Source organism: Nonomuraea sp. NPDC005650 (assembly GCF_040605375.1).
Lineage (GTDB): Bacteria > Actinomycetota > Actinomycetes > Streptosporangiales > Streptosporangiaceae > Nonomuraea.
Genome location: NZ_JBEXCR010000021.1, coordinates 1 through 56,115, shown reverse-complemented (window position 1 = coordinate 56,115; position 56,115 = coordinate 1). Strand labels below are relative to the sequence as shown.

54 protein-coding genes (1 of these 54 only partly in view) are annotated in these 56,115 nt (G+C 72.5%); 17 read left to right on the top strand and 37 right to left on the bottom strand.

The window, feature by feature from the left end:
• Positions 1–539, top strand: partial view of a copper resistance protein CopC gene (locus tag ABZS69_RS33380; RefSeq protein ID WP_355379333.1) — the 3' portion only. It extends 52 nt beyond the left edge of the window; 539 of the gene's 591 nt are visible here — the last part of the coding sequence; its start codon lies beyond the left edge, outside the window; the stop codon is at positions 537–539.
• The gene (locus tag ABZS69_RS33375) at positions 529–1,566 is read left to right on the top strand and encodes a hypothetical protein (protein ID WP_355379332.1); all 1,038 of its coding nucleotides are present in this window, start codon (positions 529–531) and stop codon (positions 1,564–1,566) included. The genes ABZS69_RS33380 and ABZS69_RS33375 overlap by 11 nt, the downstream gene beginning before the upstream one ends.
• Before the next feature lie 2 nt (positions 1,567–1,568).
• Here the strand turns inward: ABZS69_RS33375 and ABZS69_RS33370 are convergent, their stop codons facing one another.
• The 10 genes from ABZS69_RS33370 to ABZS69_RS33325 form a co-directional block, all read right to left on the bottom strand.
• On the bottom strand, positions 1,569–3,428 hold the full coding sequence (locus ABZS69_RS33370) for a hypothetical protein (protein ID WP_355379331.1): 1,860 nt from the start codon (positions 3,426–3,428) through the stop codon (positions 1,569–1,571).
• 52 nt (positions 3,429–3,480) lie between these two features.
• On the bottom strand, positions 3,481–4,074 hold the full coding sequence (locus ABZS69_RS33365; RefSeq protein WP_355379330.1) for a pentapeptide repeat-containing protein: 594 nt from the start codon (positions 4,072–4,074) through the stop codon (positions 3,481–3,483).
• Positions 4,075–4,091: 17 nt separating this feature from the next.
• Positions 4,092–5,252 (bottom strand): cation:proton antiporter, encoded by a 1,161-nt coding sequence (locus ABZS69_RS33360; protein WP_355379329.1) that lies wholly within the window; start codon positions 5,250–5,252, stop codon positions 4,092–4,094.
• Positions 5,253–5,260: 8 nt separating this feature from the next.
• Positions 5,261–5,743 carry a cation:proton antiporter regulatory subunit gene (locus ABZS69_RS33355; RefSeq protein WP_355379328.1) on the bottom strand — a complete coding sequence of 161 codons (483 nt, stop codon included), beginning with the start codon at positions 5,741–5,743 and terminating at the stop codon, positions 5,261–5,263.
• A 34-nt stretch (positions 5,744–5,777) separates the two neighbouring features.
• Positions 5,778–6,806: an acyl-CoA desaturase gene (locus tag ABZS69_RS33350; RefSeq protein ID WP_355379327.1), complete on the bottom strand. Its 1,029-nt coding sequence runs from the start codon at positions 6,804–6,806 to the stop codon at positions 5,778–5,780.
• A gap of 227 nt (positions 6,807–7,033) precedes the next feature.
• A complete protein-coding gene (locus ABZS69_RS33345; protein ID WP_355379326.1) occupies positions 7,034–8,161 on the bottom strand; it encodes an FAD-dependent monooxygenase in 1,128 nt (375 codons plus the stop codon).
• 26 nt (positions 8,162–8,187) lie between these two features.
• Positions 8,188–9,756, bottom strand: coding sequence for an MFS transporter (locus ABZS69_RS33340; protein WP_355379325.1), 1,569 nt, complete (start codon positions 9,754–9,756; stop codon positions 8,188–8,190).
• Between the two features lie 92 nt (positions 9,757–9,848).
• Positions 9,849–11,249, bottom strand: a complete 1,401-nt coding sequence (locus ABZS69_RS33335) for an FAD-binding oxidoreductase (protein WP_355379324.1) — start codon at positions 11,247–11,249, stop codon at positions 9,849–9,851.
• Positions 11,250–11,266: 17 nt separating this feature from the next.
• Positions 11,267–11,515 carry a hypothetical protein gene (locus tag ABZS69_RS33330; RefSeq protein ID WP_355379323.1) on the bottom strand — a complete coding sequence of 83 codons (249 nt, stop codon included), beginning with the start codon at positions 11,513–11,515 and terminating at the stop codon, positions 11,267–11,269.
• A 69-nt stretch (positions 11,516–11,584) separates the two neighbouring features.
• Positions 11,585–12,481, bottom strand: coding sequence for a hypothetical protein (locus ABZS69_RS33325; protein WP_355379321.1), 897 nt, complete (start codon positions 12,479–12,481; stop codon positions 11,585–11,587).
• Positions 12,482–12,745: 264 nt separating this feature from the next.
• Here ABZS69_RS33325 and ABZS69_RS33320 point away from each other — a divergent pair, with 264 nt between their 5' ends.
• Positions 12,746–14,428: an exo-alpha-sialidase gene (locus ABZS69_RS33320; RefSeq protein WP_355379320.1), complete on the top strand. Its 1,683-nt coding sequence runs from the start codon at positions 12,746–12,748 to the stop codon at positions 14,426–14,428.
• On the opposite strand, the gene ABZS69_RS33315 is transcribed toward ABZS69_RS33320, so the two are convergent.
• Both ABZS69_RS33315 and fxlM read right to left on the bottom strand, forming a co-directional pair.
• On the bottom strand, positions 14,416–15,048 hold the full coding sequence (locus ABZS69_RS33315; RefSeq protein ID WP_355379319.1) for a DUF4142 domain-containing protein: 633 nt from the start codon (positions 15,046–15,048) through the stop codon (positions 14,416–14,418). The two genes, ABZS69_RS33320 and ABZS69_RS33315, sit on opposite strands and share 13 nt — an antisense overlap.
• A gap of 91 nt (positions 15,049–15,139) precedes the next feature.
• Complete coding sequence (fxlM, locus tag ABZS69_RS33310; RefSeq protein WP_355379318.1) at positions 15,140–16,306, bottom strand: methyltransferase, FxLD system; 1,167 nt, start codon at positions 16,304–16,306, stop codon at positions 15,140–15,142.
• Between the two features lie 123 nt (positions 16,307–16,429).
• On the opposite strand from fxlM, the gene ABZS69_RS33305 reads away from it, so the two are divergent.
• Positions 16,430–16,717, top strand: a complete 288-nt coding sequence (locus ABZS69_RS33305; protein WP_355379317.1) for a Fe-S cluster assembly protein HesB — start codon at positions 16,430–16,432, stop codon at positions 16,715–16,717.
• 43 nt (positions 16,718–16,760) lie between these two features.
• Here ABZS69_RS33305 and ABZS69_RS33300 read toward each other — a convergent pair whose 3' ends face one another.
• On the bottom strand, positions 16,761–17,741 hold the full coding sequence (locus tag ABZS69_RS33300) for an acetylxylan esterase (protein ID WP_355379316.1): 981 nt from the start codon (positions 17,739–17,741) through the stop codon (positions 16,761–16,763).
• 125 nt (positions 17,742–17,866) lie between these two features.
• On the opposite strand from ABZS69_RS33300, the gene ABZS69_RS33295 reads away from it, so the two are divergent.
• Positions 17,867–19,174, top strand: coding sequence for an alpha/beta hydrolase (locus tag ABZS69_RS33295; RefSeq protein WP_355379315.1), 1,308 nt, complete (start codon positions 17,867–17,869; stop codon positions 19,172–19,174).
• Positions 19,175–19,231: 57 nt separating this feature from the next.
• On the opposite strand, the gene ABZS69_RS33290 is transcribed toward ABZS69_RS33295, so the two are convergent.
• Both ABZS69_RS33290 and ABZS69_RS33285 read right to left on the bottom strand, forming a co-directional pair.
• Positions 19,232–23,104 (bottom strand): hypothetical protein, encoded by a 3,873-nt coding sequence (locus ABZS69_RS33290; RefSeq protein ID WP_355379314.1) that lies wholly within the window; start codon positions 23,102–23,104, stop codon positions 19,232–19,234.
• A 258-nt stretch (positions 23,105–23,362) separates the two neighbouring features.
• Positions 23,363–23,869: an isoprenylcysteine carboxylmethyltransferase family protein gene (locus ABZS69_RS33285; protein ID WP_355379313.1), complete on the bottom strand. Its 507-nt coding sequence runs from the start codon at positions 23,867–23,869 to the stop codon at positions 23,363–23,365.
• 99 nt (positions 23,870–23,968) lie between these two features.
• Between ABZS69_RS33285 and ABZS69_RS33280 the strand changes: the two genes are divergently transcribed.
• A complete protein-coding gene (locus tag ABZS69_RS33280; RefSeq protein ID WP_355379312.1) occupies positions 23,969–24,895 on the top strand; it encodes a MerR family transcriptional regulator in 927 nt (308 codons plus the stop codon).
• A gap of 30 nt (positions 24,896–24,925) precedes the next feature.
• Entirely contained in the window at positions 24,926–25,591 is a 666-nt protein-coding gene (locus ABZS69_RS33275; protein ID WP_355379310.1) for a TetR/AcrR family transcriptional regulator C-terminal domain-containing protein, read from the top strand.
• A 9-nt stretch (positions 25,592–25,600) separates the two neighbouring features.
• Here the strand turns inward: ABZS69_RS33275 and ABZS69_RS33270 are convergent, their stop codons facing one another.
• Positions 25,601–25,792 carry a DUF1918 domain-containing protein gene (locus ABZS69_RS33270; protein WP_355379309.1) on the bottom strand — a complete coding sequence of 64 codons (192 nt, stop codon included), beginning with the start codon at positions 25,790–25,792 and terminating at the stop codon, positions 25,601–25,603.
• A 141-nt stretch (positions 25,793–25,933) separates the two neighbouring features.
• On the opposite strand from ABZS69_RS33270, the gene ABZS69_RS33265 reads away from it, so the two are divergent.
• Positions 25,934–27,310 (top strand): MFS transporter, encoded by a 1,377-nt coding sequence (locus tag ABZS69_RS33265; protein WP_355379308.1) that lies wholly within the window; start codon positions 25,934–25,936, stop codon positions 27,308–27,310.
• On the top strand, positions 27,307–27,906 hold the full coding sequence (locus tag ABZS69_RS33260; protein WP_355379307.1) for an HAD-IA family hydrolase: 600 nt from the start codon (positions 27,307–27,309) through the stop codon (positions 27,904–27,906). The genes ABZS69_RS33265 and ABZS69_RS33260 overlap by 4 nt, the downstream gene beginning before the upstream one ends.
• Here the strand turns inward: ABZS69_RS33260 and ABZS69_RS33255 are convergent.
• Positions 27,903–28,739: an aldo/keto reductase gene (locus ABZS69_RS33255; RefSeq protein ID WP_355379473.1), complete on the bottom strand. Its 837-nt coding sequence runs from the start codon at positions 28,737–28,739 to the stop codon at positions 27,903–27,905. The genes ABZS69_RS33260 and ABZS69_RS33255 overlap by 4 nt on opposite strands.
• A 14-nt stretch (positions 28,740–28,753) precedes the next feature.
• Entirely contained in the window at positions 28,754–29,575 is an 822-nt protein-coding gene (locus ABZS69_RS33250) for a MurR/RpiR family transcriptional regulator (protein WP_355379306.1), read from the bottom strand.
• A 91-nt stretch (positions 29,576–29,666) separates the two neighbouring features.
• Between ABZS69_RS33250 and ABZS69_RS33245 the strand changes: the two genes are divergently transcribed.
• Together ABZS69_RS33245 and ABZS69_RS33240 are read left to right on the top strand one after the other, a co-directional pair.
• Positions 29,667–30,203, top strand: a complete 537-nt coding sequence (locus ABZS69_RS33245) for a GNAT family N-acetyltransferase (RefSeq protein ID WP_355379304.1) — start codon at positions 29,667–29,669, stop codon at positions 30,201–30,203.
• 53 nt (positions 30,204–30,256) lie between these two features.
• Positions 30,257–31,018: an SDR family NAD(P)-dependent oxidoreductase gene (locus ABZS69_RS33240; RefSeq protein WP_355379303.1), complete on the top strand. Its 762-nt coding sequence runs from the start codon at positions 30,257–30,259 to the stop codon at positions 31,016–31,018.
• A gap of 46 nt (positions 31,019–31,064) precedes the next feature.
• Here the strand turns inward: ABZS69_RS33240 and ABZS69_RS33235 are convergent, their stop codons facing one another.
• The 8 genes from ABZS69_RS33235 to ABZS69_RS33200 are packed head-to-tail and all read right to left on the bottom strand — an operon-like array spanning position 31,065 to position 39,707.
• Positions 31,065–32,495 (bottom strand): aldehyde dehydrogenase family protein, encoded by a 1,431-nt coding sequence (locus tag ABZS69_RS33235; protein ID WP_355379302.1) that lies wholly within the window; start codon positions 32,493–32,495, stop codon positions 31,065–31,067.
• Positions 32,492–33,604 (bottom strand): P1 family peptidase, encoded by a 1,113-nt coding sequence (locus tag ABZS69_RS33230; protein ID WP_355379301.1) that lies wholly within the window; start codon positions 33,602–33,604, stop codon positions 32,492–32,494. The genes ABZS69_RS33235 and ABZS69_RS33230 overlap by 4 nt, the downstream gene beginning before the upstream one ends.
• Complete coding sequence (locus tag ABZS69_RS33225; RefSeq protein WP_355379300.1) at positions 33,604–34,776, bottom strand: M20 family metallopeptidase; 1,173 nt, start codon at positions 34,774–34,776, stop codon at positions 33,604–33,606. The genes ABZS69_RS33230 and ABZS69_RS33225 overlap by 1 nt, the downstream gene beginning before the upstream one ends.
• The gene (locus tag ABZS69_RS33220) at positions 34,773–35,573 is read right to left on the bottom strand and encodes an ATP-binding cassette domain-containing protein (protein ID WP_355379299.1); all 801 of its coding nucleotides are present in this window, start codon (positions 35,571–35,573) and stop codon (positions 34,773–34,775) included. Before ABZS69_RS33220 ends, ABZS69_RS33225 begins: the two co-directional genes overlap by 4 nt.
• Positions 35,542–36,456, bottom strand: a complete 915-nt coding sequence (locus ABZS69_RS33215) for an ABC transporter ATP-binding protein (protein WP_355379298.1) — start codon at positions 36,454–36,456, stop codon at positions 35,542–35,544. The genes ABZS69_RS33220 and ABZS69_RS33215 overlap by 32 nt, the downstream gene beginning before the upstream one ends.
• The gene (locus ABZS69_RS33210; RefSeq protein WP_355379296.1) at positions 36,443–37,264 is read right to left on the bottom strand and encodes an ABC transporter permease; all 822 of its coding nucleotides are present in this window, start codon (positions 37,262–37,264) and stop codon (positions 36,443–36,445) included. The genes ABZS69_RS33215 and ABZS69_RS33210 overlap by 14 nt, the downstream gene beginning before the upstream one ends.
• Before the next feature lie 8 nt (positions 37,265–37,272).
• Positions 37,273–38,211, bottom strand: a complete 939-nt coding sequence (locus ABZS69_RS33205; protein WP_355379295.1) for an ABC transporter permease — start codon at positions 38,209–38,211, stop codon at positions 37,273–37,275.
• Positions 38,208–39,707 (bottom strand): ABC transporter substrate-binding protein, encoded by a 1,500-nt coding sequence (locus ABZS69_RS33200; protein WP_355379294.1) that lies wholly within the window; start codon positions 39,705–39,707, stop codon positions 38,208–38,210. Before ABZS69_RS33200 ends, ABZS69_RS33205 begins: the two co-directional genes overlap by 4 nt.
• A gap of 88 nt (positions 39,708–39,795) precedes the next feature.
• Here ABZS69_RS33200 and ABZS69_RS33195 point away from each other — a divergent pair, with 88 nt between their 5' ends.
• Both ABZS69_RS33195 and ABZS69_RS33190 read left to right on the top strand, forming a co-directional pair.
• The gene (locus ABZS69_RS33195) at positions 39,796–40,548 is read left to right on the top strand and encodes a FadR/GntR family transcriptional regulator (protein WP_355379293.1); all 753 of its coding nucleotides are present in this window, start codon (positions 39,796–39,798) and stop codon (positions 40,546–40,548) included.
• A gap of 216 nt (positions 40,549–40,764) precedes the next feature.
• Complete coding sequence (locus ABZS69_RS33190; RefSeq protein ID WP_355379292.1) at positions 40,765–42,366, top strand: benzoate-CoA ligase family protein; 1,602 nt, start codon at positions 40,765–40,767, stop codon at positions 42,364–42,366.
• On the opposite strand, the gene ABZS69_RS33185 is transcribed toward ABZS69_RS33190, so the two are convergent.
• The 6 genes from ABZS69_RS33185 to ABZS69_RS33160 form a co-directional block, all read right to left on the bottom strand.
• Positions 42,333–42,986: a class I SAM-dependent methyltransferase gene (locus ABZS69_RS33185; RefSeq protein ID WP_355379291.1), complete on the bottom strand. Its 654-nt coding sequence runs from the start codon at positions 42,984–42,986 to the stop codon at positions 42,333–42,335. The genes ABZS69_RS33190 and ABZS69_RS33185 overlap by 34 nt on opposite strands.
• Positions 42,987–43,103: 117 nt before the next feature.
• Complete coding sequence (locus ABZS69_RS33180) at positions 43,104–44,621, bottom strand: acyl-CoA synthetase (RefSeq protein WP_355379290.1); 1,518 nt, start codon at positions 44,619–44,621, stop codon at positions 43,104–43,106.
• Between the two features lie 56 nt (positions 44,622–44,677).
• Positions 44,678–45,436 (bottom strand): aminotransferase class IV, encoded by a 759-nt coding sequence (locus tag ABZS69_RS33175; protein WP_355379289.1) that lies wholly within the window; start codon positions 45,434–45,436, stop codon positions 44,678–44,680.
• Positions 45,437–45,441: 5 nt separating this feature from the next.
• Entirely contained in the window at positions 45,442–45,627 is a 186-nt protein-coding gene (locus tag ABZS69_RS33170) for a hypothetical protein (protein ID WP_355379288.1), read from the bottom strand.
• A 4-nt stretch (positions 45,628–45,631) separates the two neighbouring features.
• Positions 45,632–46,522, bottom strand: coding sequence for a hypothetical protein (locus ABZS69_RS33165; protein ID WP_355379287.1), 891 nt, complete (start codon positions 46,520–46,522; stop codon positions 45,632–45,634).
• Positions 46,519–46,653, bottom strand: coding sequence for a hypothetical protein (locus ABZS69_RS33160; RefSeq protein ID WP_355379285.1), 135 nt, complete (start codon positions 46,651–46,653; stop codon positions 46,519–46,521). The genes ABZS69_RS33165 and ABZS69_RS33160 overlap by 4 nt, the downstream gene beginning before the upstream one ends.
• A gap of 117 nt (positions 46,654–46,770) precedes the next feature.
• Between ABZS69_RS33160 and ABZS69_RS33155 the strand changes: the two genes are divergently transcribed.
• From ABZS69_RS33155 to ABZS69_RS33145, 3 genes are all read left to right on the top strand, one after another.
• Complete coding sequence (locus tag ABZS69_RS33155) at positions 46,771–47,292, top strand: MarR family winged helix-turn-helix transcriptional regulator (RefSeq protein ID WP_355379284.1); 522 nt, start codon at positions 46,771–46,773, stop codon at positions 47,290–47,292.
• Between the two features lie 97 nt (positions 47,293–47,389).
• Positions 47,390–48,058, top strand: a complete 669-nt coding sequence (locus tag ABZS69_RS33150) for an SDR family NAD(P)-dependent oxidoreductase (protein WP_355379283.1) — start codon at positions 47,390–47,392, stop codon at positions 48,056–48,058.
• 14 nt (positions 48,059–48,072) lie between these two features.
• The gene (locus ABZS69_RS33145; protein WP_355379282.1) at positions 48,073–49,005 is read left to right on the top strand and encodes an SDR family NAD(P)-dependent oxidoreductase; all 933 of its coding nucleotides are present in this window, start codon (positions 48,073–48,075) and stop codon (positions 49,003–49,005) included.
• 111 nt (positions 49,006–49,116) lie between these two features.
• Here the strand turns inward: ABZS69_RS33145 and ABZS69_RS33140 are convergent, their stop codons facing one another.
• From ABZS69_RS33140 to ABZS69_RS33125, 4 genes are all read right to left on the bottom strand, one after another.
• Positions 49,117–50,058: an adenylate/guanylate cyclase domain-containing protein gene (locus tag ABZS69_RS33140; RefSeq protein ID WP_355379281.1), complete on the bottom strand. Its 942-nt coding sequence runs from the start codon at positions 50,056–50,058 to the stop codon at positions 49,117–49,119.
• A 105-nt stretch (positions 50,059–50,163) separates the two neighbouring features.
• Positions 50,164–51,573: a benzoyl-CoA 2,3-epoxidase subunit BoxB gene (boxB, locus tag ABZS69_RS33135; protein ID WP_355379280.1), complete on the bottom strand. Its 1,410-nt coding sequence runs from the start codon at positions 51,571–51,573 to the stop codon at positions 50,164–50,166.
• A 155-nt stretch (positions 51,574–51,728) separates the two neighbouring features.
• Positions 51,729–52,514 (bottom strand): NUDIX domain-containing protein, encoded by a 786-nt coding sequence (locus ABZS69_RS33130; protein WP_355379279.1) that lies wholly within the window; start codon positions 52,512–52,514, stop codon positions 51,729–51,731.
• A gap of 19 nt (positions 52,515–52,533) precedes the next feature.
• Complete coding sequence (locus ABZS69_RS33125; protein WP_355379278.1) at positions 52,534–53,511, bottom strand: LysR family transcriptional regulator; 978 nt, start codon at positions 53,509–53,511, stop codon at positions 52,534–52,536.
• Between the two features lie 63 nt (positions 53,512–53,574).
• Here ABZS69_RS33125 and ABZS69_RS33120 point away from each other — a divergent pair, with 63 nt between their 5' ends.
• Positions 53,575–54,771, top strand: coding sequence for an MFS transporter (locus tag ABZS69_RS33120; RefSeq protein ID WP_355379277.1), 1,197 nt, complete (start codon positions 53,575–53,577; stop codon positions 54,769–54,771).
• A gap of 508 nt (positions 54,772–55,279) precedes the next feature.
• Here the strand turns inward: ABZS69_RS33120 and ABZS69_RS33115 are convergent.
• Positions 55,280–55,774, bottom strand: a complete 495-nt coding sequence (locus tag ABZS69_RS33115; protein WP_355379276.1) for a DinB family protein — start codon at positions 55,772–55,774, stop codon at positions 55,280–55,282.
• Positions 55,775–56,115 lie beyond the last annotated feature (341 nt).

The following is a 56,115-nucleotide window of genomic DNA, read 5'->3' as shown; positions in this document are numbered from 1 at the left end:
TCCTGATGTTCCCGGCCTCGCCGGCGTTCGCGCACGACGCGCTCAAGAGCAGTTCGCCGGCCAAGGACGCGCAGGTCGGCTCGGTCGACGAGATCGAGCTCGAATACAGCGCGAGCGTGAAGTTCCCGTTCGTCGTGCTGCACGACGCGGCGGGCAAGGAGGTCCCGCTCGGCAAGCCGGTGCTCGACGGGCCGAAGGTGCTCACCGACGTCCCGCAGCCGCTCCCGCCGGGCCCGTACGTCATCGCCTGGCGTGTCGTTTCGTCCGACGGGCATCCCATAGAAGGCGAAATCCCCTTCAGCGTGAAAGGATCACCTTCTCCAACGGCTTCGCCCTCGTCCATCGGCGGGGGGCCGACGGCGAGCACACCGCCCCGGGCGGCCGTGCCCGCCGCGGCGGCCGGCGAGCGGCCCGCGGCATCCGCGGGCGTTCCCGGCTGGATCTGGGGCGGGCTGGTGGTGCTTGTCGTGCTGGGCGCGTTCGTTCTGATCCGGACCGCGCGCCGCGGCCCAGATCGGGAGGAAGTGGATGCGGGTTGAGGAAGCCAGACAGATCGCTCGGCAGTGGGTGCAGACGGAGGGCGCCGCGCTGCCGGGCTTCGACGGGGCCTTCCTGACCGGGTCGGCCCTGTGGGCCGACCCGGCCGACGAGCTGGCCGCGACCTCGGACGTGGACGTCATCGTGGTCGCGGACCAGCCCGCCCGCCTGGGCAAGTTCGCCTACCGCGGCATCCTGCTCGAAGTCTCCTTCCTCTCCGAGCTGGGCTCCACGCACGAGGTGCTGAGCGACTACCACCTGGCCGGCAGCTTCCACCTCCCGTGCGTGCTGGCCGACCCGTCGGGGCGGCTGACCGAGATCCAGCGGGTGGTCTCGCGCGACTTCGCCGAGCGGCCGTGGATCCTGGCCCGGTGCACCAACGCCATGGACCGGGTGCGCGGGTTCATCAACGGCATCGACGAGCGCGCGCCCCTGCCCGACCAGGTCAACTCGTGGCTGTTCGGCACCGGGGTGACCACCCACGTGCTGCTGGTGGCGGCGCTGCGCAACCCCACGATCCGCCGCCGCTACGAGGCCGTGCGCGACCTGCTCGCCGAGCACGGGCGGCTGGACTTCCACGAGAGCCTGCTCGAACTGCTGGGCTCGGCGAACCTGAGCGCGGCCCGCGTCGAGCGGCACCTGGCCGCGCTGGAGAAGGTGTACGACGCCGCGGCGGCCGTCCGCGTCCCCTCCTACCCGTACGACTCGGACATCACCCCGGCGGCGCGGCCCATCGCCATCGACGGCACCCGCGAGCTCATCCAGCGTGGCCTGCACCGGGAGGCGGTCTTCTGGCTGGTGGCCACCTACGCGCGCTGCCTGGCCAAGCGGGCCGCGGCGAGCGAGCAGGCAGGCGGGCAGACAGGCGGGCAGGCAGGAGAGCGGGCGGGCGAGTCGGGCTACGAGGACGGCTTCCGCGAGCTGCTGGCCGACCTCGGGGCGGAGACGCGCCGGGACCGGCGCCGCAAGGGGGATCTGGTCCTGGCGGCGCTGCCCGGCGTGTGGCAGACCGCGATGGCCCTCTGCTGACCCTAGCCGCGCCGCAGCGACCTGGTCAGGCCCGCGGCGATGGTCGTGGCCAGCACCCAGCCGGCGGCGATCAGCCCGTACGCGAGCCACTGCGTCCCGCCGCCGGGGTTGAACGCCTTCTCCTGCCCGAAGTCGATGATCGGCAGCAGCAGGTCCAGCGTGTAGACGAGCGGGTGGAACGGCGGCGCCTCCCCCGGCTTCAGCGGCGGCGGCGCGGCCAGGCCGAACACGATCGTGCCCACGGCCAGGAGCGCCAGCAGCCAGGCGCCCGCGCGTAAGGGGCGGAAGCCGTACCCGACGGTGAGGTCCTGGAGGTGGCCCCAGAACGCGGCGTACCACGGGAGGGTGGCGCGCCGCCGCCGCTGGCCGGCCAGGAGCGTGTCGCGGGCGTCGGCCTCGCTGCCCAGCCGCCGGTACATCGCGGCGAGCTGCTCGTAGGCGTGCGGCAGGTAGCCGTCGGGATCCCTGCGCAGCCAGCCGAGCCGCCTGGCGGCGGGCAGCATGGGGTCGAGCACCTCGTACGCGAGCCCGTCCATGTGCATCGCGTCCGGCCAGACGCCGGGGTCGTCGCGCAGGACGCCGATGCGCGCGTGGCGCAGCTCCACCGTGCCCCGGACGGGTCCGGCGGTCCGCAGGGCCAGCTCCCGCGCCTCGACCCGCCAGCATTTGAGCGCCACCTGGCCGGGGGCCTCCAGGGTGGCCTCGTCGAAGCACAGGCGGCTGCCGACCTGGGCGTTGGTCAGCCGGATCCGGCCCTGGGCGGAGAAGCCGGTGCAGAGGTTGAGCACCTTGCCGACCGTGATGCCGTTGGCGGTCAGGGCCGAGCCGCCGGGGTTGGCCAGCCTGGCGCCCTCGAAGTGGGCGGGGCCGGTGACGGAGGCGTCGAGCAGGATGATCTCGCCCTCCGCGGTCATCCCGTCGCGGGCGTGCAGGGCGCCGTCCACCGTCAGGCCGTCGCCGGCCAGGGCCACGCCGCCCGGGTTGCGCAGGGTGGCGCCGTCGAGGTTGAGCGAGCGGGTGATCGCGGCCCCGCCCAGGCGTATCTGGCCCTCGGTCTCGACCAGCGACAGGAACAGGCCGCCCTCGGCGTTGAGCCCGCCGCAGCGCACGGCGATGCCGCCGGGGTTGCGCACGCGCGAGCCGCGCAGCGTGAGCGGCCCGGCGACGCGGGCGGAGCGCACGCAGATCTCCCCGTCGACCGTCATCCTCCGGGCGAACAGGCCCACCTGGGCGGTCAGGTTGGACGCTTCGAGGGCCATGCCGCCGGGGGCGTGCAGGCGGGCGTCGTCGAGGTTGACGGCGGCGCCGATCCGCGCGGCCGTGAGGATGATCTCGCCGTGGCTGCTGAAGCCGTCCTGGGCCCGCAGGTTGCCCCCGACGTCGAGGTGCTCGGCGGTGACGACGGCGCCGCCCGGGTTCTCCAGATGGGCGCGGTTGAGGTTGAGACTGCCGCTGACGCGGGCGCCCGACAGGCGCAGCTCGCCGGTGAAGTGGCAGCCGGCCAGCCGCAGGTTGCCGTCCACCTGGAGGTTCGAGGCGATCAGGCCGGGCAGCGTGGAGCCGCTCAGGCTGAGGAAGCGGGTGCGCGCCTGGTACAGGTCGGGCGCCTGGTCGAACGTGCACTGCTCAAGGGTGAGCGGGAAGCCGATCTCGGCGAAGGCCAGGTGGAGCAGGCCAGTGATCCGGGCGCCGATGAGTCGCAGGGCGGGCCTGGGCCCGTCGTGCTCGCCGAGGAGCACCTCGGCCAGGGCCTGCGCGCGCACGACCGGGTCGAGGTCCCCCGAGCGCAGGTCGACTTCCCCGCCGTGGGGCACGGCTTCGGCCACGGCGCGCTCGGATGGGTGGAGATCGGTGATTTTCACACGGCCATCTTGCGCTGCCCGACGAAGATCCGCAGCCGATCCCGATGACCGCCTATTCGCGGACGTCCAGCCCCAGGGCGGTGGCCACGACCGTCGCCTGGAACGGGTCGATGACGGCGTTCTTGAGCGTGACGGTGAGCGGGTCGAGCGTGCTCAGGTCGCTGCCGCGCAGGTCGCACCGCGTCAGGTCGGCGCCGCGCAGCGACGCCCCCGACAGGTCGGCCCGCCGCAGCTCGGCGCCCTCCAGCCGGGCGCCCGACAGGTCGGCCTCCCGCAGCCGGGTGCCGCGGAAGACGCTGCCGCGCAGGTCGGCGCCGGCCAGGCCGACGTAGGACCAGTCGCCGCCCTCGACCTTGAGCAGCCCGTACGTGCACCCGTCGAACACGCTGCCGGTCAGCTTGCACCCGTCGAACGTGGCGTCGAAGAACGAGCACCGCGTGAACGTGCAGTTGAGGAAGGGGGCGTCGTCGTGCGCCGACACGTTGAAGCGCACGTTGCTGAAGTGGCACTCCTCGAAGGAGGACCCGTGGTCGACCAGCTCGGTCATGTCCACGTCCTGGAACAGCACCCGGCGATAGCTCTCGCCGGAGATCTCCTCGCTGTCCCAGTCGGTGGACCAGATCGTCTTCTCGGTGGGCTGGGCCATGCGAACAAACTAGCGGATCAGGACCGCTTCGCGATGGACGTGATGAGAGGTTGCACGAGCTTGGCCGCCAGGGGGCCGAAGGCCGCCAGGATGAGGACGTACGCCGCCGCCAGCGCGCCCAGGTCGGGATGGGCGCCCGCGCCCACCGCCAGGCCCGCGATGACGATGTTGAACTCGCCGCGCGGGATGAGCGCGATGCCCGCCCGCGCCTGGCCCGCCTTGCCGATGCCCGCCCGCCTGGCCGCGTACGCGCCGGTCAGCAGCTTGGTGACCATGCTGACCAGGGCGAGCAGCGCGGCCAGCCCGGCCACGGGCAGGATCTTCGCCGGGTCGGTCTGCAGACCGAAGAAGACGAAGAACACCGCCGCGAACAGGTCGCGCAGCGGCGCCAGCAGCGCCTGCGCGTCCTCGGCGAGTTCTCCGGACAGCGCGATCCCGACCAGGAACGCGCCGACCGCCGCCGACACGTTCAGCTGCTGGGCGAGCCCGGCCACGAGCAGGGCGAGCCCGACCACCTTGAGCAGCAGCACCTCGTTGTTGGGGCTGGCCACGAACGACTCGATCAAGCGCCCGAACTTGAGCGCCACGACCAGCACCACGCTCACGGTCAGCAGCGCGACGCCCACCGCGACCGCCCCGCTGGCCAGGCTCAGCCCGGCCAGCATGGTCGTCAGGACCGGCAGGTAGACGGCCATCGTCAGGTCTTCGAAGACCAGCAGCGACAGCACCGTCGGCGTCTCTCGGTTACCGATCCACCCCAGGTCGGACAGCACCTTGGCGGTGATGCCGGAGGAGGTGGCGTACGTCACGCCCGCCATGGCCACGGCCGCGACCGGGCCCCAGCCCAGCAGCAGCGCGCAGATCGCGCCGGGGGCGGCGTTCAGCACCAGGTCGACGATGCCCGCGCGGACGTTGCTGGTCAGGCTCGTGACGAGTTCGTCGGCGTTGTACTCCAGGCCGAGCGTCAGCAGCAGCAGGACGACGCCCAGCTCCGCGCCGACGGAGACGAAGTCGTCGCTGGTGGCCAGCGGCAGCACCCCGCCGGTCCCGAACGCCAGGCCGGCGATCAGGTAGAGCGGGATGGGCGAGATGCCCACGCGCAGCGCGAGGGCGCCCAGGATTCCCAGGGCAAGAACGATGGCGCCGAACTCAAGAAAAAGAATCGCGGTGTGATGCACCCGCGGCCCTACCCGTCCGACAGGATGCCGGCCACCTCGGCGGTGGTGTCCTCGCTGCCCACGACGACCACGACGTCGCCCGCGGCGAACACGAAGTCGGGGCCGGGGCTGGCGAAGACCCGCCCGCTGCGCACGACGGCCACGATGGAGGCGCTGGTACGGGTCCGCACCCGGGCGTCGCCCATGGGACGCCCGGCGTAAGGGGAGCCGTCGGGGACGGGGAGCTGCACGCTGACCAGGCCCTCGACCTGCTCGTGCAGCTGGTTGAGCCGCTGCACGATGCGAGGCGCGCCGAGGAGCTCGGCCAGGGCGTCGGCCTCCTCGTCGTTGAGCTTGACCACGTGGCAGACGGCATCGGGGTCGTCCGCGTCGTAGATCACCAGGTCCCGGCGGCCGGTGCGGTGGGACACGACGCCGACCCGCTGACCTTTCCGGGTGGTGAAGTCGTGTCGTAGCCCGATTCCCGGCAGCGCTGTCTGTTCGACCTCCACCTATCCCCACCCGTTCAGATCCGCCTATTTCCGACTAAACCCTACCAACACGTAGCGGTCGTCCGGCCTCGTGCAAGTGCCGCAGTGCCTGACCCCACGACGCGAACAGGCCGCATTCGACGTAGTCGATGCCGAGTTGCCGGCAGTGGTCGCGCACGATGGGCTGCGCCTTGCGCAGGTTCGCGGTCGGCATGCTGGGGAACAGATGGTGCTCGATCTGGTAGTTCAGGCCGCCGAGCGCGGTGTTGACCAGGTGGCCGCCGCGCACGTTCCTGGAGGTCAGGACCTGGCGGCGGAGGAAGTCCAGCTCGTCCTCGGCGGTCAGGACCGGCATGCCCTTGTGGTTGGGCGCGAACGTGCAGCCGAGGTAGATGCCGTAGCAGGCCTGGTGCACGACCACGAACACCAGCGCCGTGCCGAAGGGCAGGACGAGGAAGACCGCCCCCAGGTAGAGGAGCACGTGCGCGGTCAGCAGCAGCCCTTCGAGCCCTCGGCTCTTGAGCGAGGGGCGGCGCAGCGCGCGGAAGCTCGACACCTTCAGGTTCACGCCTTCGAGGGTGAGCAGCGGGAAGAACAGGAACGCCTGCCAGCGCCCGATGAACCGGGGTATGCCGCGCGCTTGCTCGGCCTGCTTCTGCGACCAGACCAGGATGTCGGGCGCGACGTCGGGATCGTGCTCCTCGTGGTTGGGGTTGGCGTGGTGGCGCGTGTGCTTGTCCATCCACCAGCCGTAGCTGAGCCCGACGGCCAGGTTGCCCACGAGCAGCCCGGCCATCCTGCTGGTGCGCCGCGACCGGGAGATCTGCCCGTGCGCCAGGTCGTGGGCCAGGAGCGTCACCTGGGCGAAGGCCACGGCGAGCAGCACCGCGACCGGGATCTGCCACCAGGAGTCCCCGACCAGGGCGAACAGCGCCCAGCTCCCCGCGAACAGGCCGCCCACCAGAGAGATCCTGGCGGCGTAGTAGCCCGGTCGCTTGTCCAGCAGTCCCGCCTCGGCGATCCGGCGTGACAGCCTTGCGAAGTCGCTGCCGCGCTGAACGGCGGCGGTCCCCACAGTCCCCACTTTTCTCTCCGATGCTGACGAGTGATATGTGATCAGTCATCAGCATCGCGAGAGACGGGGGTCCGGCGGACCCCCGCTGTCACCCGTTCTCGTGGTAGTGCCCGCCCTACCATCGGGGGCGCCCGACGGGCGCCCCCGCCGCCTGGGGACAGGGCCGGTCCATCGCACTCAGCGTGGCACTGGACGACCTCACCTGGTGGGGAATGGCGGGCGGCGGGGACGCCGGCTCAGATCGGTTGCAGGGCCGCGGCCGACGCGTCGCCGTAGATGTGCAGCTCCGGACGGAAGGCCGCGAGGTAGGCGTTCCGGTCGGGGAAGGTGGCAACCAGGGCGTCCCCGTAGTCGATCAGTTGCCTGTGGGCTTCCCTGCGGGGCTCGTAGCGGGCGGACAGCAGCCGTTCGAGCAGGTCGGCGTCGCCGCCGGCCGCGCAGATGACGTCGGCCAGGAGCTCCGCGTCGTGCAGCGTGTAGCTCATGCCCATCCCGGTCATGGGGTGGCAGGCGAAGGCGGCCGAGCCCAGGAGCGCCGCGTTGCCCTTGTGGTACGCCTCCACCCGCATCGACGAGACCTTGATCCGCTGCCAGGTCGCGGGCTGGAGGACGTTGAAGGCGTCCGAGCTGTCGGTGACGAACTTCTTCAGCTCGTCGAGCAGCGCGGGGATGCCGTCCTCGAAGATCTCCTTGTCGTCCTCAGGGGGCAGGCCGACGAACACCCTGGCCTGGTCCCTGTTGATCGGATAGAGGTAGGCGAACCAGCCTTCGGAGCTGAAGTAGAGCCGGTTGAGCTGGGCGATGCTGGCGGTCAGCGGGACGGTGGCCACCCGCATCAGCAGCCGCTCGTACGGCAGCGAGCGCTGCTCGATGTCGAGCGCCCGCCGCACGGCCGACTTGGTGCCGTCGGCGCCGATCACGACGCCGGCCCGCAGCCGGTGCCCGTTCGACAGCGTCAGCTCCTCGACGCGGCCGTCGCCGATCGCGATGTCGTCGATGCTGGCGTCGAACCAGAAGTCGACGCCCTCCATGACGCAGCTGGTGTAGATGAGCTCGACCAGCTCCCGGTAGGGGCGGACGAGGAAGCCTCCCTCCGGGAAGCGGCACTCCTGGATGGGGTCGCCGTCGTGGTAGTAGCGGACGGTGTCGCGCCTGAGGCCATGGCGTCCGACCAAGTCGGCCAGCCCGTGCCGGGCCAGCACCCGGAGTCCTGGGGGCTTGAGGAAGTCCGCGCCCACGCTGGGGACCGAGGGTCCCTGCTCGATGACGACGACGCGCTGTCCGCGGCGACCCAGCAGTAAGGCGAGGAAGCAGCCGCCGAGCCCGGCGCCGACGATTGCTACGTCGCACGATGTGGTTGCCATGACGAGAGCCCTTTCGAATGGTTGAACTAGTTCGGGTTCCCGCGGGAACCCGCGAGCGGGCCCGGCTCGGCCGCCCGGGGCCGCGGGATGTGGTCCGTGGGGGGTGTGCGGGTCTCGGCAGGCAGCAACGCGTCGGCCTCCGCCGCCACGGTGGCGAGCGTCATGCGCAGCTCCAGCAGCATCCGGCGCGGCACTTTGATCATGACGTCACCCGGGTCGGTCCGCAGCCGGGTGATCTTGGTGAGGGCCAGCGCGCCGATCAGCACGGAGATGGCCACGCACAGCGCCAGCGCGCCCGCCAGCCCCGCGGAGGGGCCGGTCATGAACGGGTGGTCGATGACGACCGACACGACGGCGACGCCGACGGCCCCGCCGACCATGCGGGCCATGGTGGCCGCGCCGACGGCGGAGGCGTACTGGTGGGGGCGGGCGGCCAGGGTGGTGGCGACGGAGGTGCCCGGCGCGAGCGCGCCGACGCCGACGCCGACCACGACACTGGCGATCAGGCCCCACACGGTGGGCCCGGCCTGCGTCAGCACGAGCACGCAGGCGCCGCCGCACAGCAGCGAGCCGGCGTAGATCAGCCCGTACGCGCCGACCCGCTTGACGATCTTTCCGGCCAGGAAGCTCGTCACGACGACCGCCACCGACGTGGGCGTCAGCCACATGGCCACCTCGAGCATGGGGTAGCCCAGGTGGAGCAGGTACAGCGGCTGCACGGTCAGCAGCCCGTACGACAGAGCGCCGAAGCCCCAGGTCGCGAGCCAGCCCCAGACGAACCTGGGGCGCCGCCACAGGGCCAGGTCGATCGCGGGCAGGCGGTGGTGCCTGGCCTGCGCGAGCGCGCCGCCCAGCAGGGCCAGCGCGGCCAGCGCCAGCCACACCACGTCCATGCCCCAGGCCATCGCCTTGGAGATGGCCAGCACGATGACCGCGATGCCCGCGGCGAGCAGCCACGCGCCGAGGACGTCCGGCAGGCCCCTGGCCCCGGCGCGCTTACCCGGCGGAAGCGCGGCGCAGGCGATCAGGAGCGCGACGCCGATGACGACGTCGGGAACGAACAGGGCCCGCCAGCCGACGGAGACGACCAGCCAGCCGCCGCCCGCCTGCATGAGCAGGCAGCCCAGCCCGGAGGCGGAGCTCCACAGTGCGATCGCGCCGCGCCGCTGCGACTCCGGCAGCTCTCCGAGCAGCAGCCCGAGGCTGGCCGGGATCATCGCCGCGGCACCGGCGCCCTGGACGGCCCGTGCCGCCAGGACGTACGACCAGGAGTCCACCAGGACGGTGGCGATGCCGCCCAGGACGAACACCACGAGCCCGACGGCCAGGACCCGTCGGCGGCCGAACAGGTCCGCCCAGCGGCCCGCGGAGGCCAGCAGCGCCGCGATCGGGATGAACGCCGCGCTGGTCAGCCAGACCAGGTCGCCCAGCGGCATGCCGGCCCCGGCGGGTGTGTACCGCAGGACCCCGACTGCCAGGGTGGTGGCCGTGGTGTCGGCCATCACCGTCAACATGACACCCGCGCCGACCAGCCGCAGCATCACGGCGTGACGACGGTCGATGGTGCTCGTCCCCCGCGCTGGTGACGAACGCACGTGGTCACCTCCAAGCTATGAGTGGTCTCCGCCGACCGGCACACTCCGGCAGTGCGACCGGCGGAGGTGGATCGTTCCTTGAGGCCGGACCGTCAGGCGCCGTAGCGACCGGGCGAGAGCAGGCCGTCCGGGTCGAGGGCGGTCTTGAGCCGGTGCAGCATGCCGAGGCTGGCGGTGCTCGTCTCCGACCACACGTCGGCCGCGGCGTGGTCGATGTCGGAGCGGTAGATGGCGCACCCGTGGCCGCGCAGCAGGCAGTTGCCGTCGTTGCGGAGCTGGTGGGCGCGGTAGGGGGCGTCCGGCGCGCCCCGTTCGAAGAAGATCTGGATGACGCCGTTGGCCATGTGCCGGCTGACGAGGTTCCACTCGACCATGAGCGCGGTGGTGTGCGCGTCCACGGCCGTCTGGAGGGCGGCCAGGATGTGCTCGGTCCTGCGGGCGTGCGTCGGCATCAGCGGCATCAGCGCCAGGAAGCCGGTCTGGCCCTCGTCGATCTGGTCGCAGGAGGTGACGCGGAGGGCGTTGCGCACGCCCAGGCAGGTGGGGATGCCCTGGGACATGAGCGCCCTGGCGTAGAGCGGGTCGTCGGGGCCCACCGCGGCCGCGTCGACCACGCGCAGCGCCTCGGCGCCCTCGACCTCGATGAGCGCCTTGCGCAGCAGGTCCTCGGCCAGTTCGACGGCGGCGTCGCTGCCGAGCAGCGGCCCCATGACGGTGAACAGGTCCGGGTCGACCCCCCTGGGCAGGAACCAGTCGCCGTGGCTCGGAACGAGCGCCAGCTCGCGCACGCGCAACATCCCGTCGGCGGGGTTGCCGCGGCGCAGGAAGCCGGCCATCGCGTCGAGCGTGACGCCGACCTGGCCGCGCGGGATCCGGCCGTAGACGAGGCCGACGGTCTGCGGACGCGGCACGAGGGCGACGGCCATGGCGGTGACGATGCCCAGGTTGTGCTGGACGAAGGCGGGCGTCAGGTCGGGCCCGGCGACCCGGCCGTGGTAGCGCCCCACCGGGTCCAGCCCACCGGTGGTGACCACGCTGCCGTCGGCCAGCACGGCCTCCAGCCCGGCCACGTCGTGCACCCGGGAGCGGAAGGTGCCGTCGCCGCGGTCCAGGGCGTTGCCGACGACGGAGGTGTCGGCGCAGGAGTTGGTGACGTTCAGCATCCACGGGGTGTCGAGCAGCGCCTCGGCGAGCTGTGCCTGGGTCACCCCGGGCTCGATCACCGCGAAGCCGGCCTCCAGGTCGAGGCTGCGGATGCGGTTCATGCCGCTCAGGTCGACGACCAGGTTGTCGTCGGTGACCGGCACGGCCGAGCCCATGCCCCAGTTCTTGCCGGTGCTGATCGGGTAGAGGCGGCGGCCGGTCCTCATGGCCTGCCGTACGAGTGCGCGAACCTCGTCGAGGCTGCGCGGCGAGTCGACGCCCGCCACGGAACGCGGTTGGTGACCCCCGACGTCGTGCGACTTCAGCTCCAGTCGCTCAAGTTCCTGCATGACTCTCCTCTTTCGGCTCACGCGGTGTGCTGGAGCAGGTCGTCGATGGAGCCGATGGCCTGGTTGGACATCTCCCTGATGCCGAGCAGCCGCTGCTCGACGTACTCGTCGGGCTCGGCGTCGGTGTCGGGGATGTCGAGGCTGCCGAGCGGCGCCGCCTGCATGGGAACCTCGTGCAGGCCGTAGGGGTGCCGGCGGGGCCGGACGGTGTCGGTGTCTCGGGTGTCACGGATGGTTCTGGCGGGCAAGTGCGGGGGGGTTCGCATGACGGGAGCTCTCCTACCGGACTCGGATGGGGTTTTCCGGGCGACCGCTCGCCGTTGAGCGGATCGGGGTCAGCGCGCGCCTTCCGGGTGGTCGAGGTGGTCGACCACCGGAGTGACGGCCGCGGGGATCGCCCGCGACACGCCGTGGTTGATGACGCTCGCGGCGATACGGCGCTCCGCCAGCCCCATGTGGGGACGGCCGGCGGTGCCGCCGGTGCTCGGCCGGGCGCCGGCCGAGCCTCGGATCATGGAGCTGGCGTGCACCCATCGGCGCGACTCCGCCAGCACGTCGCGCTGGGCACGCGACAGATCGGAATGGCGGGCGTACTGCTCGCAGACGGCCCGCGCCAGCACCCGCGCCATGACGAGATGCTCCGCGCAGGCGGCCGCGACCTTCGCCTCCAGTCCGATGACCTGGGCGAGAAGCAGCTGCAGGTGGGGCAGACCCGAGCTGCGTTCGAACCCGTCGAGCTCGGCCAGCCGCTCGGGCCAGCGCAGCCGCCGCTCGATCGAGGCGTGCACGGCGGCGACGACCTCGGTGGCGGGCTGGTCCGGGCGCCGCCCCTCGAGTTGCACGGCCCGCTGCGCGGTCCATTCGAAGTCGGTCAGCCGGCGCAGCCCGCTCTGGAGCAGGCGAATGCGGTTGTGCAGGCAGGCCGCGCTCCACCCCAGGACCAGCAGGCGGTCGGCGTCGGCCTCGCAGTGCCAGCCGACGAGCGCGACCTCGCGCGCCATCCGGTGATAGAGCACCCAGGACTCCTGCGCGGGCACCGGCACCGGAGTGTCGATCCACACCTGCAGTCCGCCCGGGGGTACCTCGTCGACGCCGACGTCCATGCCGGCGGGCGCCACTCTGGCGCAGATCCGTTGAACCACCCGTTGCTGGGCGGCTGTCTCCGGCGCCAGGGGCACCGGGCCTGGCAGCACTCGCTCTGGGGCCACTCTCGCCCTCGGCTCGATGCTCATCTGGGGCCACCTCCCGACCCACGACGTAAATTGACACTTAATAGTGCCGTCCCGATCGTCGTCAGAGAGGGGTTTTCTGTCAACTGGTACTTAACGAAACCAGTATGGATCTCTCGGCGCCCGATCGGCGGCAGCCGTGAACCCGCGACTTCCCGCAGGTGAATACGGTGTTACGGAGCGTGGATCATCTAGAGTCCGTACGGTTCGGCAAATGCGGAAAACAGGACGGGGAGCGAGCCGGTGTGGGTGCCAAGATCCGTGGTCGTGGCCTTGTCGGTGGCCGCGGGACTGCCCGCTCCGCCGGACCCGCCGCAGGCAGCGGCCGATTACTGCCAGCTACCGGATCACTCCCAGCCGTCCATCCCGGGCGAGGCTTACCTGATAGATACTGCTTCCTCACTAGGTTGGATTCATCCCAATCCGCCCCCCATAGACCGGGAGCCGGCGGAGTCCGAGCGGCTCGAGTTCGCGGGCTTCCCGAACGTCTCGGTCCTCGACACCGTGGGCCCCGGCGGGGCGCCCCGGCAGAAGGTGATCACCACCTTCACCGCGAACGTGGACCGGATCGTCACCCTCACCAACTCGGCCGCGGTCTCCGACGACGGCGGGCAGACGTTCGGCCCGGCGAACCTGACGCCGCTCCGCGAGGCCCCCATCCAGCTGCTCGACGGCCGGTACTTCGCCACCGAGTACTACCTGCAGAACACCGGCCCGCATTCCGCCACGCTGGGCGTGCTCACCACGTCGTCGCTGGATGACGGGGAGAGCTGGGTCCGCTCGGAGGCGACGCTGAGCACGCCCGGCGACCTGATGCCCGGCGGGGCCACGCACGGGCTGCCGGTGCAGCTCGCCGACGGCACGATCCTGTTCTCGGCGTACGCCGAGTACCGGGAGACGGGGACGTACCAGGCCGACCTGTACGCCAGCCGGGACGGCGGCCGCACGTTCGAGCGGCGCGGCGTGATCGGGAGTCCCTCTGACGGGCTCGTCTACAACGAGGCGAGCATCGCGCAGACGATGGACGGCAGCCTGCTGGCGGTGCTGCGCCGCGACGGCGCCCGCTTCTCCACGCTGCACCAGAGCCGCTCCACCGACGGCGGGTACACCTGGTCGCCGGTGCGCCCGCTGCGCTTCGCGGGCCAGGACTGCGTGGTCCGCGGCGTGGCGCCACGGCTGCTGCTGACCCCGGGCGGCGTCCTCGTGCTCAGCGCCGGGCGCCCGGACAACTGGATGGCCGTCTCCCCCGACGGGCTCGGCGAGGAGTGGCTGGAGCCGCGGGTGACGTACCACAACCGCGACGGCATCTGGCCCGTGCACGGCTCCTCCGGCTACACCGGGATCGCGGCCCTCGGCCCGCACCGGCTGATCCAGGTGGTCGACAACTGCAAGCTGCCCGGCGTGCGCCCCGACGGCCTGCTGGACGAGACCGCCTGCCCGGCGCACGGCCGCTTCGAGAACCACGGCTGGTACGCGATCAAGCGGCAGCTGTTCACGATCGACCCGCCCGGGCCGGGCCTGCTCGACCTGGCCGAGATGCGCCGGAGCGGCCGGCTGAGCGTCGAGACCACCATGCGCTGGGCCGGCCGGCCCAGGAGCCGCCCGGGCGCGGCCTTCGACGGCAGCACCGGCTACTGGTCGAGCGCCGTCGCCAAGGGCCGCGGCCGGTACGTGCTGCACCTGGACCGGCAGTACGCGCTGACCAGGATCGGCCTCAGCCTGCGCCCGGGCCACCCGGCCGGAGCGCGCGTGTACGTCTCCAAGGACGGCCGCTCCTGGGGCGAGCCCGTCGTCACGATCAAGGACCGGACGGACTACGCGATGCGGTACGAGGAGATCGACCGCACGGGCCGGCACATCAAGATCGTCACGGAGCCGACCTCCGGCTGCGGGCCGGAGCTCGGGCGGACGTGCAGCATGCTCAACGAGGTCGAGCTCTACTCGCCGTGAGGCGTGGGCGGCCCGGGAGTCGTCGTCCCCGGCGTCGCCTCCGGCGTCGTTTCCGTGGGCGTCCCGATGGACGATTCGGTGGGTGTGGCCGGGCCGCCCCCGGGCTGCCGCAGCGCGGTCAGGTGCGCCACCAGCGACGGCTCCGCCACCTTGGCCAGCGCCACCACCGTCGGCGAGGTCCCGTGGGAGATCTCGTACTTCGTGGCCGCCAGGGCGTCCTGGTGCGCGTTGATCATGGCGGCCGTGAAGTCCTGGTCGAAGTGGTCGGGCTGCGAGTCCCGCAGCTCGGCCAGCATGGCGCGCTGGTCGGCGCTCGGGGACATGGGCAGCTGGATGTGCAGCCGCGTGGCCGCGCCGGTCACCTTCGTGTCGAGCTTGGTGTGGTCCACGACGAACATCTTGCCGATCGCCCTGATCCGCGCCGAGCCGCCCTTGCCCGCCGCGAGCTGCCCCGCCTGGACCTCGGCCAGGTTGCTCTCGTGGATGCCCCGTATCCAGGCCTTGTCCTGCTCGGACGGCTGCGTGTCGGTACGCGATGCCAGGCCCGCGGTGTCCGTCGACACGTCGGCACAACCCCCGAGGGCGACCAGGGTCACGGCGGCCAGCAGCAGAGTGCGCATGAGCATTTCCTATGACATAGTGATACGAATCAACTACAGAACGTCATCACCCCTTCCCTCAATCTCCCGCATTCCACCTGCACGGGCGCGGTCAGCCGAAGTCGACCACCAGCGTCGTGTGGCGCTTCGGGACGACCGTCCCCCGCCCGTCGCCGGGGGCGGACCCCGGGTAGGCGCGGATGCGCAGGTCGCCCGCCTCCGGGTGGCCCGCCGCGGCCCATGCCCGCACGTGCCCGGCCAGGTCGGCCGCCAGCGCGGCCCCGCCGGGCCCGTGGCCCTGGGCCGCGAGGCCGGGACCGGTGGGCGCCCGGCCGCGGGCCACGTGCGCGCCCTCCCCGGCCAGCAGCGCGATGGCGTCGCCGTCGACGAGGCCGGCGCTCATGCCGAACCCCTGCCCCAGCCTGCCGGTCAGCAGGCAGCAGCGGGTGTCGTGCAGGGCCAGCCACATCGTGACGCCCGGCCCGTACGGCGCCTCGCCCCCGCCGACGGGGACCTCGGCGGGCTCGGTGTCGAGCGCGCCCAGCACGTCGCCGAGCTCGCGCCACTCGGGCAGGCCCAGCATGAGCTCGGGATCCCGGCGCAGCACCACGACCGCCTCGGGCCCGGCGAACGCCCCGCGCATCCGCATGAACCCGCACGGCACCACGGACCGGGCGGCCCAGTGGTCACCGGCGCGTTCGAGGGCCACGGACACCTGCACGCCCCGCAGGTCGAGCGGCGCCACCAGCCGCCCGCCCGCGCCCAGCTGCTCCAGCCACGCCGGGGCCAGGTCCCACACGCCGACGGTGGCGATCACGCGGTCGTACGGGGCCCGCTCCGCGTACCCCTGGGCGCCGTCCGCGCACACCGCCTCCACCCGCGTCGCACCGGCGGCGGCCAGGTGCCGCCCGGCCCCCGCGACGACGTCCTCGTCGATGTCCATGCTCACCACGTGCCCGGCGGGCCCGGCGAGGTGGGCCAGCAGCGCCGCGTTGTAGCCGGTGCCCGCGCCGATCTCCAGCACCCGGTGCCCCGGCTCGACGCCGAGCTGGTCGAGCATGGTGGCCATGATCGCGGGTTGCGAGGACGAGCTGATCGGCCGGCCCGCGTCGTCACGCTTGGTGACGATGGGCTCGTCGCGGTAGGCGTCCTCGGGGTCGACGCCGGGCAGGAAAAGGTGGCGCGGCACGGCGAGCAGCGCGGCGGCCACGGAGTCGCTGATGTCCTGGCGTTCCCGCAGGTGCGCCACCATGGCCTGCCTCTGCTCCGCGAAGTCCATGGCCCCCATTCTCCACAGGGAGCTCCAGGAATTCTGAGTAAAGAAACAGTCAAGAAGGGTTGAGCCGCCGAGTTGGGGGAAGGGCAGGCAACTCCTGAACGTCGACCGTGAGGAGGAGCCGTAGTGCTCACCCTGACAGCCAACGCAGCCCAGGCGATCCGCGATCTGACCGCGTCTGCGCCCGAGCCTACCCAGAGCGGGATCCGTATCTCGTCTCAGGGAGAGGGCGCGAGTTCGCTCACCCTTACGCTGGCCACCGCACCGGAGCCGGCCGATGCGGTCGTCGAGGCCGAGGGGGCGCGCGTCTACCTCGACCCTGTGGCCGCCACCGTATTGGAGGACAAGTCCCTGGACGCCGGAGCCGACGACCAGGGCAGCGTGTCGTTCCTGGTCAAGGACCAGACGGCGTGACGCGGGCGCCCGCCGTGCCGCACCGGCACGGCGGGCGCGCCTGTCACCCGTCGCTGAGAAGCTTGTGGAGGTAGCGCAGCTGCTCCTCCGACTGGAACCCGCCGCCGCCCTCGTGGCCGTTCCAGGGCCACACGGAGATCTCCTTCGGGCCCTGCCAGTGGTTGTAGGCGGCGAACACCGTGGACGGCGGGCAGACGTCGTCCATCAGCGCCACGGAGTAGAGCGCGGGCACCTGGCCGCGCGCGGCGAAGTTGACCCCGTCGAAGTACGACAGCGTGCGGAAGACCTGGTCGGCGCTGTCCCTGCGGGTCGAGAGGAACCGCACCAGCTCCTGGTACGGGTCCTTCCCCGTGATCTCGACGGCCCGCCGGAAATGGGTCAGGAACGGCACGTCGATCAGCGCCGCCTTGGCCGACGGGTGCAGCGCGGCCGTGGCCTGCGCGATGCCGCCGCCCTGGCTGCCGCCCGAGACGACGATGCGGTCCGCGTCCACGGCCGGGTGTTCGGCGGCCGCGTCCACGGCCCTGACGGCGTCGGTGAAGACGCGCCGGTAGTAGTAGTCGTCCGGGTCCAGGATGCCGCGCGTCATCATGCCCGGAGCCTGCGGCGACGCGCTGCCGTGCGGGTCGCCGGTGGCGCCGGGGCTGCCGGCGTTCGCGCCGCCGTGGCCGCGGGTCTCCATCACGAACACCGCGTACCCGGCGCTGGGCCAGAACAGGTGGTCCTTGGGGAACCCGCGCCCGCCGCTGTAGCCGATGTAGTGCATCACGCACGGCACCGGGCCCTCCACACCGCGCGGCACCAGGAACCAGCCGTTGATCCGGTGCCCGCCCCAGCCCGCGAAGGAGACGTCGAACACGTCGACGGTGGCGAGGGGCAGGTCGTACGGGACGTACTCGGCACTCAGGTCGAACTCCCTGGCCTCGGCCAGGGTGCGTGACCAGAACGCGTCGAAGTCGGCGGGCTCGTCGCGTTCGGGGAGGTAGCTGCGGAGTCGGTCAAGCGGCAGGTCGAACAGTGGCACGGAAGCTCCAGCCTGTAGAAGGATGCTGATATTTCACAACATTCGGACGGAAAGCGCTATCCCGCCCCCTAGCCGGAACCCCCATCTCCCTGACCGAAACCCATGGGGTGCACTAACGTCCCCTTGTGGCTTCTTTCGCCAGGCTTGCCGGGCGGGCGGTGGCGGGCGCCGGGGTGCTGGCCCTGTCGCCGGTCCTCGGGCTGGCCGCGCTGGCCGGCACGGCGATGGTGGGCGCGGAGCCCACCGCGTTCGCGGTGACGGGGCTGGCGGTCTTCGCGTCGGTGTTCTTCCTGGGGCTGCTGCTGTGCGTGCCCCGGCCCAGGGCGGCGTGGGGGCGCTGGTTGCGGGCCGTGGTGATCCTCGGGGTGGCGGCGGCCGTCGTGTGGCCGGTCAGCGCCGCCACGCTGCGCCCGCCCCGGCCGCCCGCACCCCCGGCGCCGGTGGCCGGGCAGCGGGAGTGGCGGCTGCCGACGGGCTCGGCGCTGGCGTACGTACGGTTCGCGCCCAAACGGGTCACGCGCCCTGACCCCGTGGTGTTCCTGCACGGCGGGCCCGGCGTGGCCGACCTGGCGGCGTCCGCGGCCTTCTTCAGGAAGCTGACGGCCGACGGCTACCAGGTCTACGTCTACGACCAGCTCGGGGCCGGGCGCTCGGCGCGGTTGCGGGATCCGGGCGAGTACGGGCTGACGCGCGACGTGGAGGATCTGGAGGCCATCAGGCAGGTCGTGGGCGCCGCCCGCCTGACCCTGATCGCCCACGACTACGGCGCCCAGCTCGCGACCGCCTACCTGGCCGCGCACCCGGACCGGGTGGCCAAGGCCGTCCTGGCCGCCCCCACCGGGCTGCCCCCTGGGCGGAGGACGGACAGGGAGGTCGAGCTGGCGGCGGTGTTCGGGCGGGACGGTTCGCCCGATCCGCGCCTGCTCGCCGTCTCCACGCTGTTGCGGGTGGACCCGCGGGCGGCGCACGACTTCGCGGGCGACCAGGAGCTGGACGCCTACCTCGGCCTCGTCCGGCAGGGGGCGCCGCACCCGTGCCCGGCCGCCACCCCAACCGGCACCGCGACCGGCACCCCGACCGGCACCCCGACCGGCACCGGCGGGTACGTCGGCCTGACCGGGCGGACGGCGCCCGGCTCCCTCCCGCTGAGCCTGACCGAGGTGACGGTCCCGGTGCTGATCGTCAAGAGCCGGTGCGACGAGCAGGGCTGGACGTCGGCCATGGACTACCGGCGGGCCCTGCCGTCGGCCACGCTCGCCTACCTCGGCGACGAGAACGACACTCCCAAGAACGGCTCCGGCAACGACGGGGCCGACGGGGACGCCTACGCGGGCGAGGCGTACCTCGGGCTCCTGCGGGCGTTCCTGTCCGGCCGCCCGGTGCGGGCGTACGAGGGCGAGCGCCCGCCGCCCGGCTACCGCGGCCCCGGCTGATGGCCGCCCACCAAACGGCCATCAGCCAGGGGACCCGGCCCAGGGATCAGGCAGGGGTCAGCGGGAGGCCGGGCGCCGCGCGGGGCCACAGCCGCCGACCTTGGTGCCCGCCACCTTCCACTCCGCCCCAGGGAACGGGCTCATGAAGTGGGTCAGCAGGTCCACCGCGTAGTCCGGCACCTGGTCCCCCGGATCCAGCAGCGAGACCATCTGGGGCCCGTCGGCGCCACGCAGCGTGATCGAGCTGGACCCGTCCCCGGCCGCGAAGCCGGGCTTGGCGTCCACCGTCACGCACGCCAGGCTGATCCCCGCCGCCTTGATCTCCTGCTTGGCCCCGATCCGCCGCATCCGCTGGTCGTAGCGGCGCAGCGCGAGCGAGTCGGTCGGGGCCAGCCGTACCGAGTCGTGGAAGATGTCGTTGCCGACGTTCCTGCTCAGCCGCACGTCCAGGGAGACCTCGGGCCGCAGGTCCACGCCCTTGGCGGCCAGTGTGAGCTGACCGTAGTCGCCCTCGAAGCCGGGCGCGACGTACCCGAGGGCCGGGGGCGCCTTCAGGCCGAACGGGACCTTGCCCGGCCGGATGCGCAGCCACGACACGCGCTGCGCCTGCAGCGACAGGTCCTTGACGACGCTGGCCCCCAGCCCGAACGTCCCGCCGACGTTGTAGGTGAGGAAGCCCGTCGTGTACGGGACCTCCTTGCTCACCGAGATCTGCTGCGGCGCGACCGGGTCCATCCGCAGCCCGGCGCGCAGCGACAGGCCACCCGTGGGGACGGGGCGGGAGACGAGGTCGAGCGACTGGTCGGGGTTCATGCGGATGGTGGTGTCGGCGGCCAGGTCCTTGACGTCGAACGACACGTCCCCGAGCTTGCCCTGCGGGTCCACCAGGCCGCCCTCCACGCCGAGGTGGCCGTCGAGGGTGCTGACGTTCGACTTGTACGTGAGCGCCGGCACGCTCAGCCCGGCGGCCGAGGCGTCGGCGTCCACCCCGAACACGGCCGGCACGTCCGCGAAGCGCAGCTCGCCGGTGCCCTTCCCGGCCAGGGTGACCTTGGCGTCCAGGCGTTTGACGGGCGCGGAGTTGTTCACGCGGATGCGGGTCTTGGCGCCGTACGTGCCCTGGACGGACACCGAGGCCGGCACGGGGTCGATCGACACGTGCCCGCGCAGGTCCCCGGCCTCGGCCCGCACGTCGAGCGCGCCGAGCGTGGCGGCCGGCTCGATGCGGTACGCGGCCTGCACGGCGTTGCCCGCCGAGACGCCGAACGGCCCCAGCGACATGCTGGTGATCTTGGCGGGCAGCCCGGTCAGGGTGGCCCTGGCCTTGACGGGCACCGGTGACAGGACGCTGCTGGCCAGATAGACGCCGAGGCTCTTGCGCCGCGGGCTGAACCCCGAGAATGCGAACGTCCTGCCCGTCATGTCCACGCTCACCTGGTCCGGCAGCCCGGTCACGTCCAGGTATCCCTGCAGGCCGTAGCAGCCGCGGTCCGGCGTGCAGAACGGCCCCTGGGAGCAGCCCGCGGAACCGGCCGCGCAGCCGCCGTCCACCAGGGACACGCCGCCGGGCACGGCCGGCGCGGCGCGCATGCGGTCGAGCGCCCCGGTCTTGCCGAGCCAGGCGCGGGCGCGCACGTCCAGGCGCGAGCCGGCGTAGGTGAGCTTGCCGCCGTCGGAGGTGACGGACAGGCGGCCGGGCACGGGCCCGAGGGTGCCGATCAGGCCGAACCGGGCGTCACCCTGCGTGACGTCGGCGTCCACGGCCAGCGTCTGCCTGGCCGAGCGGAAGTCCGCGCCGAACCCCTGCACCGCCGGGCTGAACCCGACCTGCTCCAGCCCCTTGACCAGCACGCTGCCGTCCAGGTCGCCGGTGGCCTGGCTGTAGTGCGCCGACAGGTGCGGCCCGGTGGGAGCCGTGGCGCCGTCGTGGTTGGTGAACGCCAGCTCCGCCGACCCGACCGGCCCGGACAGGCCGCGGAAGCGGTACGCCGCCGGGTCCCACGAGGCGTCGAAGCGGGCCGGGACGCCGCTCACCTCGGCGGCGGCCCTGACGTACCGGTCGCCGAGCTTGGCCCTGGCCAGCGCCGACACCTTGGTCACCGGGGCGTCCGCGGTCCAGGTGAGATTCCTGGCGGCCGTGTCGGCGACCAGTTCGACGCTCTTGCGCACGCCCTCAACGGTCGCCGACAGGTCCTCCCCGGACGGCGAGGTCACGTGCGCTTTATTGGCATAAATCCTGATCTGGTCAATCTTCGAGGATGTGGCGACCTTGACGGTCGAGCGCTCGCCCAGCTCCCACGACGCCTTGACGTCGTCGCGCACGCCCAGGACGGTGCCGTCGATGGTGGGGCCGGTTCTGAGGTTCGCGTAGGCGGCGCGGAAGGTGCGGATCTCGCCGCTGGCCTGGTATTCGGCCTTCCTGCCCGCGGGGTCGAGGGTGACGTCGACGGTGGAGGGCGTGTTCGAGATCTCCAGGCGGGCCACGTGGGTGTCGTCGATGCTGGCCGCGCCCACGAACGGCCGCCCGCTGGAGTCCAGCTCCAGGTGGGCGTGCGGCACGGCCCCGTACGCGACGTCGAACCCGGACAGCCCCGTCAGCAGCCCCGACACCCCCAGCGCGGCACCCTTCTTGATCATGGTGACGTGGCCGCCGCGCGGGCTGGAGACGGCGCCCTCGTTGCGCTGGAGCACCACGGCGAACCGGCCGATCGGCGAGCTGGTCGTGTGCGTGACGCGGTGCTCGGCCAGGTCGTTGACCAGGCGCACCTTGGCCGGCAAGGCGCTCAGCTCGGTCTTGAGCACGGTCTTGTCGGCGGCCCGGTCGAAGAAGAGCAGGGTGGCCGCCCCGGCCCGGCCCTTGCCGGACTCGACGGTCAGGGTCTGCTTGCCGTCCGTGGTCGCGTACTTGGCGGTCAGGGTCGGCGGCACCTTCCTGAGCTGGGCGCTCAGCACCCTGGCCAGCTTGCCGTCACGGTAGGTGAAGCTGTGCAGCCGGGCGCGGGCGATCGAGGACGGGCTGGTGAAGCGGACCTCGCCGTTCGACAGCCGCACTGCGGCGCGGGCGGGCATGCGGTCGAGCACGGCCTGGGTGAACTGGCGGCCGGACACCGCCAGCGCCTCCAGCTTGGCGGGCGCGGAGGCGTCGACGTCCAGGGAGGGCGAGTCGAGCGCGGCGGTCACGCTGAGCTTGCGGGTGGCGGGCGTCTGGCGCAGGCTCACCACGCTGCGGCCGGTCAGCCCCGCGACCAGGGCCGCGGACCTCCCCGGATCGGTACGCTTCACGCTCGCCTTGATCTGCTTGCCCGTCAGGTCGACGTCGAAGGTCCCCCAGTCGAAGGCCGACAGCGACGCGCCGTGCCGCAGGCCGTCGAACCCGACCGACACCTTGCCGTCGTACTCGGCCCAGACCAGCGCCTTGACGCTCTCCTGCGACAGCCGCTTGACCGCGAACCCCAGCCCGGCCGCCCCCTCCAGGGGGTTGGCCGTGGGCACGAGGTCGCCGGCCAGGTCGGGCTTGCCGTCGCCGGTGACGTCGGCGACGGCCGGCGTGGCGACCGGCTGCGAGATCGAGCAGGAGACCGGCACGGCCTCGCTCTGGACGCAGAGCCGGTACGTCAGCCCCGGCACGGCCTTGCCCAGCCCGTCGAACGCCTTGAGGATCGGCGCCAGCGGCTTGATCAGTGTCAGCGGCTCGGCGTCCGCCGTGTCGGGCAGCACACTCCGGACGTCGGGCGCCTGTCTGCCGAAGCCCTGCTCCTCCTGGATGGAGGCGGCCTCGGAAGTGACCTCGTCGATGAGGCCCGGCCCGGCGGGTGTGGTCACCTCGGGCTCGTCGGGCCCCACCCGCCCGGTGCCCGCGGGCCTGACGGCCAGCGAGGGCCGCGTGGGAACGCTGACCGCGGCGGCCGGCGGCTCCTCCACGGCGGGCACGGGCTGCACCCTCACCTGGGCGTGAGCCTGTGTCTGGGCCTGTGTGTGGGCCTGCGACTGGGCTTGGGCACTCGGTGGCAGTGCCACCAGGACTGTGGCGCTTGCGATGGACGTCGAAGCGAGCACGCGCAGAAGGGCGTGCGGCATGAAACGTTCTCCCCCGGACCGGTCTAATTCATCCCATCAGAAACATAGGTCACGATGCGACCACATCTCCTCACAGGTAGTCAAACCCGCCCGGACATGGGACTCCAATTTTCAGGAGCGATACGGGTGCACGGTCGGCCACCACCCTGGGACGCGGGCCCGGTACCGCTCGTAGTCGGCCCCGAACCTCCTGCGCAGGTTCGGCTCCTCGTACAGGCGGACGAACGTGTAGGTGGCGGCGGCCACGACGGCGGCGTAGCCGAGCAGCCGGGGATCGCCGAAGATCATGGCCTGCCCGATGACGGCGGCCAGGAGCGCGACGTACATGGGGTTGCGCACGTACCGGTAGAGCCCGCCGACGACCAGCCGGTCGGGCGGCGCAACGGGGATGGGCGTCCCGAGCCCCTCCACCACGAACCTGACGAACGCGTTGACCACGACGGCCAGCCCCGCGAGCGCGAGGATCGCGCCGAGCGCCCTGAGCGGGACCATGACCGGGTCCGGGAACGGGTCGCGCACGCGCCAGCCGCTGATCCAGTACGGGACCAGCACGGCGAAGGTGCCGGGGGCGGCGACGAAGAAGGCGGAGCTGACGATGGCCGCGGGTGTCCTGCGCATAGGACGGCTCCTTAATTCACTATTAGATGAGTTTAAGAAGCGGACGAATCACCGTCAACCGGTTGAGTCTCCATTTAGGGGAGGCGGGAAGGTGGAGACATGGCGCTCTACTCCATCGGCGACCTGGCCCGGCGCACCGGGCTGACGGTCAAGACCATCCGGTTCTACTCCGATCGGGGGATAGTGCCGCCTGCCGACCGGAGCCCGGCCGGCTACCGCCTTTACGACCTCGACGCCGTCGCACGCCTGGAGCTCATCCGGACGCTGCGCGACCTGGGAGTGGACCTGCCCACGATCCGGCGGGTCGTGGACCGCGAGGTCTCGCTCCCCGAGGTCGCCGCCGCGCACGCCGAAGCCGTGGCCGTGCAGATCCGCACGCTCCGGCTGCGGCGCGCGGTGCTCACGGCGGTGGCCAGGCGCGGCTCCAGCCCCAAGGAAATGGATCTCATGCACAAACTGGCAAGACTCTCCGAGGACGAACGCCGCCGCCTCGTCGACGGTTTCCTGGAGGCCGCCTTCGACGGCCTGGACACGGTTCCCGGGTTCGCGGGGATCATGAGCTCGATGACGCCCGAGCTGCCCGACGATCCCTCGACCGAGCAGGTGGAGGCGTGGGTGGAGCTGGCCGGGCTCGCGCAGGACCCGGACTTCCGGGCCGCCGTCCGGCGCACGGTCGCCGGGCTCGCCGCCGAGCGAAATGACACCGAGGACGCGCCCCCGCGCCCCGACGCCGTCGTGCTGGCCCGCGACCACGCCCGCCCGGCCCTCGCGGCGGGCCTCGCCCCCGCCTCCCCCGAGGCCGACTCCGTGGTGGCGGCGGTCGCGACCGCCTACGCCCGCGACCGCGGCCTCCCGGACGGCCCCGATCTGCGGCGGCGGCTGCTGGCCCGGCTGGAGGAGGCGAACGACCCGCGCAGGGAGCGCTACCTCGAACTGCTGGCGGTGATCAACGGCTGGCCCGCCCCGGAGCCGTCGGCCCCCGCCCTCGACTGGTTCGCCGAGGCCCTGCGCGCCCGCCTGGGCTGAGACTCCCGAGAGATCCAGTACGGTTTCACCGTGGCTCCATCCGCCGACCAGCAGCCGCCGCGCCGCCGCGCCTGGGGCAGCCTCAGCCGGGAGCGGATCGTCGCCGTGGCCCTGGAGATCGCCCGCACGGAGGGCATGGAGGCGCTGACCGTCCGCCGCCTGGCGGCCGACCTCGGCGCCTCCCGGATGGCCCTCTACCGCCACGTCGCCGACAAGGACGCCCTCGTCGACCTGGTCATGAACGCCATCGCCGAGCACGACCTGGTCCCGCCCGGCATCGACGAGGGCCCGTGGCCGCACCGGCTGCGCCTGCTGGCCGCCGCCATGCGCCGGCAGCTGGCCGCGTACCCGGGCATGGTGGACGTGCTGATGACCCGCGCCAACCACGGCCCGGGCGCGCTCCACCTGGTCGAGACCATCCTGACGATCCTCGCCGACGCCGGGCTCGACGAGCGGCAGGCGGCCCGGCACTATATGATCTTCATCGACCTCGTCCTGGGCAGGCTCCACCGCGAGCTGCACGGCGACCCCGTGGCCGCGCACCGCACCGCGAGCCTGCTCGCCCTGGCCGAGCGGGCCGGCGAGCACCCCAGGCTGCGCGCCGCCGAGCCCCACCTGCGCGCCGTCTCGCCCGAGGAGCTCTTCGAGGCCGAGCTGGACATGCTCGTCGAGGCGATCAGGACGGCCGCTTCGTAAGGGCGCCGGTCACTCCGGCTCGGCGGGCTGGACCAGGCAGTCGGGCCCCGGAAAGACGAGTTGCTCGTGCCCGTCGGAGTAGCGCACGACGAACGGCGGCGCGCCGTTCTCGCCCCTGATCTCGATGATCTCGCCTCTCCTGTCTCCATGGCCGACGACGTTGCCGTGGACGATCAGGTAGTCACCGACGTTCGCGCGCATGACGAGTTCCTCTCAGCTGGTCTTGGGCAACTTTGAGGTTCCTTCCCACATTGCGCCCGCGGAGCCGCCCCGCGAAGGGCATGCCTTTCTCATGCCGCCATCTTGTGGACAGCAGTCCACAAGACTTAGGGTTCCCTAACTATGACGGAACAGAGGATGGTGGTGGGCGCGTTGCTGCTCGCGGCACTGACCGCGAGCCTCGCGCAGACGATCGTGATCGCGGTGCTGCCCGTGCTCGGGCCCGCGCTCGGCGCCCCGGCCACGGCGGTGACGTGGGTGCTCACGGCGTTCATGCTGGCCGGCGCGGTGGCCACGCCCATCGCGGGACGGTTGGGCGACATGTTCGGCCACCGCCGCGTCCTGCTCGCCTGCCTGGGGTGCTTCGCCCTCGGCACGCTGGTGTGCGCGCTGGCGGAGACCCTCGGCTGGATGGTGCTGGGGCGGGCGCTCCAGGGGGTGGCGGGCGGCGTGTTCCCGCTGGCCTTCGGGATCGTGCGGGCCTCGGTGCCGCCCGGCCGGGTGCCCGGCGTCGTCGCGCTGCTCAGCGCCATGTTCGGGATCGGCGGGTCGGCGGGCATGGTGGTCGCGGGGCCGGTGGCCGGCGCGGCGGGCACGCGGTGGCTGTTCTGGGGCCTCCTGGTGCTCGCGGCGGCGGCGCTGGCCGCGTGCGCCACGCTCCCGCCCGCCCGCCGCGCGGCCCCGGCCGGGCGCGTGGATCTCGCGGGGGCCGTGCTGCTGTCCGGCGCGCTGGTGGCGCTCCTGCTGGCCATCAGCCAGGGCAGGGCCTGGGGCTGGGGCTCGGCGGCGGTCGCCGGGCTGTTCGCGGCGGCCGCGCTGCTGCTGGCCGCCTTCGCCCGCGTCCAGCTCCGCTCCCCCGACCCGCTGGTGGACCTGCGGCTCATGGGCCGGCGCGCGCTCCTCACCACGAACCTGGCCACGCTCGTCGTCGGGGCCGCCATGTTCGGCGTCATCACGCTCATCCCCCGCTTCGTGCAGACGCCGCCGGCCGCCGGGTACGGGTTCGGCGCGTCGGTCACGCAGGCCGGGCTGGTCATGCTGCCGATGGCGTTGGTCATGCTGGTCGCCACGCCGCTGGCGCCGCTGCTGGGGCGGCGGTTCGGGGCGCGGCTGCCGCTCCAGGCCGGGGCCGCCTGCGCCGCCGGGTCGTTCCTGCTCCTGGCGGCCGTCCACGATCGCCTGTGGCACTTCCACGCCGCCGGGCTCGTCGTCGGCATCGGGTACGGGCTCGCGTTCGCCTCCATCGGCAACCTCGTCGTCGAGGCCGTCGAGCCGCACCGGACCGGGGTGGCCACCGGCGTCAACACCATCGTGCGCACCGTGGGCGGCGCGGTCGGCGCCCAGATCGCCGCCGCCCTGCCGGCCGCGGGCACGCCGGGCTCCGGCCCGGTGCCGGCCGAGTCCGGCTACACCACGGCGTTCGCGGCGTTCGCCGTCCTCGCGGTCGCCGCGGTCGCCGTCGCCTCCGCCATCCCGCGCCGCAGTAGCGTCGGTGTGTGAAGGTGATCGTCTTTGACGCCATGGGCGTGCTGTACCGGTACGGGAACGTCCAGGGGCGGGTGCTCGTCCCGTACCTGCGGGGCCAGGGCTGCGCGGCGCCGGAGGAGGAGATCCGGGCGGCGTACCGGTCGGTGACGCTCGGGCGCGTGACCACGGACGAGTTCTGGTCGGCGCTCGGCCTGGACCCGCGCGACGAGCACTACTGCCGGGAGCACGAGCTCACGGACGGCGCCCGCGAGGCCCTCGGCGGGCTGGCGGGCGACGGGTTCGAGCTGGCCTGCCTGAGCAACGACGCGGCGGCGTGGTCGGCGATCCTGCGCCGCCGCTTCGGCCTGGACCGGCGCATCCGGCGCTGGTTCATCAGCTCGGACCTCGGGGCCCGCAAGCCCGACCCGGCGCCGTACGAGGCGGTGCTCGGCGCGCTGGGCGTGCCCCCCGAGGAGGTGCTGTTCGTGGACGACCGGCCGGTGAACCTGGCCCCGGCGCGCGCGCTGGGCATGCGCACCCTGCTGTTCCGCAGCGACGACACCGGGACCCCGGCCGGGCCCTGTGCCGGGACCATGCCGGAGCTGGTCGCCGCCGTGCGCTCCCTCTAGGGCAGGAGGCCGTCCAGGGCGGCCAGGTCGTCGGGGGTGAGCTCGACGGCGGCCGCGTCCAGGTTCTCCTCCAGATGGGCGAGCGACCCGGTGCCCGGCGTGGGCAGGGTGACGGGCGAGTGGTGCAGCAGCCACGCCAGCGCCACCTGCCCGGCGGTGGCCCCATGCCGGCGCGCCACCTCCGGCAGGCCGGCGCGGGCCAGCGAGCCGTTCCCCAGCGGGAACCACGGTAGGAACGCCAGCCCGCGCTCCTCGCACGCCCGCAGCACCGGCGCGGACTCGCGGTCCAGCAGGTTGAACCGGTTCTGCACCGAGGCGATCTGCGTGATCTCCAGCGCCCGCTCCAGCTCCTCCACGGTGACCGTGTCGAGGCCGATGTGCCGGATCTTGCCCTCCCGCCGCAGCTCGGCGAGCGTCCCGAGCTGGTCGGCCAGCGGCACGTCCGGGTCGATCCGGTGGAGCTGGTAGAGGTCGATGGTGTCGGTCCCGAGCCGGCGCAGGCTCGCCTCGCACATGGCGCGCAGCCGCTCGGGCCGCCCGGCGACGTGCCAGACGTTGGGGCCCGTACGCACGACGCCGCCCTTGGTCGCGATCACCACATCGTCCGGGTACGGGCGCAGCGCCCGCGCCACCAGCTCCTCGGCCAGGTCGGGCCCGTAGTTGTCGGCCGTGTCGACGAGCGTCACCCCGCGCTCCACGGCGCGGCGCAGGATGGCGGCCGCCTGGTCCGGGTCGAGGCGCGGCCCCCAGTAGCCGGGCCCGGTGAGCATGCCGGTGCCGTACCCGAGCCGCCTGACCCGCAGCTCGCCCGCGAGGTCGAAGCTCTGACCGATCACTGTGGTCCCTCTCAGTAGCTGTGGCTCGCCGTGACGTCGGCGGAGGCCGACACGGCCCGCTCGGCCGCGCCGCCGCGCAGCCCGAGCACGATCATGGACAGCGTGTCGACGATGGTGAGGTGGGCCAGGCGGCTGGCGACCGCCTCCATGCCGAAGACGAGGTCCTGCCCGCCGCCGACGAGCACCCACGTGCTCTCCTCGGCCAGCGGCGAGCTGGCGTAGCTGGTGATCGCCACGACCCGGGCCCCGGCGGCGCGGGCGCGGCGGGCGGTGTCGACGGTGGAGCGGGTGGCCCCGCTGTGGCTGATCGCCAGGCAGACCGACGGCTCCGGCAGCAGCTCGGCGGCCAGGTGCGCGGTGAGCGGGTCGGGCGGCAGGTCCACCGGCAGGCCGAGGGCCCGCAGCCGGTAGGCGGCGTCGAGGGCGACCGCCCCCGACAGGCCGGTGGCGGCGACCAGCACCCGGGCGGCCCCGCTGAGGGCCTCGGCGGCGGCGCTCAGCCCCTCGCGCGACAGCGTGGCGCCCAGCCCGCCGAGCGCGTCCCGCGCCGCCCGCACGGTCGCGGCCAGCGGGTCGCTCTCGTCCTGGGGCTCGGGACCCGGTGCCTCGCGGGCGGAGGCGATCTTCAGCTCCTGGTAGCCGCCGAACCCCAGCCGCCGGCACGCCCGCACGACGGTGGACGCCGACGTGCCGGCCAGCCGCGCCACGTCGCTCACGCTCAGGTGGACGAGCCCGGCGCCCTGGTCGAGCACCACCTGCGCGACCCGCGCCTCGGCGTCGTGCAGCCCGGAGAGCCTGGCCCGCACGGCCGCGGCGAGGGAATTCTGTTTCATGGATGGAGGTTAACAGAGAACGAAATTCCGTCGTGATATGCGCGGCGGAAAACCTGTCGAACGGCGGCCACCGGCTGGCTAGCGTTTGCCGGTGCACACCTACCTGGAGACCGAGCGGCTGCTCCTGCGCCGCTTCACCGAGTCCGACGCCGACCTCCTGTTCGCCCTCCACAACGACCCCGAGGTCATGGAGTTCCTCAACGGCGGCAGGCCCACGCCGCGCGAGGTGATCGTCGGGGACACGCTGCCCGCGTTCATCGCAACCGGCTTCTTCGCGGCCGTCGGCAGGCCGTCCGGGGAGTTCCTCGGCTGGTTCCACCTGCGCGCGCGCAAGGGCACGCCGGACGACGAGCCGGAGCTGGGCTACCGGCTGCACAGGTCGGCCTGGGGCAGGGGCTACGCGACCGAGGGCTCGCGCGCGCTGATCGACAAGGCGTTCCGGGAGCTCGGCGCGCGCCGGGTCTTCGCCCAGACGATGGCGGTCAACGTCCGCTCGCGGCGGGTCATGGAGAAGTGCGGGCTGCGGTTCGCCCGCACGTTCCACCCGGACTGGGAGGACCCCCTCCCGGGGGCCGAGCAGGGCGAGGTGGAGTACGAGTTGCTGCGCGCCGGATGGGAGACGCGCTGACGCGCCGACCCCGACCTGGTGCACTGGTCGGACCAGTCGCTAGGGTGCCTCGTATGGGATATGACGCGCTGTTCCGCCTGGATGGGCGGCGGGCCGTGGTGATCGGGGCAGGGAGCGGGATCGGCCGGGAGGCGGCGCTGGCGCTGGCCGCCCACGGGGCCTCCGTGGTGTGCGCCGACCGCGATCTGGCCTCGGCCGAGCAGACCGCCGCCGCGTGCGGCGGCGACGCCCGGCTGCTCGACGTGCTGGACGCCGCCGAGGTCGACCGGGCCGCCGGGGAGGAGCCGGCCGACGTGCTGGTGTTCACGGCCGCCACGAACGTCCGCAAGCGGCTGCTCGACTACTCCGGCGAGGAGTTCGACCGGGTGGTGGGGCTGAACCTGCGGGCCTCGTTCGACGTCGTGCGGGCCTTCGGTGCGGGCATGGTCGAGCGGGGGCGCGGCTCGATCATCGGGTTCGCGTCGATCCGCGCGTCGGTGACCGAGCCGGGGCAGAGCGTCTACTCCGCCACGAAGGCGGGCCTGGTGCAGCTGCTGCGGACGGCGGCGGCCGAGTTCGGACCGCGCGGGGTGCGGGTCAACGCCATCGCGCCCGGCGTCGTGGAGACGCCGCTGACCAGGCAGATCAAGGACAACCCCGACTGGTACGCCGCGTACGCGAACAAGAGCGCGCTCGGCCGGTGGGCGACGGCGCAGGAGATGGCCGGCGCGGTGGTCTACCTGGCCGGCGACGCGGCCAGCTTCGTGACCGGCTCCGTCCTGTACGTGGACGGCGGCTGGACGGCCGTGGACGGCCGCTTCGACCCGCCCAACTAGGAAGGCGTCGGCGACCGGGTCCCGCGACCCGGTCGCCATTGACCGGCTAGGCGGGCCGGATGATCGCCATCCTGGTCACGGTCAGCTCCTCGATGGCGAAGCGCGGCCCCTCGCGCCCGATGCCGGAGTCCTTCACGCCGCCGTACGGCATGTTGTCCGCCCTGAACCCCGGCACCTCGTTGACCACCACTCCCCCGGCCTCGATCCGCTCGATGGCCGCGAACGCCGTGGCCAGCGACCGGGTGAACACCGAGGCGTGCAGGCCGTACCTGGACTCGTTGACGGCGGCGAAGGCGGCGTCGAGGTCGGGCACCGAGCGCACGCACACGACCGGCCCGAAGATCTCCTCGTCCCAGGCGGCGGCCCCGTCGCCGACGTCCGCGAGCACGGTCGGCGCGATGGCCCGGCCGTCGCGGTGCCCGCCCGTGACCGGCTCGACCCCCGACTCCGCGATCCACTCCAGCACGCGGTCCGTCGCGGCCTCGTCGATGAGCGGGGCGACGCGGGTCTCCGGCAGGCGGGGGTCGCCGACCGTGACGCCCTTGACGCGGTCGGCCAGCAGGGACACGAACCGCTCCCGTACGGGCTCCTCGACCACCACCCGCTGGACGGAGATGCACGCCTGGCCGGAGGCGTAGTAGCCGCCGCGCACGACCGCGTCGGCGGCGGCCTCCAGGTCGGCGTCGGCCGCCACCACCAGCGCCGCGTTCGACCCCAGCTCCAGCAGGACCTTCGTCGGGGCGGCGTTGCGGGCGATGGCGTGCCCGGCGGCGGCCGAGCCGGTGAAGGAGACCGCGCCGATGCGCCGGTCCTCCACCAGCGTCCTGCCGACCTCGACGTCACCGGTGACGAGCTGCACGGCGGCCGGGGGGAGCGCGTCCGCCGACCGGATGAGGTGCACCAGCCAGAGCGTGGCCAGCGGGGTCGCGGGCGCGGGCTTGACGATCACCGGGCAGCCCGCGGCCAGCGCCGGGGCGATCTTGTGGGCGGCGAGGAGCAGCGGGTAGTTGAAGCCGGTGATCCCGACCACCACGCCGATCGGGCGGCGCGTCCAGAACCCGATCAGCCCCTCCCCCGAGGGCAGCAGGTCGAGCGGCACGGTCTCGCCGTGCAGCCTGGCGACCTCCTCGGCGGCCGTGGCCAGCGTGACGAGCGTCCTGGCGACCTCGACCTTGCAGTCGGCCAGGGGTTTGCCGGTCTCGAGGACGAGCAGGCGCTCGAACTCCTCCCGGTCGGCCGCCAGCGCGTCGTGGGCCTTCATCAGGGCGGCGCGGCGGGCGTGCGACGGGAGCGCCGCCATGGCGGGCGCCACGGCCAGGGCCGCGTCCACGGCCCGCCGAGCCAGGCCCGCGTCGCCCCTCGGGGCCGCGGCCACGAGGGAGCCGTCGTACGGGAAGGTGACGTCGTCGGTCTGCGCCGTCTCCACCCATCCGTCGCCGATGGGCAGGCCGGACGGCCATGCGGTGTCGATGCTCATGCCTGCTTCCGTAGGGCGCTGGGGAACACGTCGAGGTAGGCGGGCGCGCCCTCCCTGCCGGTGGCGGCGAGGACGGCGTGCGCGATGGCGCGGCTGAACACGTCGGCCCCCGCCGCGAGGATCTCCTGCAGGGTGTCATGGTCGGGCTCGGGACCCTCGCAGGTGGCCAGGCCGAAGATCGTGTCGCCGTCGGTCATGGTGTGGGCCGGCCTGATCGCCCTGGCCAGGCCGTCGTGGGCGACCGCGGCCAGCTTGCCGCACTGGGCCTTGGTGAGGGTGAGGTCGGTGGCCACGACGCCGATGGTGGTGTTGAAGGAGGGGGCGTTCTCCGGGCGCCAGGCGTCGATCTCCTCCTGGAGCGGGGGCCGGAGGTGGTCGAACTCGCCCGGCAGGCCGTACCTCGCGCCGGCGAGGGTGCCGTCGCGGGGGTCGAGGACCGAGCCCACGGGGTTGGCGACGACGAGGGCCGCCACGGTGGCGCCGCCGGGCAGCACGGCACTCGCCGTCCCCACCCCTCCGGCCAGCCCGCCCGCCTGCGCCCCGGCCCCGGCCCCGATCGACCCGCTCGCCGCCGGCCCGCCGCGCGCGCCCGCCCCGCCGTCGGAGGTGACGGCCCCTTGGACGGAGGCGCCGGCGGACGGGACCGCGCCGCCCCTGGGCCATGGGACCCCCGCCGTCGACGGCGAGGGGGCGGCCGCGTCGTAGGCGGCCGTGCCGAGGGCGGCGTCCGGGACGGCGCGGAACGTGCCGCCGCGCCCCAGGTCGAAGATGACCGCCGCCGGCACGATGGGCACCACCCCGCCGGCCACCGGGTAGCCGATGCCCGCGTCCGCCAGCCGCTCCATCACCCCGCAGGCCGCCGACAGCCCGTACGCGCTCCCCCCGGTCAGCACCACGGCGTGCACCCGCGACACCAGGTTCCGCGGATCCAGCAGCTCGGTCTCGCGCGTCCCGGGAGCGGCGCCCCGCACGTCCACCCCCGCCACCGCCCCCGAGGGAGGGGCCAGGACCACGGTGGTGCCCGTACGGTAGCCGCCGCCGACCCGCTGGGCGTGGCCGACCCGGAGCCCGGCCACGTCCGCCAGCGAGTTGGAGGGTCCAGGGCGCATCAGAAGTCCCCGCCGAGGAAGCGCCGGGCCGCCTCGGCGAAGACACGGGTGCACTGGACGATCTCGGCGACCTCCACGAACTCGTCCGCCTGGTGCGCGATCCACTTCCCGCCGGGCCCGTACACCACGGAGGGGACGCCGCCCCAGTGCGTCAGCACGGTCCCGTCCGTGGACCCGGGCACCCCGCCGTAGACGGGCTCCGCGCCGGTGACGGTACGGTGGGCGGCGGCCAGCGCGGCCACCACCGGGTCCGACACGGGCACGTCCACCGGCGGCCGGTCCACCAGCACCGACACCTCCGCGGCGATCCCGTCGCAGGAGGCGAGCGCGGCCACCCGGTCGGCGATCAGCTTGTGCTCGACCCCGGGGATCGTCCGCACGTCCACGAACACCGACGCGCCGGCCGGGATCACGTTCACCTGTTCCTCGGAGCCGGCCCGCAGCACGGTCGGCGTCACGTACACCTCGCCGAGGTGCTCGTGCGCCGGATGCCGCCCCTGCAGCTCCTCCTGCAGCGACCGCAGCCCCACCAGCAGCGAGCCCACGGCCGGGAGCGGGTTGCGGCCGTGCTGCGGCATGGCGCCGTGCGCCATCTTGCCGGTGAAGTCCACCCGCAGCCGCAGCGCGCCCTTGGCCACCGCGCAGATCTCGCCCGCCTCGGGCTCGGCCACGATCGCGCCGTCCACGTCGGCGGTCAGCCCCTCGGAGACGAAGTGGTGCGCGCCGATCATGAGACCTTCCTCGTCGGCCAGCGCGCACACCTTGATCCGCCCGGGGAACGGTCCAGCCAGCTGCAGGGCGCGGGTGGCGTAGAGGGTGGCGGCCAGGCCGGACTTCATGTCGGCGCTGCCCCGCCCCCACAGCTTCCCGTCGCGGATCTCCCCGCCGAACGGGTCCACGGTCCAGGTGGACAGGTCGCCCTCAGTCACCACGTCCGTGTGGCCCTCGAACATCAGCGTCGGCCCGGCGCCGCCGCCGCCCTCGACCACGGCCACCACGTTGGGCCGGTCGGGCTCCACCTCGTACACGGTGGGCTCCCAGCCCCACTCCCGCATCCTGGCGGCCACCAGCTCGGCGGCGGCCCGCTCGCGCCGACCGGGGTCGTTGGTGCTGGGGATCCGCACCAGCGCCTGAGTGAACTCCACCACTCCGTCGGCATCGACGTCGATCAAAACAATCCCTCCAGAGTCGGTACGGCCTGCAGCAACGTACGCGTGTAGTCGTGGGCGGGCGCGGCCCAGACCTCGTCCACGGGCCCGCTCTCCACGATCTCCCCGCGGCTCATGACCGCGACCGTCTCGCACACGTGCCGCACCACGGACAGGTCGTGCGAGACGAACACGAGCGTGAGCCCCAGCTCGTCCACGAGGTCGGCCAGCAGGTTGAGTATCTGCCCGCGCACGGACACGTCCAGGGCGCTGACCGGCTCGTCGGCGACCAGCACCTTCGGCCGGGGCGCGAGCGCGCGGGCGATGGCGATGCGCTGCCGCTGCCCGCCGGAGAACTGGTGCGGGTACCGGTCGGCGGCCGAGGCGGGCAGCCCGACCCCCTCCAGCAGCTCGGCCACGCGGTCGCCGACCGGCAGGCCGAGCGCCACGAGCGGCTCGGCGACCAGGTCCCGGACGCGCATGCGCGGGTCGAGCGAGCTCATCGGGTCCTGGAAGACGATTTGCAGGTTCTCCCGCAGGAAGCGCAGCCGCCGCTCCGGCCGGCCGACGATCTCCTGCCCGTCGAACAGGATGGACCCGCCGGTCGGCTGGTCGAGCCCGCAGAGCAGGCGCAGCAGCGTCGACTTGCCGGAGCCGGACTCGCCGACGATGCCGTACCGCTCGCCCCGCCCCACGGTGAGCGACACGTCCTTGAGCGCGTGCACGGCGGCGCCCGGCCTGGTGAGCGAGGTGCGGGGCCGGTGGTAGCGGCGGCTGAGGTCGCGAGCCTCAATCAGCGGGGTGCCAGCATGCGTGGGCATGGCCGTCTCCTGTCAGCGCCGGTACGGTCTCGCACTCGGGAGTGGCGTGCGGGCAGCGGTTGCGGAAGACGCAGCCGGCGGGGAACGTCCCGGCCGCCGGGACGCTGCCCTTGATGGTGGGCAGCCGGGTGCCGCGCGGGGTGAGCCTGGAGGCGGCCAGCAGGCCCTCGGTGTAGCGGTGGCGGGGCCGGGTGAACACCTCGCGGATGGGGCCGCTCTCGACGACGCGTCCCCCGTACATGACCAGGACCCGCTCGCAGACGGACGCCACGACGGCGAGGTCGTGGGTGATGAACAGCAGCGCGGGCGCGACCTCGGCGATCAGCTCCAGCATCTGCTTCTGCACGGTGACGTCCAGCGCCGTGGTGGGCTCGTCGCAGATGAGCAGGCCGGGCCCGTTGGCCAAGGCGATGGCCAGCATGACGCGCTGGCGCTGACCGCCGGAGAGCTGGTGCGGGTACGCGCGGGCGATCTGCGCGGGCTCCGGCAGGCGTACGCGTTCGAGCAGGCCGAGCGCCTTCTCGCGGGCCCGCGGGCGGGGCGTGCCGTGCAGGGTCATGACCTCGGCGACCTGGGCGCCGATGCGCATGAGCGGGTTCAGGGCGGTCATGGGCTCCTGGAAGACCATGGAGACGTCCTGGCCGCGCAGCCGCTTCAGCCGGCTCTCGGGCACGCCGACCAGGTCGTTCCCGCCCATCGTGGCCGTCCCGGTGGCGGTGACGCCCTCGGGGAGCAGGCCCATGAGCGACAGCGCGGTCAGCGACTTGCCGGAGCCGGACTCGCCGATCAGCCCGACCCGCTCGCCGGGCGCGATGGAGAACGACACCTCGTGCACCAGTTCGAGGGAGTCGGCCCGTACGGTCAGCCCCTCAACTCTCAGCACGGACCCTCCTCAGCTTCGGGTCGAGGTAGTCGCGCAGGCCGTCGCCCAGGAGGTTGAAGCCGAGCACCGCGAGCGCGATCGCCAGGCCGGGCCACAGCGCCAGGCGCGGGGTCGAGAACAGCAGCTCCTGCGACTCCTGCAGCATCCGCCCCCACGACGGGGTCGGCGGGCGGGTGCCGAAGCCGAGGAACGACAGCGCCGCCTCGGCCAGGATCGCGATCGCGAACGACACCGACGCCTGCACGATGAGCACGGAGCCGATGTTCGGCAGCACGTGGCGCAGCGCGATGGCCGGGCGGCGGCGCCCGGCGGCCCTGGCGGCCAGGATGTAGTCGGTCACCATGACCTGGAGCGTGGCGGCGCGGGCCACCCGGGCGAACGCGGGCACGGTGGCCACGCCGATCGCGATCATCGCGGTGAGCGTGCCCGGCCCGTAGACCGCGCCGAGCATGACGGCCAGCAGCAGCGCCGGGAACGCGAACACCAGGTCGTTGACCCGCATGATCAGCTCGGAGAGCCAGCCGCGCGGCGTCATCCCGGCGATCATGCCGAGCGGCGTGCCGATGACGGCGGCGATGCCGACGGCCACGATCCCGACGTAGAGGGTGGTCCGGGCGCCGACCATGATCTGGCTGAAGGTGTCGCGGCCGAACTTGTCGGCCCCCAGCAGGTAGCCGCCGCCCGGCCGGCGCAGCTTGCGCGCGGCGTCCACGAGCGTCGGGTCGTGCGGCGTCCAGAAGAACGACACCGCCGCCGCCAGCACCACGAGCCCGACGAGCAGGCCGCCGACCAGCAGGCCGGCGTTCATCCGGCCCCTCATCGCAGCCTCGGATCGAGCACGCGGTAGGCCACGTCCACCACGAAGTTGATCAGCAGGACGGCCACCACCAGCACCATCACCACACCTTGGACGAGCAGCAGGTCGCGCCCGGCGACGCCGTTGAGCAGCAGGTCGCCGAGCCCGGGGATGACGAAGACCCGCTCGACCACGACCGCGCCGATCAGCAGCGTGGCCAGTTGCAGGCCGAGCACGGTGACGACCGGGATCGAGGCGTTGCGCAGGCCGTGCCGCCACAGGGCGCCGGTGCTGCCCCGGCCCTTGGCGCGGGCGGTGCGCAGGTAGTCCTCGCGCATCACGTCGAGCACGGCGCTGCGCACGTACCGGGTGAGCACCGCGCCCTGCACGAGGCCGAGCGACAGCCATGGCAGCAGCAGGCTGAGCAGCCACTCCGCCGGGTTCTCGGCGATCGGCACGTAGCCGCCGGACGGCAGCGCCTGGGCCTGCACCGCGAACACGAACACCAGCAGGATGCCCGCCAGGAACGCCGGGACCGCGATGCCGACCTGGCTGAGCGCGCTGATGGCCGCGCCGAGCGGGTTGCGGTGGTGCACGGCCGCGAACGTGCCGAGGGGCACCGCGATGACCAGCGCCACCAGCATGCCGCCGAGCACCAGCACGGCCGTGACGCCGAGCCGGTCGCTGATCTGCGGGCCGATGGGCGAGCTGGTCACGTACGAGGTGCCGAAGTCACCCTGCAGGAGCCCGCCGAACCAGTCGAAGAACTGCACGACGGGCGGCCGGTCGGTGCCGAACTGCTTGCGCAGCGCCGCCACCGCGTCGGGCGTGGCGTTCACGCCGAGCGCGACCTCCGCCGGGTCGCCGGGCAGCAGCGCCATGAACGCGAACACGACCACGCCGGCCACGGCGGTGCTCGCGAGGAGCACCGCCAGGCGTTTGATGAGGTAAAGCGTCACTGCTGCTTGGAGAGCGCGGTGAAGTCGAAGGACTCCGCGATGGCGTTCTTCGGCAGCCCGGTGACGCCCTTCTTCGCCACGATCAGGTTCGGGAACAGGAAGAGCCAGTCGGCCGCCGCGTCGTCGGACAGCAGCTTGGCGGCCTTCTTCAGGTCGTCGGTCTGCTGCTGCTCGGTGCCCTCGTCGGCGGAGGCGAGGAGCTTGCCGAACTCGGGGTTGTCGTAGCGGAAGTAGTACGACTTATCGGCGAAAATGCTCATGTCGCGGGGCTCGACGTGGTTGATGATGGACAAGTCGTAGTCGCCCTGCTTGAACACCACGTCCAGCCAGCGGGCCGGAAACTCCAGCGGCTCGATGTCGGCGTTGATGCCGACCTGCGCGAGCTGCGACTTGACGACCTGGGCGCCGGCCACCGCGTACGGCAGGTTGGGGATGCGCATCTTGACGTTGAGCGTCTTGCCGCCGAGCAGTTCCTTGGCCTTGGCCGGGTCGTACGGGTAGTCGCCGGTGCGGTCCTCGTACCAGGGGTCGGTGGGCGGCACCATCGAGCCGATCAGCTGGCCGCGCCCGGCCCAGGCGGTCTCCAGCAGCGCCTTGTGGTCGATCGCGTAGCGGACGGCCTGCCGGGCCTTCTTGTCGTTGAACGGCGGGCGGCTGTTGTTCATCGACAGCACGACCTCGCCGTTCGTGGTGCCCTCGACCGTCTGGAAGCGGTTGGGGTCGGCGAACTGCTGCAGCGACTCGGGCGCCTGCACGGCGGAGATGACGTCGATGCCGCCGGTCAGCAGCGCGTTGTTCATCGCCGTGGCGTCCTTGAAGTACTTCAGCGTGATCGACGACAGCGGCGGCTTGGTGCCCCAGTAGGAGGCGTTCGCGCCGAGCTGGATGGAGTCGCCGCGCCGCCACGAGCCGAGCGTGTACGGGCCGGTGCCGACGGGCTTGTTGGCCAGGTCGGCGACCCCGGTCCGGCTGAACATGGCGCCGAGCCTGGTGGCCATCGAGTAGAGGAAGCCGTTGCTCGGCTTCGTGAGCGTGACGACGGCGGTGGAGTCGTCCTTCTTCTCCACCTTGTCGACGACGTCGAGCTGCGCCTTGATCTTGAGCTTCCAGTCCGTCTTCACCCGGCCGAGCGAGAACACCACGTCGTCGGCGGTGAACGGCGCGCCGCTGCTGAACTTGACGTCCTTGCGCAGCGTGAACGTGTAGGTCTTGCGGTCGGGCGAGACGTCCCACTTCTCCGCGAGCAGCGGCACGATCTTGCCGTCCTGGTCGAGCTTGACCAGGCCCTCGTAGACGTTGACGAGCAGTGCCTGGGGAATGGCGGCGCCCTCGGTCGAGGTGAAGTCGAGGTTCGCGGGCTCGGCCACGAATCCGACGGAAAGGGTCTGGGTCTTGGGGGTGCCCGCACCGCCGCCGCCGCCGCTGGAGGTGCCGCCGCAGGCGGCCGTGCCCAGCAGGAGACCGCCGGCGGCGATCCAGATGCCGATTCGCCTCATGTGTTACTGCCTCCTGGCTAGTGCACTGGTCGGACCAGTAGGCTACGCACATTGCCAGTCGACGACGGCTCGGGTCAAGGGGGCTTTGATGGGTGGTCCGCGGTTCGAGCCCGTGCGTACCGTACGCGCTTATGAGCGGGTGGTGGAGCAGGTCGAGGAGGCCATCGAGAGCGGGTCTCTCTCGCCGGGCGAGCGCCTGCCGAGCGAGCGGGAGCTCATGGTGCAGTTCTCGGTCAGCCGGTCCACCGTGCGCGAGGCGCTGCGGGTGCTCCAGGCTCGCGGCCTGGTCCGGTCGCGGCCCGGCGACCCCAACGGGGCGGAGGTGCTGCCGTTCTCGCCCGCCGCGCTGCACAAGTCGATGACCACGCTGGCCAGGGTGGAGGAGCTGTCGCTGGCCGAGCTGGTGCAGTTCAGGATGGTGCTCGACTCCTCGGCGATCCTGCTGGCGGCCCGGCTGCGCACCGACGAGCAGCTCGCCGAGATGGAGTCGGCCGTCGCGCACATGCGCTCCGTCGTGGAGACGGGGCAGGACGCGTTCGGCGAGACCGACGTGGCCTTCCACGACGTGGTGGCGCGGGCGAGCGGCAACAAGCTCATCCAGATCTGCACGGACGTGGTCCGCTCGATCGTGCTCAAGCTGATCTCGGAGAAGATCGCCGACGCGCCCGACCGGGAGGCGCTGATGCGGCAGACCATCCGGCACCACGAGGAGGTGCTGGCCGCCATGCGCGCCGGCGACGGCCCGCTGGCCGCCCGGCTGTCGCGCAAGGCGATGTACGACTACTACGCGGGCTACCTGCCGGCCGCCGAACGCCCCGCCCTCACCGCCCTCCTGGACTGACCGCCCCCGACCCGCCCTCCGAAGGACCGCACCCCCGCCACCCCCTTCCCCCCCGAAGGACCGCACCCCCGTACGGCGCAACTCACCGACCCCCCTCCCCCAAAAGGACCGCAACCCCGTACGGCGGGTTTCTCGCCGTACTACACGTCATTGACGGCACATCCCTTCTGTGTAGAAGATTTCCCTACGTACCAGCGCCTGCGGATGGGGACGCCCATGTCGTCCGAGTCGTTCAACGCCAGCGTCTTTCTCGTGGACCGCCAGGTCGAAGCCGGCCGCGGAGACCACCCCGCCCTCACGGGCCCCGCGGGCACGATGACCTACGCGCAGCTGGCCGACCACGTGGCCAGGTTCGCGACCGGGTTACGCACGTTGGGCGTCAGACCGGAGGAGCGCGTCCTGCTCGTCATGTCCGACCGCCCGGAGACCGCGATCACCGTCCTGGCCGTCATGCGCATGGGCGCGGTCGCCGTACCGGTCTCCACCATGTACACCCCCACCGAGCTCGCCACCCTGGTCCGGGACGCGCGGGCGAGGGTCGTCGTGGCCACCCCGGAGTTCGCGCCGACCGTGCGCGAGGCCGTGCGGAGCGCGCCCGACGTGGCGGTGCTCGTCGTCATCGAGCCGTCGGAGAAGGACGCCGCGCTGGAGGTGCCGGTGTGCCTGTGGTCCGACATCCTGGAGTCGGGCCGGGCGGCGGGCCTGCCGTACGACGCCTGGCGCGACTCGCCCGCCCTCTGGCTCTACACCTCCGGCACCACCGGCGCCCCCAAGGCGGCCATGCACCGGCACGGCGCCGTCCAGGACGTCTACGAGGGGTACGGGCGGCAGGTCCTCGGCATCCGCCCCGACGACCGGTGCTTCTCGGTGGCGCGGCTGTTCTTCGCGTACGGCATCGGCAACTCCATGTTCTTCCCCCTGGCCGCGGGCGCCACGGCGGTCCTCGACCCGGCGCGGCCCACCCCCGGGGGCGCGATCGCCAGGGTGATGGAGGACCGGCCGACGCTGTTCTTCGCGGGCCCGACGTTCTTCGCGGCGCTGCTCGCCTCCGACGCCCCCGCCGGCGCCCTCCGGTCCGTACGGCTGGCCGTCTCGGCGGGCGAGGCGCTGCCCGCCGAGATCTACCGCCGCTTCACCGAGCGCTTCGGGGTGGACGTCATCGACGGCCTCGGCTCGACGGAGGCGCTGCACATCTTCATCTCCAACCACCCGGGCCGGGTACGCCCGGGCAGCTCGGGAACCGTCGTGCCGGGCTACGAGGCCAAGCTGCTCGACGACTCCGGCGCGCCCGTCAAGGACGGGGAGCCGGGCCACCTGTACGTCCGGGGCGACTCGGTGGCCACCGGCTACTGGTGCCGCACGGCCACCACCCGCCAGGTGTTCCAGGGCGAGTGGCTGCGTACCGGCGACACCTACATCAGGGACGAGGACGGCTTCTACCAGTGCCTCGGCCGCTCCAACGACATGATCAAGGCGGGCGGCATCTGGGTGTCGCCGATGGAGGTCGAGGCCCAGCTGCTCCAGCACGAGTCGGTGGGCGAGTGCGCCGTCGTGGCGTACGTCGACGAGGACGGCCTGGAGAAGCCGGTCGCCTGTGTGGTGTCCGCGCCGGGCCGCACCGTGGACGCCGGCGAGCTCGTCGGCTTCTGCCGGGAGGGCCTGGCCTCCTTCAAGCGGCCGCGCGAGGTCCTGGTGCTGGACGAGCTGCCGAAGACGGCGACGGGCAAGATCCAGCGCGTGGTGATCCGCCAGATCGCCGCCGACCTCCTGGGCAAGGCCGGCGGTCAGGAAGGCGACGCGGCCGGCCGCGTGCCGTAGACGGTGACGGCGAACGGGCGCGAGGTGGCCGTGTAGACCTGCTCGGTCAGGCGCGAGAGCGCCGCGTGCGAGTCCAGGTAGTGGTGCAGCCGGCCGGCCTCGGGCCACGGGTGGACCGCCACGAGCACCCCGTCTGGCACCAGCAGCTCGCTGAGCTGCGCCGACGCCCGCCGCAGCCGCTCGTGCCGGCCCAGGTAGTAGAGGGTCTCCGAGCAGAACACCAGGTCGAAGCGCTGGTCGGAGCGGTGGGTGAGGATGTCCGCGCGGATGAAGCGCACCCGCCCGTCCTGCGGCACCCGCTCGCGCGCCCGTGCCAGCGCCCGCTCCGACACGTCCACCCCGATGATCTCCGCGTCCGGGTACGTCACCGCGAGCACGTGCGTGAACACGCCCTCGCTGCACCCGACGTCGATGATCCGCCGGTACGGCCGGGCGGGCAGGTGCTCGAGCGTGGTCCGGTGTTTCTGCTGTTCGTAGCTGTCCGTGGCGAGCTTCCACGGGTCAGGGGTCCGGTGGAGCCAGTCGAAGACGTAGCGCAGGAGCACCGCCTGACCGGCCGGGGACAGCAGGGACAGCGTACGGAAGAACGTGCGGTGCATGATCTCCGGCAGACGCGCCATGCGGCCTCACTCTCGGTCGAGACGGAGGAGCGCCGCCCCAGGGTCTGAGGGGGGAGGTCGTCACCGAGAGTGAATGCCCGCTAATCGCCGAGCTGACGCCGGCTCGGGACCGCGCGCTCAGAACGCGTCGCGCAGCTCCCGCTTGAGCACCTTGCCGGAGGCGTTCTTGGGCAGGGCGTCCACGAACACCACGCGCTTGGGCGTCTTGAACGCCGCCAGCCGCTCCCGCAGGAACGCGATCAGCTCGCTCTCCGTCACCCCGCCCCCTTCGCGCAGCACCACCGCGGCCGTCACCGCCTCGATCCAGCGCTCGTCCGGCACCCCGAACACGGCCGCCTCCGCCACCGCCGGATGCTGGTAGACGGCCTCCTCCACCTCGCGGCTCGCGACGTTCTCGCCGCCCGACTTGATCATGTCCTTCTTCCTGTCCACCACGGACAGGTAGCCGTCGGCGTCCATGACGCCGAGGTCGCCGCTGTGGAACCAGCCGCCCCTGAACGCCTCCGCGGTCTTGTCCGGGTCGTTCCAGTAGCCGAGCATGGCGTGCGGGCTGCGGTGGACGATCTCGCCGACCACGCCGGGCGGCACGGGCCTGTCCTGGTCGTCGACGATCCTGGTCTCGACGTTCAGAGCGGCCCGGCCGGCCGAGCCGAGGCGGGTGAGCTGCTCGTCCGGACCGAGGATGGTGGCGACCGGGGCCATCTCCGTCTGGCCGTAGAAGTTGAACAGGCGGACGTCCGGCAGGCGGGCGGCGATCTCCTTCAGCACCTCGACGGGCATGATCGAGGCGCCGTAGTAGCCCTTGCGCAGGGACGACAGGTCGCGGCGGTCGAAGTCGGGGTGGCGCAGCAGGCCGATCCAGACGGTGGGCGGGCAGAAGAGCTTGGTGGCGCGCTCGCCCTCGATCGTGGCCAGGATGGCGGCGGGGGTGGCGCCGGGCAGGATGATGTTGGTGGCGCCGAGGTAGAGTCCGGGCGTCAGGAAGCAGTGCAGCTGGGCGCAGTGATAGAGCGGGAGGGCGTGGATCTCGACGTCGTGCCGGCTCATCTCGCCGTCCACGACGCAGGTGACGTACTGGGCGATCAGGCTGCGGCTCGACAGCGTGGCGCCCTTGGGCCGGGACTCGGTGCCGCTGGTGTACATGAGCTGGATCGGGTCGTCGTCGGCGATCTCCACCTGCGGCTCCGACGCGTCGTCGAAGGCCGCCCACTCCGCGAACGGCTCCCAGCCGTCGGCCGACCCGATCACGCCGCGCACCCGGACCTCCGGCCCGGCCGCCGCCGCGGCGACCGGCAGCAGCGCCTCCTCCACGAGGATCCCGGTCGCGCCGGAGTGCTCCAGGATGTACGCGACCTCCGCCGTGCCCAGCATGAAGTTGATCGGCACGGAGATCGCGCCCAGCCGCGCCAGCGCCAGGTACGCCACCACGAACGCGTGGTTGTTGTGGCTGAAGACGGCGAACCGGTCACCCTTGCCGACGCCGCGCGCGGCCAGGGCGTTGGCCGTGCGGTTCACCGCGAGGTCGAGGTCGGCGTAGCTCTGCCGCTGGTCGCCGTAGACGATGGCGGTCTTGGCCGGGTGGCGGGCGGCGGAGCGACGGAGGAGATCACCAATGGCGTGCCGGCGAGTCGTCATGCGGACTTCCCTTGCGATCGCAGAACGATGATCGGCGATCGTACCCGACAAAGGGGTCAGTACAGAGGATCCCACGCAATACGGTCGTAGTGCTCGTGAACACGCGCCATCAGCGTGTCGTCCTGGGGCAGCGGGATGCCGTCCACCCCGCCGACCGGCCAGACGCCCCAGGAGTTGCAGAGGAAGACCTGGTCGAAGCCCTGCAGGTCGGCGACCTTCAACGGCCGCCGCTCCTGCTGGACGTCCATCCGCTCCAGCAGCTGCATCGTGATGCCGCGCAGCATCGGCGCGTCCGGCCAGACCAGGCGCCCGCCGGCGAAGCCGCCCACGTTGGTGATCGAGCCCTCGCTGATCAGGCCGTCGTCGGCGATGAGCAGCGCCTCGTCGAAGCCCTCACGCTCGGCCTGCCGCCCGATGTGGGCCTGCATCATGCCGGACGCCTGCTTGATGTGCGGCAGGTAGCGCTGGCCGACGACCGACTTGACGCTCACCGGGCCGGCGGGCGGCTCGTGGGGCGGGGCGGCGACGGCGATGACGCGGGGGCCGTCGGCGTACTCCACCACGGTGACGCGTACGCTCGCGTCCCGCACGTCGTCGCCGAGCACGGCCCCGATGGAGGCGAGCACGGCGGCACGGTCGACCGGGACGCCGAACAGCTCGGTGTTGGCCGCTTCCAGCCGGGCGACGTGCAGGTCGAGCCCCCGCACCCGGCGATCCCTGACCTGCATGGAGGTGAAGTGGCCGTAGCGCGCCTGCCACATGAGCCGCGCGTCGTCGTCGACCAGCCTGCCCTCGAAGGCTGCGCGTTCAGTCACGCGATCTACTTTACGTACCCGTTCACCGCCCATCGCACCGGGCGGCGGTTGTGATCGGCCACTGCGATCCGCACCCCGCGGGCCGCGAGATCGGCGGCGGTGACGTGGCCGGCGGGGACCTTCGCCGGCAACCCGTCGATGACGAGACGGCCGAGCATTCCGGTGGCGCCGGAGACGACGATGGATGCCACGGCCTCAGGCCGCCGGGCGCGCCTGCACCGGAGGGGTCACCGGCCGCAGGACGTAGTCGTAGGTGAGGGTGCGGTAGGGCACGGAGAGGCCGCGGGCCCGGTAGTCGGCCGGGTCGTCGTGGAGTTCGGTCCTCTTGACCGCGGACTGGGGGGTGGGGCCTTCGATGGTGCCGCTGAGGAGTGGGTCGCCGTCGAAGTAGATCTGGGTGGTCAGCGGCAGGAATCCGGCGGCGGCCACGATCGCATGGATGTGCAGGGGCCGCATGCCCGGCAGTTCCAGAGCCCTGGTCAGGGTGGCCAGCGGGCTGCCGTCTTTGTCGATGCCGAGTGTTTCGGTGCCGGGCATGATGCTGCGGAACTCATAGTGGCCGTCGCTGTCGGCGATGATCCTCGCCCGGAGGTTGTACTCAGGGATGCCTGTCGAGTCGTTGGGGATGTCGAGACCCCCGAAGGCCTCGGTGGTCAGTCCTGAGTAGACGCAGTTCGCGTCGATCTGCCACACGTCGAGGACGGCGCCCGGCAGCGGCTCTCCCGAGGTCGATCGCACCGTTCCCGAGACGATCAGCGGCTCGCCCGGCTCGTCCGGGCGCATGGGCAGCACAGCGGGGCTCTCCAGCAGCGGGGCGCCCGGGATGTGTGCGGGCCCCTCCATCTCCCAGTAGCTCGCGCCGTCCTTCTCCGGATGGGCGTAGGCGGCGCCCTCGGTGGCCTTCAGCACGGACTTGACGAACAAGATGCCCGCCGGCCGCAGCTCACCGGCGTCGGCGACCCGCTGGAGCCACCCGATCGCGGCGAACAGCTCCTCGATGGTGACCTGATGTTTGAGGATGACGTCGTCGATGGCGTGACGGAGATCGCCGAACACCACCTGAAGCCTGGTCTCTGACCTGCTCATCGCACTTCCTTTCGTGAACCTGTATGTCCTTCGCGGGCATGCTTCTCCTTCGGCCGGGCCAGTTTCATGCCGCCCGCCAGCAGGAACAGCGCGGCGAGCACGACTGCGACACCCCGGAGAGCCACGTTCATGGCCTGCTCCCACTCGCCATTTAACTACAACCTTGGAGCGAAGCTAGCATAAGGTTACTCCAAGCTAAAAGTGATCGGGAGTTGTAGGCACTCCAAGCTTGGAGCTAAGCTGGCGGTATGGACGACACGAGGGAGACGCGCTGGCTCGATGCCGAGGAGCAGCGGAACTGGTACGCGCTGGCGTACGCGCTGATCCGCCTGCCGGCCGCGCTGGACGCGCAGATGCAGCGCGACGCGGGCATCAGCCACTTCGAGTACCTCGTGCTGTCCGGGCTGTCGATGATGCCCGAGCGCACCCAGCGGATGAGCGAGCTGGCCGTTCACACCGCCAGCGCCCTGTCGCGGCTGTCCAACGTCGTCATCAGGCTGGAGAAACGCGGCTGGGTGTCGCGTCGGCCGGATCCGGCCGACGGCCGCGTCACCCTGGCCACCCTCACCGAGGACGGCTGGGCCAAGGTCACCGCCGCCGCGCCCGCGCACGTCGAGGAGGTCCGCCGGCTCGTCTTCGACCCGCTGACCAAGGCCCAGCAGCAGCAGATGGGCCGCATCGCCCAGCGCATCCTGAAAGTCATCGACCCTGACACGCCCACCATCGAGGACTGCTTCCCCGACGCCGCGCCCCCGCTCAACGGCGAGTAACACCACACCAGACCCCGCCTGAGGACGCCCACCGCCCCAGGCGTAGTTCGCCGCGCCCAAACGTGGCATCCCCGTACGCACAGCAAGGAGTAGACGCATGCCCACCATCGCCATCGTCGGAGCCGGACCCGGCATGGGCCTGTCGATCGCCAAGGTCTTCGGCCGTCACGGCTTTCAGGTCGCCCTGATCGCCCGCAGCAAGGACAATCTCGACGCCCTCGTGGGGCGGCTGGCCGCCTCCGGCATCACCGCGGCCGGCTTCCCCGCCGACGTCTCCGACCTGCCGGCATTGAGCACCGCCCTCGCCCAGGCCGCCGAGCGCTTCGGCGGCGTCGACGTCCTGGAGTACTCCCCGCACAGCGGCCTGACCATGATCAACCCGCCGGAGGTGACCGTGGACAACCTCCAGCCCGCGATCCAGCACCTCCTGTACGGCGCGGTCACCGCCACCCAGGCGGTCCTGCCCGCCATGCTGGCCGCCGGCACCGGCACCCTCCTGTACACCACCGGCGGCGGCGCCATCGACCCGTATCCGATGCTCGCGACCGTGAACACGGCCCAGGCCGCCCTGCGCAACTGGGTCCGCAACCTGCACAACACCCTCGCCGACCAGGGCATCCACGCCGCGACCGTGGCCATCAACCTCATGCCCAGCGCCACCGCCCCCGAAGGCGTGCCGCACGCCGACCCCGACGACATCGCCCAGATCTACTGGGACCTGCACACCCGCCGTGACCGGCCAGAACACCTCGTCACGGCCTCCTGAAAGGATCGCGACACATGATCCGCATCACCACCCCGTTCACCGCCGCCTCCACCGCCGCCGAGGTCGTGGCCGGCATCGACCTGTCCGGCCGCCGGGCCGTCGTCACCGGCGGCTCGTCCGGCATCGGCGCCGAGACCGCCCGCGCGCTGGCCGGCGCGGGCGCCGAGGTCACCCTGGCGGTCCGCGACCCGGCCGCCGGCGACCGCGTGGCACAGGACATCATCGCCGGCACCGGCAACAAGCAGGTGCAGGTCGCCCCGCTGGACCTCGCCGACCAGGCGTCGGTGGCGGCGTTCGCCGCCGCCTGGCAGGGCCCGCTGCACATCCTGGTCAACAACGCCGGGATCATGGGGGTCCCGCTGACCCGGACCCCGGACGGCTGGGAGCTGCATTTCGCCACCAACCACCTGGGCCACTTCGCGCTGACCACCGCCCTGCACCCGGCGCTCGCCGCGGCCGGCGACGCCCGGGTCGTCTCGGTCAGCTCCTCTCAACACCGGCTCTCCCCGGTCGTCTTCGACGACCTCCACTTCGAGCGGCGCCCCTACGACGCGCACGCCGCGTACGGGCAGTCGAAAACCGCCAACGCGCTGTTCGCCGTCGAGGCCGACCGGCGATGGGCCGCGGACGGCATCACCGTCAACGCCGTGATGCCCGGCGTGGTCCGCACCAACCTGATGCGCCACGTCGACCGTGAACTGCTGGCACAGTTCGAGGCGAGCGGCTCCCCCGCCCTGCCGTGGAAGACGGCAGAACAAGGAGCGGCCACCTCGGTTCTGCTCGCGGCCTCACCTCTGCTCGCCGGCGTCGGCGGCCGCTACTTCGAAGACTGCAACGAGGCCGAGCCGCTGCACCCGGACAACCTCCACGGAGGCGTCGCCGCCTACGCACTCGACCCCGGCCAGGCCGCACGCCTCTGGCAGCTCTCCACCGAGCTGCTCGCCTAGCCCGTCCGCTGCCGATGACTCCGCCGTCACCCGGGCACGGCTGCCCCGGCTCGGCGACCCCGGCGCCGGGGTGCCGGCCCTCACTTAACATGCCCGGCCGGGCGGTGGGGGTCAGGTGGAGCCGGCGCGGGTGACGGTGAAGGGGGCCAGTTCGCCGAGGCCGCGGACCGAGAGCCGGTTGACGGCCCGCAGCCGGAACGCCCGGTCCCCCTCCAGTTCCTCGGCGAACTGCGGATCCGCCAGGATCGTCCCCGGCAGCGACAGCGCCGTGAGCCGGCTGGCCAGGTTGACCGTGGTGCCGAACACGTCCCCCATCCGCCAGATCACCGGCCCCGCCGCCAGCCCCACCCGCAGCTCCGGCATGTCCTTGATCTTCGCGTGCGTCTCCACCAGCCGCAGCGCGATCTCGGCCACGACGTGCGACTGGTCGGCCACGAACAGCACCGAGTCGCCCAGCGTCTTGACCACCCGCCCGCCGGTCGAGGTCACGATGTCGGCCGAGCGCCCCTCGAACCTGTCGATCAGCCTGGACAGCTCGCTCCCCGTGATCTGCCTGCTCAGCCGGGTGAACGCGACCAGGTCGGCGAAGCCGACGGCCAGGCGTACGGCGCTCATGTCCTGCTCGGCGATGCGCCCCGCGGCGGCGGCGAGCTGGCGCTGCCAGCCGTAGACCAGCAGACGCGCCAGATCGGGCACCACCCGCTCGGCCCGCCGGCGCCAGGCCCGCGGGCGTTCTGCCAGCGGCACCCCGGCCTGGTCGAGCGCCTCGACGCCCAGCTCGGCCTGCGACTCTGCCAGCCGGGTCGTCGCGCTGCCGATCGAGCGCGCGACCAGCAGCATGTGCTCCTCGTCGTAGACGCCCGAGCTGACCAGCTCAAGCATCGTCCTGAGCGCCTCCACGTCGGAGTCGGTGAACTCGACCGCGTCGTCGGCCACGTTCGCGAACCCCAGAGCACGCCAGTAACGCCGCGCGCGGTAGACCGGCACCCCTGCCATGTAGGCCACCTGGTGGCTGGTATAACGCCGCGGCTCGCGCAGGAAGGCCTCAGTCAACCCGTCCCCATCCACGCCCGCCACGCACGCAAGATAACACCCTGTGGGCCAGGTCACGCCCCCGCTCCCCGTGAGATCCGCTCCGCACGGGCCCCGATCAGGGCGTCACAGGTGGACGTACTCGTAGTCGAAGGGCCGGCCGTTGATGCCGTTGCGGGGCGGCGCCACCCAGGCCGCGATCTTCCCGGGTTCGTGGACGGGCCGCATCAGCGCCCGGACGCGCGCCTTGTCCGCGGCCGTCGGCAGCCACAGGTCGCGGGACGCCTCCCAGGCCGGTTGATCGAGAACGCGCCCGTGCGGCGAGATGTGGTGCCCCCTGAACAGGCCCACCTGGCGGTTGAACCCGACGTGCGGCAGGTAGAGGGCCGCGCCGAGACCGTGGTCGGCGAGGATCCGGTTCCACCGGTTGACGCCGGTGCCGCAGTCGGCGATGTACTCGCCGCGCAGGTCGGCGTTGAGCGCGGTGAGCGCGGGCAGCTCGACATGGGCCAGCCGCCCGCCCTCGACCCGCGGCACGACTGCGGCCGCCTCGGTGAGCAGGTGGTCGTCCTTGCGCCGTTCCTCCTGCCACCGCCCCTTGAGCCCGGCGGTGAAGTAGTTGGCCACGTTGGTGGAGGTCTCGCCGCCGAAGAGGTCGAGGCTGACGCTGTAGTGGAAGTTGATGTACTTCTGGAGGACGTCGAGCGGGATGCCGCCGTGCTCCCAGATGTCGTCGGTGTCGCGCTCGCGCATCAGCTGCGCCATACGCTCCACCACCCGGTCCACGCCCGTGGTCCCCACGAACATGTGGTGGGCCTCCTCCTTGAGCATGAACTCGCAGGTACGGCTCAGCGGGTCGAACGCCGACTCCTTCAGCGTGCCGAGCTGGTACTTCCCGTCCCGGTCGGTGAAGTACGTGAACATGTAGAACGACAGCCAGTCCGGCGTCTCCTCGTTGAAGGCGCCCAGGATGCGCGGAGAGTCCTCGCTGCCCGAGTTGCGCAGCAGCAGCGCCTCGGCCTCGTCCCGCCCGGACCGGCCGAAATAGGCGTGCAGCAGGTAGACCATGGCCCACAGGTGGCGCCCCTCCTCCACGTTCACCTGGAAGAGGTTGCGCAGGTCGTAGAGGGAAGGGGCGGTGAGGCCGAGCCGCCGCTGCTGCTCGACCGAGGCGGGCTCGGTGTCGCCCTGGATGACGATGAGGCGCATCAGGTCGGCCCGGTGCTCGCCGGGGACCTGCTGCCAGACGGGCCGGCCCTTGTTCTGCCCGAACGCGATGCGCCGGTCGGCGTCGCGTTCGGCGAGGAAGATGCCCCAGCGGTAGTCCGGCAGCGCCACGTGATCGAAATGGGCCCAGCCCTCGCGGCCGACCGCGACGGCCGTGCGGAGGTAGACGTCCCGGGTGGGCAGCGCGGGCCCCATCTCCGACCACCACTGCAGGAAGCGCGGCTGCCACGATTCGAGCGCCCGCCGCAGGCGGCGGTCCTCCGCGAGGTCGACGTTGTTGGGTATGCGCTCGGAGTAGTCGATGGACATCCCGGACCCTCTTCCTGCAGCCGTCCCTTCGAGTTCAACAGGGGCCGTTGTCGACGTCAAGCTCGTGTAGTGCGTCCGGGGTGAGGTCGCAGGCCCGGCAGTCCAGGACCGTCGTCAGGGCGCGCCCCGATCGGCCTCCCGCCTCACGCGGCCCATCATCGAGGTGTAGACCATTCGTGCAGGGCGAAGGGCACGCTGCCGAGCACGTTGGCGATGGCCGCCGCCGGATAGCCGACCATGTCGTGCGGCAGGCCGTCCAGGGGCCACCAGGCGACCTCCGAGCATTTGTGCGGTTCGGCGTTGTACGGCTCGCCGATCCACGTGTCGGCGGCGAAGAAGAGGCCGACGCGTTCCGGGGCCCGGTGCATGACGTGGACGAACCTCAGGTCGGCCGGGTCGATGGCCACGCCGACCTCCTCGCCCGCCTCCCTGACGGCGGCCTCGGTCGCCGACTCGCCCGCTTCGAGGTGGCCGGAGGGCAGGTGCCACAGCCCGTCGCCGTAACCGGTGCCGGCTCGCCTGCCGAGCAGCACCTCGGAGTCGCGGAGGAGGAGCACGTGCACGTCGACGATCGCCCGGAAGCGTTCCCTCGGCGGCGCGGGACCGTCGAGGGGCGATCGGCGGTCGACGGCCTGGGCCCATTTGACCGCGACGGCGGCCACCTGGATCAGCTCGGCGCGCAACCGCTCGGGGTCCGACTCGGCGAACGCCTCCAGCACCTCCTCGGCCAGCACGTGCCGCCAGGTCAGCGCCCCGGCCCCGGCCGCCGCCTCCGTCTCGGACCTGGCCCGGTCGCAGTCGGCCGCCGTCCCGTCGTGCCCGGTCCCGTCGGGCAGGAGCTGCATGCCCCACCGCACGTCCTGAGCCACCCGCTCGGCGGTCACGTCCGCGAGCACCCTCGCCAACGAACCCGGCACACCGGCATCGCCATCGTGAATCATGGCCACCAGTCTGACGGGTTCACGGGGTGGCGGGGCGGAAGCCCGGACCCAGGTCGGTGGTGCCCGCTCGGGCGTGGTCCCTGAAGGCCCGTACGGCCGGGGGAAGGCGGGCGTCCCGGAGCCAGCTCACCCCGATGGTCCGGTACAGCGAGGGAGACAGCGGGATCTCCACCACGCCCGCGGTCGCGTCCGCCGTGGGGTGGGTGGAGCGGGGAAGGACGGCGACGCCGAGTCCGGCCGCCACCAGGCCGCGTACGGTCTCGGTCTCCTGCCCCTCGAACGCGATCCTCGGCACGAACCCCGCCGCCGCGCACAGGTCGTCGGTGATCTGGCGCAGGCCGTACCCCGGCTCCAGGGTCACCAGCTCCTCCCCCGCCAGCTCCGCCACCCGCACCCGCGCCCGCGCCGCGAGGCGGTGGGACGGAGGCACGGACAGGACCAGCTCCTGGTCGGCGAGGCGGGCACCGGCCAGGTCCTGGGCGTCCACCGGCATGGGGGCGACGAACACCAGGTCGATCCGGCCCGCGCGGAGCTCCTCGATCATGTCGTGGCGCGAGCCCTGGACCAGGCTGAAGCGGATGTCCGGGTGGTGCTCGCGGAAGCCTCCGATGAGCGACGGCACGAGGGTGCGGCCCAGGAGGTGGAGGAAGCCCAGGACGACGCGGCCCGAGGCCGGGTCGATCTCCTCGCGTACCTCGCGGGCGGCGGCGGCCATCGCGGTGAGGGCGCGGGTGGAGGCGGCGGCCAGGGTGCGGCCCGCCCGGGTGAGGCGGATGCCGCGGCCGGCGGGCACGACGAGCGGGGCGCCGACCAGGTCCGCGAGGGCGGCCAGGCGGCGGCTGGCCGTGGGCTGCGGGATGCCGAGCAGCTCGGCGGCGCGCGTCACGTGACCCGTCTCGCCCACGGCGGCCAGCAGGGCGAGCGCGGGCGCCAGCCGGGCCGCCAGCCTCTCGTCGGACTCGGCGGCCGACAGCCTCTCACCAGATTCATCCACCACAGTATGAATTATCGCCTATTTCCGTATTAGACGTATTTATTAGCCTTGCTTAGCTTTGCAGGTGTGGTGGTTCTCGAGGCTCCTCCGGTCCCTGACACGCGGCGGGTAAGTGCGGCCATGGCCGCGGCCGGGGTGTCGACGTTCGCCCTCCTGTACGCGCCGCAGCCCGTGCTGCCGCAGCTCGCCGCCGCGTTCCGGCTGGATCCTGGCGGCGCCTCGCTGGCCATGGGGGTGGCCACCGGGGCGCTGGCCGTGGCCGTGCTGCCGCTGGCGTGGCTGGCCGGCCTGGTGGGACGACGGAGGGTGATCGTCTGGTCCGTGATGGCCTCCACGATCATCGGGCTGCTGCTGCCGCTGGCCCCGTCCTTCTCCGTGCTGCTGGTGATGCGGGCGGTCCAGGGGGTGGCGGTCGCGGGGTTCGCCGGGGTGGCGGCGGCGTACCTGGCCGACGCGGTCGGTACGGCGCGGCTGCCCGGCGCGGTGGGGGCGATGATCGCGGGGAACTCGGTCGGCGGGATGCTGGGACGCCTCGGCGCCGGATTCGCCGCCGGGCCGATGGGATGGCACGGGGCGCTGCTGGCGGTGGCGGGGTTGTCCCTGCTGTGCGCGCTGTTCGCGGCTCTCACGCTCCCGCACGACCCGGCCCCGGAGACCCCGATGCCCGGATCGGGACTCCCGACGCCCGGATCGTCCGAGGTCGGGCCCGCCCGGAGGGCTCGGCTCGGGGTGGGCATGATCGGGCCGCTCGCCGTCGGGATCCTGGGCACGGGGTCGTTCGTCGCGCTCTACAACGCCGCCGGGTTCCGCCTGGCCGCCCCGCCCCTGTCGCTCGCCCCCGCCGCCGCCTCCCTCGTCTTCCTCTCCTACGCCATGGGCACCGCCTCCTCGGCCGCCGCCGGTCGCCTGGCGGGGCGGCTGGGCTGGACGAAGGCGCTGGTCGCCGCCCTTGCCGTGACGACGGCAGGCTTCGTGCTCACCGCGCACACGTCGCTGCCGCTCATCGTGGCCGGGTTCGCCGTACTGACCGCCGGGTTCTTCGCGGCGCACGCCATGGCCACCGCCTGGGTCGCCGCCGACGCGCCCCCGCACGCCCGCGGCCGCGCGGCCGGCGTCTACACCCTGTGCTACTACCTGGGCAGCGGGGTGGGCGGCACGGTGGGCAGCATCGTGTACGCGCACGCGGGCTGGGCCTGGCTGATCGGCCTCACCTCGGCCTGGCTGACGCTGGCGGCCCTCGCCGTCCTCCTGACCCGCCGCTGAAGGCACAGCACAACCGACGCAACACCGACGCGCGGCAACTCGGCGTACGCGACCACCTGCGGCGGCGTCGGGTCGGCGGGCGGCTGGGGCACGGCCATCGCCACGAACCCCGCGAACATCTCCTCCGACACCGGCGCCACCATCGTCCGCCGCCAGAAGCCGATCGGCGCGTCGCGGGCCGCGTGCCCGCCCTCCACCGCGGCCGGCAACTCCAGCCGGGCGGCCCGCTCGGCCGGGCTCGCCTCCTCGACCGCCCGCGGCCGACGCCATCAGGGACGACTTTGCCCCCTCCGTCGGCGTCGATCCGAGGCAACCAGCAAAGATCCGCGCGAAGATCTCCGACATCCGGGTTATGGGCGATGTCGCCGGCGCCCGACTGACCCACCCTTCACAGCTGGTCACGACGCTGTATTTCCAGAAGGAATTGGGAGGCTGGAAAGCGTGCGCCGCTGCCGAGGACCGGTTTTCCGCTAACCACAAGGGCGAACATCGTCCGATACGCCGACCACTACCGCCCGGTCGTGCCGTCGATCTGTTCCCGCAGGATGTCGGCATGGCCGGCATGCCGGACGGTCTCGCTGGTCATGTGGGCAACGACCCACCGAACCGAGTGGAACGTGCCCTCGACCGCTATCGCGACAGGCTCTCCGAGGTCGCCGACGGACCGGATCGCGACGTCGCCGGCCGCGATCGCCGTGCGATAGTCGGCCAGGACCTGCTCGGACGTGCGACCGGCCGGCACATCCATGCCGACGTCCCCAGGATCCTCCGACTCCCGGCCGGCAACGTGATACCCGAACCAGAGCCGTTCGGCGAGAGTCAGGTGATGGACCAGGCCCAGCAACGTGGTCCCCGATTCCACCAGGACCCGGCGCAACTGCTCCTCGGTCAAGCCGTCGGTCTTCTTCATCACGCATTCCCTGGCGAACGACAGGAACGCCATCGCGGTGTCCAGCTCACCGCCATCATTGCGAGGCACCGGGCGGCGCTGGGTCTCAGCCATGCATGGGAATCTAGCGGCACTCCGCCGACACCGCATTGAGCTAAAAGGCGGACGTGATGTCCTTGGCGTCCTGGGCGGTGAGGTCGCCGGCAGTCCGAAGAGCGCTCGCGTACGAGGAAGTGCCAGGTCAGTCGCGACGCGAGATCGCAGGAACTCCTCAAGAGCGGCGGCTGGATGGGCCTTCTTGTCGTCCAGCAACAGTTGTACCCGCTCCATGAGGTCAGCGGCCGCCTCAATCCGGGCTGAGTGCTTGACGTTTCACGGACCCGGGTGGGTCTCCACGCCCTGAGACGACCAGCCCGGCCGCCTGTCCTTTGCTCTTGATGTTCCTCGCCCCGACG

Coding starts and splice junctions, on each gene's coding strand:
- ABZS69_RS33375 (WP_355379332.1), top strand. CDS start 529: ATGCGGGTTGAGGAAGCCAGACAGATCGCTCGGCAGTGGGTGCAGACG.
- ABZS69_RS33240 (WP_355379303.1), top strand. CDS start 30,257: ATGGGATATGACGCGCTGTTCCGCCTGGATGGGCGGCGGGCCGTGGTG.
- ABZS69_RS33160 (WP_355379285.1), bottom strand. CDS start 46,653: ATGAACGTGGCTCTCCGGGGTGTCGCAGTCGTGCTCGCCGCGCTGTTC.
- ABZS69_RS33270 (WP_355379309.1), bottom strand. CDS start 25,792: ATGCGCGCGAACGTCGGTGACTACCTGATCGTCCACGGCAACGTCGTC.
- ABZS69_RS33315 (WP_355379319.1), bottom strand. CDS start 15,048: ATGCGCACTCTGCTGCTGGCCGCCGTGACCCTGGTCGCCCTCGGGGGT.
- ABZS69_RS33155 (WP_355379284.1), top strand. CDS start 46,771: ATGGACGACACGAGGGAGACGCGCTGGCTCGATGCCGAGGAGCAGCGG.
- ABZS69_RS33150 (WP_355379283.1), top strand. CDS start 47,390: ATGCCCACCATCGCCATCGTCGGAGCCGGACCCGGCATGGGCCTGTCG.
- ABZS69_RS33130 (WP_355379279.1), bottom strand. CDS start 52,514: ATGATTCACGATGGCGATGCCGGTGTGCCGGGTTCGTTGGCGAGGGTG.
- ABZS69_RS33345 (WP_355379326.1), bottom strand. CDS start 8,161: ATGGCAACCACATCGTGCGACGTAGCAATCGTCGGCGCCGGGCTCGGC.
- ABZS69_RS33330 (WP_355379323.1), bottom strand. CDS start 11,515: ATGCGAACCCCCCCGCACTTGCCCGCCAGAACCATCCGTGACACCCGA.
- fxlM (WP_355379318.1), bottom strand. CDS start 16,306: ATGGACTTCGCGGAGCAGAGGCAGGCCATGGTGGCGCACCTGCGGGAA.
- ABZS69_RS33335 (WP_355379324.1), bottom strand. CDS start 11,249: ATGCAGGAACTTGAGCGACTGGAGCTGAAGTCGCACGACGTCGGGGGT.
- ABZS69_RS33115 (WP_355379276.1), bottom strand. CDS start 55,774: ATGGCTGAGACCCAGCGCCGCCCGGTGCCTCGCAATGATGGCGGTGAG.
- boxB (WP_355379280.1), bottom strand. CDS start 51,573: ATGTCCATCGACTACTCCGAGCGCATACCCAACAACGTCGACCTCGCG.
- ABZS69_RS33325 (WP_355379321.1), bottom strand. CDS start 12,481: ATGAGCATCGAGCCGAGGGCGAGAGTGGCCCCAGAGCGAGTGCTGCCA.
- ABZS69_RS33285 (WP_355379313.1), bottom strand. CDS start 23,869: ATGCGCAGGACACCCGCGGCCATCGTCAGCTCCGCCTTCTTCGTCGCC.
- ABZS69_RS33165 (WP_355379287.1), bottom strand. CDS start 46,522: ATGAGCAGGTCAGAGACCAGGCTTCAGGTGGTGTTCGGCGATCTCCGT.
- ABZS69_RS33230 (WP_355379301.1), bottom strand. CDS start 33,604: ATGCGCCCTGGACCCTCCAACTCGCTGGCGGACGTGGCCGGGCTCCGG.
- ABZS69_RS33250 (WP_355379306.1), bottom strand. CDS start 29,575: ATGAAACAGAATTCCCTCGCCGCGGCCGTGCGGGCCAGGCTCTCCGGG.
- ABZS69_RS33235 (WP_355379302.1), bottom strand. CDS start 32,495: ATGAGCATCGACACCGCATGGCCGTCCGGCCTGCCCATCGGCGACGGA.
- ABZS69_RS33365 (WP_355379330.1), bottom strand. CDS start 4,074: ATGGCCCAGCCCACCGAGAAGACGATCTGGTCCACCGACTGGGACAGC.
- ABZS69_RS33185 (WP_355379291.1), bottom strand. CDS start 42,986: ATGGCGCGTCTGCCGGAGATCATGCACCGCACGTTCTTCCGTACGCTG.
- ABZS69_RS33180 (WP_355379290.1), bottom strand. CDS start 44,621: ATGACGACTCGCCGGCACGCCATTGGTGATCTCCTCCGTCGCTCCGCC.
- ABZS69_RS33210 (WP_355379296.1), bottom strand. CDS start 37,264: ATGAACGCCGGCCTGCTGGTCGGCGGCCTGCTCGTCGGGCTCGTGGTG.
- ABZS69_RS33145 (WP_355379282.1), top strand. CDS start 48,073: ATGATCCGCATCACCACCCCGTTCACCGCCGCCTCCACCGCCGCCGAG.
- ABZS69_RS33195 (WP_355379293.1), top strand. CDS start 39,796: ATGGGTGGTCCGCGGTTCGAGCCCGTGCGTACCGTACGCGCTTATGAG.
- ABZS69_RS33220 (WP_355379299.1), bottom strand. CDS start 35,573: ATGCCCACGCATGCTGGCACCCCGCTGATTGAGGCTCGCGACCTCAGC.
- ABZS69_RS33280 (WP_355379312.1), top strand. CDS start 23,969: ATGGCGCTCTACTCCATCGGCGACCTGGCCCGGCGCACCGGGCTGACG.
- ABZS69_RS33200 (WP_355379294.1), bottom strand. CDS start 39,707: ATGAGGCGAATCGGCATCTGGATCGCCGCCGGCGGTCTCCTGCTGGGC.
- ABZS69_RS33265 (WP_355379308.1), top strand. CDS start 25,934: ATGACGGAACAGAGGATGGTGGTGGGCGCGTTGCTGCTCGCGGCACTG.
- ABZS69_RS33190 (WP_355379292.1), top strand. CDS start 40,765: ATGTCGTCCGAGTCGTTCAACGCCAGCGTCTTTCTCGTGGACCGCCAG.